The organism is Coprococcus sp. OM06-34AC, from assembly GCF_003462545.1.
Taxonomy (GTDB): Bacteria; Bacillota; Clostridia; order Lachnospirales; family Lachnospiraceae; genus Coprococcus; species Coprococcus aceti.
Map to the genome: position 1 here is coordinate 57,672 of NZ_QTZF01000001.1, position 57,671 is coordinate 115,342.

The 57,671-nt window shown below is 42.4% G+C and carries 43 protein-coding genes and 1 other RNA gene (1 of these 44 only partly in view); 2 read left to right on the forward strand and 42 right to left on the reverse strand.

All coding sequences use genetic code 11. The features are described from left to right. The 36 genes from DXB91_RS00275 to DXB91_RS00450 all read right to left on the reverse strand — a co-directional run. Positions 1 to 2,294, reverse strand: partial view of a GLUG motif-containing protein gene (locus DXB91_RS00275; protein WP_118016543.1) — the start only. The gene continues 3,022 nt to the left of window position 1, outside the view; 2,294 of the gene's 5,316 nt are visible here — the first part of the coding sequence; it begins with the start codon at positions 2,292 to 2,294; its stop codon lies off the left edge, out of view. A 42-nt stretch (positions 2,295 to 2,336) separates the two neighbouring features. Further along, positions 2,337 to 2,990, reverse strand: a complete 654-nt coding sequence (locus tag DXB91_RS00280) for a TetR/AcrR family transcriptional regulator (protein WP_118016544.1) — start codon at positions 2,988 to 2,990, stop codon at positions 2,337 to 2,339. A gap of 163 nt (positions 2,991 to 3,153) precedes the next feature. After that, entirely contained in the window at positions 3,154 to 4,104 is a 951-nt protein-coding gene (locus DXB91_RS00285) for a HipA domain-containing protein (protein WP_118016545.1), read from the reverse strand. Next, positions 4,101 to 4,436 (reverse strand): HipA N-terminal domain-containing protein, encoded by a 336-nt coding sequence (locus DXB91_RS00290; protein WP_082418041.1) that lies wholly within the window; start codon positions 4,434 to 4,436, stop codon positions 4,101 to 4,103. Before DXB91_RS00290 ends, DXB91_RS00285 begins: the two co-directional genes overlap by 4 nt. Continuing rightward, positions 4,436 to 4,636: a type II toxin-antitoxin system Y4mF family antitoxin gene (locus tag DXB91_RS00295; RefSeq protein ID WP_015534972.1), complete on the reverse strand. Its 201-nt coding sequence runs from the start codon at positions 4,634 to 4,636 to the stop codon at positions 4,436 to 4,438. Before DXB91_RS00295 ends, DXB91_RS00290 begins: the two co-directional genes overlap by 1 nt. A 231-nt stretch (positions 4,637 to 4,867) precedes the next feature. Next, a complete protein-coding gene (locus DXB91_RS00300) occupies positions 4,868 to 5,449 on the reverse strand; it encodes a dipicolinate synthase subunit B (protein WP_118016546.1) in 582 nt (193 codons plus the stop codon). A gap of 47 nt (positions 5,450 to 5,496) precedes the next feature. Beyond that, positions 5,497 to 6,414, reverse strand: coding sequence for a dipicolinate synthase subunit DpsA (locus DXB91_RS00305; RefSeq protein ID WP_118016547.1), 918 nt, complete (start codon positions 6,412 to 6,414; stop codon positions 5,497 to 5,499). Positions 6,415 to 6,474: 60 nt separating this feature from the next. Continuing rightward, positions 6,475 to 7,662, reverse strand: a complete 1,188-nt coding sequence (locus DXB91_RS00310) for a D-alanyl-D-alanine carboxypeptidase family protein (protein WP_118016548.1) — start codon at positions 7,660 to 7,662, stop codon at positions 6,475 to 6,477. A 101-nt stretch (positions 7,663 to 7,763) separates the two neighbouring features. Continuing rightward, positions 7,764 to 8,438, reverse strand: coding sequence for an SMC-Scp complex subunit ScpB (gene scpB, locus DXB91_RS00315; RefSeq protein WP_015534975.1), 675 nt, complete (start codon positions 8,436 to 8,438; stop codon positions 7,764 to 7,766). Between the two features lie 13 nt (positions 8,439 to 8,451). Continuing rightward, positions 8,452 to 9,210, reverse strand: coding sequence for a segregation and condensation protein A (locus DXB91_RS00320; RefSeq protein WP_022216424.1), 759 nt, complete (start codon positions 9,208 to 9,210; stop codon positions 8,452 to 8,454). A gap of 122 nt (positions 9,211 to 9,332) precedes the next feature. Continuing rightward, entirely contained in the window at positions 9,333 to 10,799 is a 1,467-nt protein-coding gene (spoIVA, locus tag DXB91_RS00325; protein ID WP_015534976.1) for a stage IV sporulation protein A, read from the reverse strand. 174 nt (positions 10,800 to 10,973) lie between these two features. Next, the gene (locus DXB91_RS14520) at positions 10,974 to 21,629 is read right to left on the reverse strand and encodes a Cna B-type domain-containing protein (RefSeq protein WP_118016549.1); all 10,656 of its coding nucleotides are present in this window, start codon (positions 21,627 to 21,629) and stop codon (positions 10,974 to 10,976) included. Between the two features lie 217 nt (positions 21,630 to 21,846). Next, positions 21,847 to 22,836 carry an NAD(P)H-dependent glycerol-3-phosphate dehydrogenase gene (locus tag DXB91_RS00335; protein ID WP_118016550.1) on the reverse strand — a complete coding sequence of 330 codons (990 nt, stop codon included), beginning with the start codon at positions 22,834 to 22,836 and terminating at the stop codon, positions 21,847 to 21,849. A gap of 376 nt (positions 22,837 to 23,212) precedes the next feature. Then, the gene (gene plsY / locus DXB91_RS00340; RefSeq protein WP_117548925.1) at positions 23,213 to 23,872 is read right to left on the reverse strand and encodes a glycerol-3-phosphate 1-O-acyltransferase PlsY; all 660 of its coding nucleotides are present in this window, start codon (positions 23,870 to 23,872) and stop codon (positions 23,213 to 23,215) included. 2 nt (positions 23,873 to 23,874) lie between these two features. Then, on the reverse strand, positions 23,875 to 25,197 hold the full coding sequence (der, locus tag DXB91_RS00345) for a ribosome biogenesis GTPase Der (protein WP_118016551.1): 1,323 nt from the start codon (positions 25,195 to 25,197) through the stop codon (positions 23,875 to 23,877). Positions 25,198 to 25,222: 25 nt separating this feature from the next. After that, positions 25,223 to 26,533, reverse strand: a complete 1,311-nt coding sequence (locus DXB91_RS00350) for a DUF512 domain-containing protein (RefSeq protein WP_118016552.1) — start codon at positions 26,531 to 26,533, stop codon at positions 25,223 to 25,225. Positions 26,534 to 26,595: 62 nt separating this feature from the next. Continuing rightward, entirely contained in the window at positions 26,596 to 27,441 is an 846-nt protein-coding gene (gene pgeF, locus DXB91_RS00355; protein WP_243003486.1) for a peptidoglycan editing factor PgeF, read from the reverse strand. Between the two features lie 13 nt (positions 27,442 to 27,454). Continuing rightward, positions 27,455 to 27,814: a YraN family protein gene (locus DXB91_RS00360; protein WP_015534983.1), complete on the reverse strand. Its 360-nt coding sequence runs from the start codon at positions 27,812 to 27,814 to the stop codon at positions 27,455 to 27,457. Between the two features lie 40 nt (positions 27,815 to 27,854). Next, on the reverse strand, positions 27,855 to 28,610 hold the full coding sequence (locus DXB91_RS00365; RefSeq protein ID WP_015534984.1) for a ribonuclease HII: 756 nt from the start codon (positions 28,608 to 28,610) through the stop codon (positions 27,855 to 27,857). 64 nt (positions 28,611 to 28,674) lie between these two features. Beyond that, the gene (gene lepB, locus DXB91_RS14590; RefSeq protein ID WP_118016554.1) at positions 28,675 to 29,700 is read right to left on the reverse strand and encodes a signal peptidase I; all 1,026 of its coding nucleotides are present in this window, start codon (positions 29,698 to 29,700) and stop codon (positions 28,675 to 28,677) included. Further along, a complete protein-coding gene (ylqF, locus tag DXB91_RS00375) occupies positions 29,701 to 30,549 on the reverse strand; it encodes a ribosome biogenesis GTPase YlqF (RefSeq protein WP_015534986.1) in 849 nt (282 codons plus the stop codon). Positions 30,550 to 30,559: 10 nt separating this feature from the next. Beyond that, the gene (gene lepB / locus DXB91_RS00380) at positions 30,560 to 31,132 is read right to left on the reverse strand and encodes a signal peptidase I (protein WP_117548919.1); all 573 of its coding nucleotides are present in this window, start codon (positions 31,130 to 31,132) and stop codon (positions 30,560 to 30,562) included. A 110-nt stretch (positions 31,133 to 31,242) separates the two neighbouring features. Next, positions 31,243 to 31,590, reverse strand: coding sequence for a 50S ribosomal protein L19 (gene rplS, locus DXB91_RS00385; RefSeq protein WP_055272925.1), 348 nt, complete (start codon positions 31,588 to 31,590; stop codon positions 31,243 to 31,245). A 418-nt stretch (positions 31,591 to 32,008) separates the two neighbouring features. After that, positions 32,009 to 32,350: a transfer-messenger RNA gene (gene ssrA, locus DXB91_RS00390) on the reverse strand. Between the two features lie 94 nt (positions 32,351 to 32,444). Beyond that, positions 32,445 to 32,792 carry a hypothetical protein gene (locus tag DXB91_RS00395; protein WP_015534988.1) on the reverse strand — a complete coding sequence of 116 codons (348 nt, stop codon included), beginning with the start codon at positions 32,790 to 32,792 and terminating at the stop codon, positions 32,445 to 32,447. Positions 32,793 to 32,946: 154 nt separating this feature from the next. After that, positions 32,947 to 33,420, reverse strand: a complete 474-nt coding sequence (gene smpB, locus DXB91_RS00400; protein WP_022216414.1) for an SsrA-binding protein SmpB — start codon at positions 33,418 to 33,420, stop codon at positions 32,947 to 32,949. After that, entirely contained in the window at positions 33,383 to 35,566 is a 2,184-nt protein-coding gene (gene rnr / locus DXB91_RS00405) for a ribonuclease R (protein WP_022216413.1), read from the reverse strand. Before rnr ends, smpB begins: the two co-directional genes overlap by 38 nt. Before the next feature lie 116 nt (positions 35,567 to 35,682). Next, positions 35,683 to 35,934 (reverse strand): preprotein translocase subunit SecG, encoded by a 252-nt coding sequence (gene secG / locus DXB91_RS00410; protein WP_015534991.1) that lies wholly within the window; start codon positions 35,932 to 35,934, stop codon positions 35,683 to 35,685. Positions 35,935 to 36,025: 91 nt separating this feature from the next. After that, on the reverse strand, positions 36,026 to 38,689 hold the full coding sequence (locus tag DXB91_RS00415) for a YfhO family protein (RefSeq protein ID WP_118016555.1): 2,664 nt from the start codon (positions 38,687 to 38,689) through the stop codon (positions 36,026 to 36,028). Between the two features lie 107 nt (positions 38,690 to 38,796). After that, on the reverse strand, positions 38,797 to 40,278 hold the full coding sequence (gene thiD / locus DXB91_RS14595; RefSeq protein WP_082431249.1) for a bifunctional hydroxymethylpyrimidine kinase/phosphomethylpyrimidine kinase: 1,482 nt from the start codon (positions 40,276 to 40,278) through the stop codon (positions 38,797 to 38,799). A gap of 25 nt (positions 40,279 to 40,303) precedes the next feature. Then, a complete protein-coding gene (gene thiE / locus DXB91_RS00425; RefSeq protein WP_192934976.1) occupies positions 40,304 to 40,948 on the reverse strand; it encodes a thiamine phosphate synthase in 645 nt (214 codons plus the stop codon). A gap of 71 nt (positions 40,949 to 41,019) precedes the next feature. After that, positions 41,020 to 41,841 (reverse strand): hydroxyethylthiazole kinase, encoded by an 822-nt coding sequence (gene thiM, locus DXB91_RS00430; protein WP_055144359.1) that lies wholly within the window; start codon positions 41,839 to 41,841, stop codon positions 41,020 to 41,022. Between the two features lie 140 nt (positions 41,842 to 41,981). Beyond that, positions 41,982 to 42,401 (reverse strand): large conductance mechanosensitive channel protein MscL, encoded by a 420-nt coding sequence (gene mscL / locus DXB91_RS00435; RefSeq protein WP_015534993.1) that lies wholly within the window; start codon positions 42,399 to 42,401, stop codon positions 41,982 to 41,984. Between the two features lie 145 nt (positions 42,402 to 42,546). Further along, a complete protein-coding gene (gpmI, locus tag DXB91_RS00440) occupies positions 42,547 to 44,091 on the reverse strand; it encodes a 2,3-bisphosphoglycerate-independent phosphoglycerate mutase (protein WP_015534994.1) in 1,545 nt (514 codons plus the stop codon). 109 nt (positions 44,092 to 44,200) lie between these two features. Further along, positions 44,201 to 44,959 carry an exodeoxyribonuclease III gene (locus DXB91_RS00445; protein ID WP_055144946.1) on the reverse strand — a complete coding sequence of 253 codons (759 nt, stop codon included), beginning with the start codon at positions 44,957 to 44,959 and terminating at the stop codon, positions 44,201 to 44,203. Positions 44,960 to 45,228: 269 nt separating this feature from the next. Next, entirely contained in the window at positions 45,229 to 48,864 is a 3,636-nt protein-coding gene (locus DXB91_RS00450; RefSeq protein WP_158564561.1) for a carbohydrate binding domain-containing protein, read from the reverse strand. Positions 48,865 to 49,088: 224 nt separating this feature from the next. Between DXB91_RS00450 and DXB91_RS00455 the strand changes: the two genes are divergently transcribed. Further along, positions 49,089 to 49,847, forward strand: coding sequence for a helix-turn-helix domain-containing protein (locus DXB91_RS00455; RefSeq protein WP_118016557.1), 759 nt, complete (start codon positions 49,089 to 49,091; stop codon positions 49,845 to 49,847). Positions 49,848 to 49,980: 133 nt separating this feature from the next. Here DXB91_RS00455 and tpiA read toward each other — a convergent pair whose 3' ends face one another. The 3 genes from tpiA to gap form a co-directional block, all read right to left on the reverse strand. Beyond that, positions 49,981 to 50,733, reverse strand: a complete 753-nt coding sequence (gene tpiA, locus DXB91_RS00460) for a triose-phosphate isomerase (protein ID WP_004852916.1) — start codon at positions 50,731 to 50,733, stop codon at positions 49,981 to 49,983. 92 nt (positions 50,734 to 50,825) lie between these two features. Then, positions 50,826 to 52,040 (reverse strand): phosphoglycerate kinase, encoded by a 1,215-nt coding sequence (locus DXB91_RS00465; protein WP_022216404.1) that lies wholly within the window; start codon positions 52,038 to 52,040, stop codon positions 50,826 to 50,828. Between the two features lie 214 nt (positions 52,041 to 52,254). Beyond that, positions 52,255 to 53,292 (reverse strand): type I glyceraldehyde-3-phosphate dehydrogenase, encoded by a 1,038-nt coding sequence (gene gap / locus DXB91_RS00470; protein WP_004852921.1) that lies wholly within the window; start codon positions 53,290 to 53,292, stop codon positions 52,255 to 52,257. Between the two features lie 334 nt (positions 53,293 to 53,626). Here gap and DXB91_RS00475 point away from each other — a divergent pair, with 334 nt between their 5' ends. Then, positions 53,627 to 54,448 (forward strand): histidinol-phosphatase HisJ family protein, encoded by an 822-nt coding sequence (locus tag DXB91_RS00475; protein ID WP_022216403.1) that lies wholly within the window; start codon positions 53,627 to 53,629, stop codon positions 54,446 to 54,448. Positions 54,449 to 54,604: 156 nt separating this feature from the next. Here the strand turns inward: DXB91_RS00475 and DXB91_RS00480 are convergent, their stop codons facing one another. The 3 genes from DXB91_RS00480 to nifS form a co-directional block, all read right to left on the reverse strand. Next, positions 54,605 to 55,063, reverse strand: coding sequence for a hypothetical protein (locus tag DXB91_RS00480; protein ID WP_147343961.1), 459 nt, complete (start codon positions 55,061 to 55,063; stop codon positions 54,605 to 54,607). Between the two features lie 251 nt (positions 55,064 to 55,314). After that, positions 55,315 to 56,400: a tRNA 2-thiouridine(34) synthase MnmA gene (gene mnmA, locus DXB91_RS00485; protein ID WP_278321114.1), complete on the reverse strand. Its 1,086-nt coding sequence runs from the start codon at positions 56,398 to 56,400 to the stop codon at positions 55,315 to 55,317. A 39-nt stretch (positions 56,401 to 56,439) separates the two neighbouring features. Further along, the gene (gene nifS / locus DXB91_RS00490; protein ID WP_118016560.1) at positions 56,440 to 57,621 is read right to left on the reverse strand and encodes a cysteine desulfurase NifS; all 1,182 of its coding nucleotides are present in this window, start codon (positions 57,619 to 57,621) and stop codon (positions 56,440 to 56,442) included. Between the last annotated feature and the right edge of the window lie 50 nt (positions 57,622 to 57,671).

Sequence of the window (57,671 nt, forward strand, 5' to 3'; positions counted from 1 at the left end):
ACTTCACCTGTTTTGAATTGCTTTGTCGTTTTACCTTCAACCTTTTCAGTGGTTCCGTCATTCGCGCCTATCGCATTTCCAGTATAAATAGTGCTGTCATAATAACAGTTTGTGATGGTTGCATTGGATTCATTACGTCCGATCACACCTCCTACATAACGTTCTTTACCACTGACACTACTGGTATTATAACAGTTTGTGATAGTTCCTTGATTCCGTCCGTTCACGCCTCCTACATATCCACTACCACTAACACTACTACCGGTATTATAACAGTTTGTGATGGTTCCTCCGTCATTATATCCGTTCACGCCTCCTACATAATGTTCTGTACCACTAACACTACCGACATTATAGCAGTTTGTGATGCTTCCTTTATTCCATCCATTCACACCTCCCACATTACCTTCGCTACCACTGACGCTACCGATATTATAGCAGTCTGTGATGCTTCCGGTATAATTATATCCGCTCACGCCTCCTACAAATTCTTTACCACTGACGCTGCCGGCATTATAACTGTTGATGATAGTTCCTTTACTATTATCTCCGCTCACGCCTCCTACAAATCCGCTACTACCACTGACATTTCCGGTATTATAGCAGTCTGTGACGCTTCCGGTATAATTATATCCGCTCACGCCTCCTAGATTTCCTAAACCACTGACGCTGCCGGTATTATAACAGTTTGTAATAGTTCCGGTATAATTATTTCCACACACGCCTCCTACCTTGCTGGTACCATAGAAATAAGAATCCAAAATACCTGCATTGGCAATCTTACCATTGTTACGACCGAACAATCCTACATCATAACTATCCTCTTGATTGAAATACAATCCACTGATGGTGTGGTTTTGTCCGTCAAATATACCGCTATATGTACTATTGGAAGAACCTGTAATAGGTGTCCATTCCTTAAATGTTCCCTCGTTCAAGGTTCCATCCGACTTCAGAACATTTTTATTCACAACAATGTCCGCGGTCAGGACTGCATTCGCTGATACATTCTGCTCTACACCTGAAAGTGTACCATTTACAAGTCCGGCAAACCAGTAAAGCTGGCCTGCATTTCCAATCTCGTACACCTTGTCCTTACTATCATCATTGTCAATATCATACTTGTCTGTTGTGAGCACCGCCGGCTGATAAGCGTCACATTCTGTACAAAATCCCTGTGAATTATAATTGTGTGATTTCGTCTCTTTAGTCACATATCCAATCGGACAGTCTTTGCATGCTACTCCTTTTGTATGTTCTTTGTCATCTTGCCAAATATATGTAATATTACCGTTTGTATTATGTTTGTGTTCAGCTCCATCTATCAGAATTGTGGCTCCATCTTCAACAATAAGCTTGTCCAGATTTGTGATGCTCGCACTACTCTCAAATTCTATGCTTTCTCCACTTGCAATCGTTAAATCTTCTTTTAAAGCGGCTTTACCATATACATATGTTTTCGTTACATCATCACCGGTATCAATGTCGTTCCATTGCTTTGTGATGACAGAGTTGCTGAAGTCACAATCACTTAATACAGGTTCTTGACAGGCTAAAGCACGGCTAACCACGATCTGGCTTCCTGATACATTAATTTGTTGATTTGATCTAATTACCTCACCTTCGTATCGTTCTGTTGTTGCTTTCGCTTCAACATAACTGTCTACTATATTAATTTTATCACCACTAATTACGTTTGAATGATCCTCCTCATTTGCTACCACATGGCTATTTTCAATCGTTAAGCTGCCGCTACATTCAATTTGGGAAGTCTCCAGCGTTGCTCCTATAATTTTTATATTATTATTATTTGAGCCTAAGTCATCTGCACTGATTTTTCCACAACTTAGACTTTCATTCTGATTGTTACCATTTATTTCTAATGTAGGCACAATTCCGCTTTCTGTTAAAATACTTTGAATCACCATATCTGATCTCATAGTATTTGTTCCGGATAACATAATCGAAAGATCACCGTTCTGAATCGTAATGTTTCCAGAAATAGACGCATTTTCCAGTACAAGCTGATTCCTCGTGATGTCATAGTACCAATTAGTTCCCTGATATATCGTGTCATCATTACCAGAAACTTCATCATCTTGAAATTCCCCATTATCAATAAGACGTGTTGAGCCCATCAATAAATATTCGGGTATTTTTTCCGTTGTAGTCTCCTCTGCCTTAGCAGTCATCACTCCCCAGTCACTTACACCCATCACCGGCGCAGGCGACGTAACCATCGCTGTAGCAAGTGCAATTATAATTCCCTTCTTAAATAGTATTCCCTTTTTCATTACATTCCTCCATTTCCATAACAGTCTCTCCTGTGCACCCTGTTACATTATCCCTTTTGTTGCATAATCAAGTATCATCTCCTTGATCATTATAAGCTCGTCCGTGTAATCCTTGTTGTCGTCCGATCCCCATATGAAGCCCTCCGCATAGTGGGCGCAGGCCGTCATCATGGAATGAACCGTTACACGCATGAATTCTGCTTCCGGTATGTCAGTCCGTATAGTTCTGTCCACCTTCGCCTTCTCGTACATCATGTGAAGTCTGGTGTCCACCGAATACAGTGAACTGTGGAAATCAACAAGCTGATCATTGTTCTTGCCCTCATGTGTCACATAGTAGTTGAAGTTATCGTTGTACTTCAGCAACGCCTTGTGGTTCTGATACATGTCTATGTAACTGTCCATGGTAAATCTCAGTCTGTCTATGGCAGGTATGTCATGTACAGACGATATAGGCCTTCTCTCGTCCAGGCCATCCAGATATCTCTTCCACTGATCAGCACATACTGCTATGACCAGCTCAAGCTTACTTGGATAGTACCTGAACAATGTAGCCCTTCCCACATCGGCAGCCCTTGCAATATCTCCCATGCTCACCGCCTCTATCTTCTTGTCTACGAACAGCTCAAATGCAACGTCAAGGATCTTTCTATTGCGCTCATCCATTTCCTCTTTTAGTTTTTCCAGATCTCTCATATATTACTTTACACTCCAAAGTTATATTGTGATACTCCCTGTCTCACAATAAATATTTTACAGGACTATCTTATGTCAGTCAACAAAAATCCCAGAAGTCACATTTCGAATCACATTTCGATAGTAAGTAACTTCTGGGATTTCGTATTATATTAAATTTTTATCAATCTGACAAAATCAGCATTCTTTCCTCAATCAAATGATTGAAGTCTGATTTCATTTTTTCAGGTATATAAGATTCGTCACAAATCTTTTTCATTTTGTCCTTATTTTTAACTACCAAACTTATCATCTTCTCCGCTGATATCCGACTTAAACCACATACATCAGCAAATATAAGGAAATCTTTTCTTCTCACATTTCTCTTTTTCCCATTCATCGGTATCGCCAATTGCTCTGTATCCTCAGGCATGATAACATTTACCGGCAGCAGATCATAGGCTGGTGAGAGAACATAATCTCCGCTTCCCACCTCTGTTTCAATAAGCGAAAAATTCTTCAAATGCATATCGGAATTGCCAGTCACGAAAGAAAATACAATTCTCATATAGAATTCTGCCATATCCAGACCTACACGACTTGAATATTTTTCTATGATTTTTGCGCATCGCTCGTATGAACCTTTATATTTGTCCTGTGTAAGACGATAGTCCAACTGACAGAAATCTTCCATTGCAAGCATTTCAACAGTTGTTTTCTCGAATATCCTATCCACTCTTTTAGTAATATATGCCATCTGCCCATTTCCTTTGATCAACGCATGCGGCACCGTTGAAATTCCTATCATATCAGCCATAGACATCACAAGTTGCTCCGCTTCAGGCATCGCTTTAAACTGATCAACCTGAGGTTTAAGTATATATCCTGTTGGGTAGTTTACCAATGTAAGTCTTGGATTACCTGGTTCAGAAAGCAGGTGTAACGACAGTTTCTTCTGCACACCCGGGACCGTATAACCCTTGTTTATACTTTCCTCTGCAAGAACTTTTAGTTTCTGATCATCTATATCTATATCTGGCAGCTTAGTCGTCGTAAAAAATCTCTTCACACAAGCTTTATGCCAGCCTGTTCCGTCGTCATTTTTCAAAGTTTTTCCACAGCACAAACAATTCATACGCGATCCTCCATGACACTTACATTGCCTATCGCATCGCGGCATGCAACAAGCAGCAATCCAAACCTGTCCCTTACATCTATTTTCCAGTTTCTGCTGACAACATCAAGCAGCCAGCCCTCGGGGATTAGTCCATCAAAAAAAGAAAATAAAGTCTTGGATCGATACATGTCCTTCGACAATGGCATGGTAAGTGATACAGCACTGGCATTTTCTCTCTCAAGATATTCTTCATCGTAAGAAAATGTATATCCCTCGTCGGTCTCACATAAAATTCCCGCAAATTCATTTCTTATATATACATAAGCCGTTCTAAAAGTATTATCCACCATCAATCATCCTTTCTCCCTGGAACCGCCTCCATGCCGAACATTGCAAGAGCTTCATTGACCTTGTCCATACGCACAGTTTCTTTCCCCTGTTCAAGTTCGCGGACAAATCTGAGTCCAAGGCCTGATCTTATTGCAAATTCTTCCTGTGTAAGACCCGCTTCTTTTCTGTTAGTCTTTATAAATTCAGCTATCTTATTCATCGTTATTACCTCTTATATGTGATTCCTCCTACACGTGATTCCTCCTACACGTGATTCTTCTTATACGCTATTCTCCTTATATATTACACCCGATGAGGTATAATTTCAATCAAATATAATATTTTTTATACCATAACGGGTATAAAAAATATTATACAAAGCAAAACTACACCCGATGGGGTATAATAGTCGCAATAAGCAACAAACTTATACCCCATCGGGTGTACAAAACTATTTTATGAGCACAGGCTGTATCTGCCTTCCCTCAAGAGCCTCCTCTATGGTGGCTGGGATGAGATCAAGTCTGCTTATAAGTGAATTGGGTTTCTTCACACAGTTATCCTGTTCAAATGGAACAAAATAAATATTTTTCATGTTCATGAGCTGACCGATGTTCTTGAAGTTCATACCCATGGCATCATTTGTCGAAACAGATATGATGAGTGGCTTATTGTTCCTCAGATGTGCCTTTGCAGCCATGAGAACCGCGGTGTCAGTTATGCCATTTGTCAGCTTGGCGATGGTGTTGCCGGTACAAGGTGCTATGACCAGCGCATCAAGATAGGACTTGGGGCCTATAGGCTCAGCCTCCTGTATGGTGTAAATGCCTTTTCTCCCTGCTATCGTCTCAACGTCATTTACGAATTTGTCAGCTTTTCCAAATCTTGTGTCGTACTCTGCGGAGTGAGGCGAGAATATCGGATACACATTTATTCCCATCTCAACCATTTTCTTTATTTCTATCTTAATCTTATCAAAGGTACAAAATGAACCGGTTATAGCCATACCTACATTGCACTTTGATAAATCCATGTTATATACACTCCTATTTATTAAGCGTCAGTTCATACAAATCCATTTCAGCGGTGAGCCGACACTGCCTCTACCACTGCATCGGCAAGAATCATCCCCGAGGTCTTTGGAGACAGCTTACCCGGGATTCCCAGGCTGTGTTTATAAGGAATATCATGTTCCTTGCAATAATCAAAATCCACCCCTCCCGGCATAGATGCTATATCTATTACAACCGCATGTCTGCTGAGTAGAGACAGGATATCTTCACATACAACTCTCGCAGGTACTGTATTGAAGCAAAAATCCACTTCTGACAGTATATGCCTATATATCGGAATATCCTCAAATGACATAACCTTGTAGCCTATGAGCGCCGCATCACTCCTCTGCTTTGGACGTCTTGCCATAACTATTACATCTGCTCCCCAGGATGCAAGCCTTTCGGCAAGAACCCTGGCACATTTGCCAAATCCCGTCACCAGACATACGCTTCCGTCTATATTAATATCAGACAGCTCCTCCGCATCGCAGACTGTCCCCTCCGCGGTTGCAACTGCATTTCTCTCGGCCACAACATCATCTGCAAGAAAATCAAATACATAAGGACTATTTTCGTTTGTATCAGACATATATTTGCCTATCCCGCCTCCAAACACAATGTCAAATTCCTTGCTGCATTCCAGAATGCTGTTCACGGTGAGAAGGGTTCTGCCGTTGACAAATTCACCATCCCTCGTAACAGGCACAGGAAGAATGATAGCTTTCAGCATTTCTACAGATGGAGACGCACATTCGCCCTCTATCAGTCTGCGAAAGCCCACTCCTGAAGCCCCCGAAATAATGGTGACCGGCGAATGTCTCAGCAGATCGGCATCATATGGATCGAAATGAAACACATTACTGCCTTTCTCCGCCAGACTGAGAGACATATAGCAGCTTCTCCTGTCACCGCCTACCACGTAGTATACACAATCCATATCCATACCTCAGTGCACCGCCCTTATATTATTGATAATTTAGGATATGCCTGTGCCAGGCAAATGTTACATTGCAGCACGATATAAAACTTTTATTATCTCATCCTTAAATGTCACATCTGCTATCTCCTCGGACACAATAACATTCTCAACATCTATAAGTTCATCGTCCAGGTACACTTCAAGCAAACCGGCCACAGCGCCTTTATGCACAGGTGCCTTTAATGTATCCGCGACTTTGTATACATACTGTATACCACCTTCAGATGCTGTCACAGTCCTGTTCAGCCTGCATTTTGTCGCTGTGCTTCCATCTGCCGACGAGCCCGATGAATATGTTATCCTGATGTCAGGCGAAGCAGGCGCCTTAAGCTCCGTGTATATGGTGTGTTCCTGCGCAAATGCCACAAGTGCCCTGGAATCTTTCCATTTATAAGTCTTATTATTCGGCCATCCGCAGCCAAGGAGAGCCCATATATATGTATGTCCCTCAACCTCCGCAGCTCCTATATAGCAATATCCAGCATCGCAGGTAAAGCCGGTCTTTCCTGACAATGCGCATGGCATCATATCGAGAAATGCATTGTGATTAATGCATGCAAATGTTCTATTTCCGGTATTATCAGTGAATGTGTATGATTTTGTTCGGGTAATCTTCAGAAATTCATCCTTTTGGGGTGAAATAAGAATACAATACCTCATGATCCTGACAAGATCCTCCGCAGAGGTGCCATGGACGCCATTTTCGTCCTGGGCATCCAGACCATTTGGCGTGATAAAATATGTAGAATGGCAGCCTATCTCCTCAGCCTTTGCGTTCATCATCTCCGCAAAGTGCTGCACACTGCCACCGATATGTTCCGCTATGACTACAGCGGCGTCGTTGTAGCTCTCGAGCATCATGGCGTACAACATGTCTTCAAGTGTGTACTTCTCGCCGTCACGAACCCCAAGTCTGACCTCAGGCATCTTGGATGCATAGGATGAAGCTGTCACATCATCCGCCAGATTCCCGCACTCGATTGCAAGTATACATGTAAGTATCTTGGTCGTGCTGGCGTTGGGTCTGTGCTCATCACTACATTTGTCATATAGTATATCTCCAGTCTCCCCATCCAGCAGAATCGCATTTCTGGCAAATAGCTGTACATCCGCTGTATTGTCTTCCTCAGCATACGCTTTTATAAATATATTGTTACCAACGAGAAACTGTATTACCAGACTTGCTGCAGTCCAGGCTGCAACAAGCAACATAAACCGCCTTATGCGTGATCTTTTTCCTGTAGAAAACATATGCATATACCGTCATATCCTCATAATATTGGTCATGATATTATATTACAGGAACATGTCTGTTATTCTTCGGATGTCGTATCTACACTGAGCGTGAAATCTGCTTCCTCCAGCGCTTCTTTCTTGAAGTCCTCTATCTTATCAGGGCTTATCATCGGAAGATCATTTGTCGATGACACTCCAAAGCATCTGAGGAATTCCTCTGTTGTTCCAAACATGATAGGTCGTCCAGGAGCATCAAGTCTTCCAACCTCTTGCACGAGATTGTACTCTATGAGCTTGTTTATGGCATGTACACATGAAACTCCTCTTATAGCCTCGATCTCGGGCCTTGTTATCGGCTGTTTGTATGCAATTATAGACAAAGTCTCAAGAACAACATCCGTGAGGGAAAGCTTCTTCGGTGTATTGACAACCTTGGCGAGAATTCCATAGTATTCGTTGCGCGTACAGAGCTGAAGCGAACCGTCAAGATCTATGATCCTGATACCCCTGTCGCTGTTGTTGTAATTATATATGATACCCTCAAGCTGCTTTGTAAGCTTCCTCTTGTCCATCTCAAGAGCTGAGGCAAGTCTGTCGATCGATACAGACTCACCCACTGAGAAAAGTATAGCCTCGATGGCGGATGTGAGATAATCGTCACTGTACTCCTTGTCCGTCCTGGCCTCCTCATTCTCTTCTGAAGGGGTATTTACTTCATCTATTTCCTCATTCTGTAAATCTTCGTTATTCATCGTTACCTCATCTCTATATAGTATCCAGAGAATCAATGATTATCTCTCCGAATATATCTTCCTGTCTGATCGCTATTGCGCCTATCTTCATAAGCTCAAGTATGGCAAGGAATGTGACTATGATATTCATCTTTGATGCCTGCATCTCAAGCAGTGTCCTGAAGTTTATGCCCTCCAGTCCTCTGACTTCTTCTCTTACCTCCGCCATCTTCTCCTCAAGGGAAATCTCCTCCCTCTCGATCTCTTTGAATTTGCTTCGTATCGGATCTACCTTGTCGACCTGCTTACGCATAACCGATTTGAATATCTCATTGAGCTTCTGGAGATCCACATCAGCCTTGGAGATCAACTCATAAGGATCGACCTCCTGCTTGACATTCTTCACCTCAGCCGGTATGGTCGCCTTCTTGAAAAATGCCTTGTTTCCCTCAATCTCCAGATCCTTCAGTTCACCGGCAGCATACTTGTACATCTTGTACTCAAGCAGTCGTCTGACGAGCTCTTCTCTAGGATCCTCTTCATCCTCAGGATCCTCCTCATCCTTCGGCAGGAGCATCTTGGACTTGATCTTGATCAGAGTCGCCGCCATGACCAGAAATTCGCTCATGACGTCAAGATCTTCTTCCTCCATGTTGTTCACATATTCCAGATACTGCTCTGTGATAGTGACGATCGGAATATCGTATATATTGACTTTGTTTTTCTCTATCAAATGCAAAAGAAGATCCAGTGGGCCCTCAAATACATTAAGCTTTACATCTATCGCAGACATATGTACGTCTCCATCCTGAATTGATAACCACCATAATGTTCCATGCCCGGACAATCAAATGTCTAAGGCATCCACCAGAACACCTTAGACATTTTAACATAGCCTGCCATAAATATGCAATCTTATATTATTATGCACACCATTCCGCCATTTCCGTCATTTACGATCTTCTCCATGGTATTCTGAAGCTTCTGCTGACTCTCCGCACCTATCTTGCTGACCTTGTTGTTAAGTCCATCGTCAACGAGTTGTTCTATGGTCTTGCCAAATATATTAACTCCCCACATATCTCCATCATCGCTGTTGTCAGATATGTATGTGACAAGATCATCCGCCTGCTCCTTGCTTCCCACAAGAGGCATGATCTCGGTGGTGATATTCGCCTTGATCATATGTACCGATGGCGCGCTCGCCGATATCTTCACTCCAAATTTTCCTCCGGTCTTTATAACCTCAGGACTTCCGAGCTGGACATTCGACTTATCCGGCATAACGAGGCCATAACCTCCATTGTTCACCTGCTCAAGCGCTCCCATGACACTCACACAATACTTACGATTATCTGCCATGGATTTGAGCTCAGTGATAAAATCGTACTCGTTTGTTATATCTGCGCCCATCATATCTGACAGCATTGCGTAATAATAATTATCGTAGATATCGACGTTTATATTCACACATCCATCCGCCATATTTATGCTGGAACACTTATATCTCTTGACATATTCATTCTCAGGGTAGTCCATATGATCGATATCCCTCAGGCTGTCTGCAGCCGCCATTATCTGGACTGCATCACATATAACGCTGCTCTTGATCTCATTGTCATCATCGACAACCTCAAGCCATTTCGGTATCTCAAAATATATAGATGTGACAGGGAAGCTCATAAGAAGTTCTGTAAAAATATATGTAATATCCGATTCTCTGAGCTGCTCCACGTTTACCGGAATAACACTTGCACCATATGTATCGCTCATTTCTGCCGAGAGCGCGGCCGTCTGACTGCTGGATGGTTTGTCGGTGTTGAGAAGAATGACAAATGGCTTCCCAATGGCCTTCAGCTCATCAACAGTCTTCTGCTCAGCTTCAAGATAGCTCTCCCTCGGAAGCTCACCAAAGCTGCCATCCGTGGTCACAACAATCCCAACAGTTGAATGGTTATTTATAACCTTGTTTGTGCCTATCTCCGCCGCCTTGGAAAACGGAATGTCATAGTCAAACCACGGCGTTCTCACCATTCTCTCCTTGCCATCCTCAAACTGACCCTCGGCATCCTTGACGACATATCCCACGCAATCGATCATCTTTACCTTCATATCCAGATTGTCAGCAACATTGATTGATACAGCTTCCTTTGGTATAAATTTTGGCTCAGTCGTCATTATGGTCTTTCCTGATGCCGACTGCGGCAGTTCATCCTGTGCAAGCTGCCTGTCATTTTCCCCTGAAATGTTAGGAATAACCATCTGGTTCATAAATCTTTTTATAAATGTGGATTTTCCTGTTCTCACCGGTCCAACTACGCCGATGTATATTTCTCCGTTTGTTCTCGCCTTGATATCCTGATATACCTGATACTCCTCCATACATCCTCCTGACATGCTATTTATTTACATAATTATATTACTGTAAACACAACAGATCTACGGTCATTTTCTATATATAGCATATGAATGTAACTGCTGTTTTATGAACAAAAAAATCCCCCAGAATACCACCATATAAGGTGATATTCCCGGGGGACATGTCACAGCTTTGTATTACTTGCTGCTCTGATTATCTTTTCTCTTTTTAGATGCCACAATAACACCGCATCCGGCAAGACTTATTAAGAGCACAACTGCTATTGGTACAACAGGAGCTCTGTCACCAGTATCCGGCTTGTTCTTGTCCTCTGTTGTTATTTCAGTTGTCTGTGTTGTCTCTGTGGTTTCGGTTGTCTCTGTGGTTTCCGTAGTCTCGGTCGTTGTTGTCTTCTTATCAACCATTGTGATAGTCACTACAATATCCTCACCGGCTGCAACCTTATCATCAGAAACTGTGAACAGTATATCATCAGCCTTGTCATAGCCCGAAGGAGCCTTAACCTCTATGAGTGCATAGATCTTGCCAATTACAAGTACATTGTTGACTTCATGCGCACTGCCATCTGTTACCCACTCATCAATGAGTTTTCCATCAGCATCCTCGAGTCGAAGTGTTGCGCCCTTTACAGGAACACCATCCTCATCTACTTTCTCAAAGCTGTATTTTACTGAAGGTTCAAGCCATGTAATGTTTCCATTCTCATCAACTCTGGCTGTGACTTTACCTGTGTCAGTATTAAAACCACCGTCAAATGATTCAACTGTAATCTTTCCGTTCTCATCTTTCTTGAACTTGATTGATATTGGCTGTTCAGATACATAGTATCCATCCGGCGCCTGTATCTCTCTGATCGTATACTCTGTGCCGATCAAAATACCGTCAAACTTGAGAACTCCGTTGCTGTCTGTTGTAGCCTTAGCGACAAGCTCTTCCTCACCATTCTCGTTCTCCTTGTAGAGTCCGTATACTGAATTTGGAAGCTTTATGCCATTGTTCTCCTCTGCAACCTTCTCTATCTTGAGATCTGTTCTAGGAAGATCATTTATCAGTGTGTTATCCTGAACACCATTTAACACTGCATAAGTGTCAATGTTTGCCTCTGTTACCTCTGCTGTGTAGACTGTGTTATCGATAATATAATCTCCGATAGTCTTACTCTCTTTTACAAGATACGTACCAATCTTAAGATCCTTGAATGTCACAACACCATTTACACTTGTTGCTGTCATTACAGGATTCTCACACTCTGTATCTGTACCCTCATAGAGCGCAAACTCTACACCATCAAGCATTTTTACATCATCAGGGTCTTCAGCACATGACTCCTTATAAAGTCCAGCCTTAGTGAACTTGACAGTGCCAAGCTTGTAGGTATCAACGAACTCTACATCGGCTGTATTTCCACCAATAAGTGTTATTCCGGATGCCTCTGTTCCTTCACCGTCTATTCCATCCACAGTATAGCTGACTGTTACCGCTGCTCCATCATATGCATATGATGTTTCCTCAACTGTATATGTACCATCCGGCACATTTACAAGAGTTATCTCATACTTGCCATTTCCAAGCTTTGCCACCTCAGAGTCTGTAAGCTTTATGATCTTACTGTAGCCTGCATTGTTTGTAACATTGAACGTTACATTTGCCGCTGCATCATCTGCTGTAATATCTCCATTTATGGTCTTGGTAAGTTTTATAACATTTGGCTTGTATGTGTTTGTTATGTCATATCCAGTAACAGATGCCTTGTATCCCGAAACAGCATTCTCTGATACAGAATACTTGATCAGGGTTCCATTATCTTTGTACTTTGGTAAATCTGTAAAGCTGTAATTCCAATCAGTATCTGCTGTAACCACGAGGCTCTTTATAACAGTACCATCTGCAAGAAGCTTAACTGTTATTGAATCTGGTCTCTGACCATCGTGATCATCGTCATCAACCCACGTCTTAGTGCCTGATACATTGATCGTCTCAGGTGTGTGCTGATTGTCAACCACATATCCATCAGCTGCATTTCCTGTTATGACTGTTGTGTAACCATCTATAGTTGTAGTCTCCTCAACTGTGTAGTCGATGGTCTGTCCATTTTTCTTCTCGTCAAGAGCATTCCATGTATGTGTCCAGTTATTTGCCTTGCTGAGCGTTACCCCAGAGCCAGCTACAACCTGTCCATCAGCCAGAAGACGAACCATTACGCTAGGTGTTCTCTTGCCGTCCTGGTTATCATTATCACTCCACTTCTTTGTAACTGATACACTTGTCTTTCCCGGTGTGTAACTGTTCGTGATATTATAACCTGTAACCTCACCTGTATATTCTGGTACATCAACCTCAGATACAGAATACTTGATCTGAATTCCACCATCTCTATACTTTGGAAGATTTGTAAAACTATACTCCCAATTTTCTGCCTCGGTTACCGTCTTTGTAGCATATACGCTGCCATCTGCAAGAAGGTTTACCTTGATATTTCCAGGTCTCTTGCCATCCTGATCGTCCGCATCATCCCATGTCTTGCTGCCGCTCACTGATGTCGTCTCTGGTGTATAGCTGTTCTTTATTGTGAATCCTGTCTCAGCATCGCCTGTGACTGTGGTTGTATATCCATCAATTGCGGTTATCTCTCTTACACTGTAGACGATATTCACACCGCTCTTCTTGACATCAAGTCCTGCCCATGTATATGTCCAGTTGTTGTCAGCACTGAGAGTTGTTTCTGATCCAGCGACAGGAGTTCCATCAGCAAGAAGTTCAACCTTTACTGAACTCTCTCTCTTGCCGTCCTGATTGTCGGCATCATCCCAAGCCTTTGTAACTGATACACTTGTCTTTCCTGGTGTGTAACTGTTCGTGATATCATATCCATTTACAAGTGTCTGATAATCCTCAACAGCATTTTCTGTGATACCGTATGTGATCTCGTTGCCACCTGCGTACTTTGGAAGATCTGTAAAGCTGTACTTCCAGCCGTTCGCAGCTGTAACTTCCTTATCAGCCACCTTCACTCCGTTTGCAAGAAGATTTACTGTGATCTTTCCTGGTCTCTTACCATCCTGATCATTTGCATCATTCCATATCTTCTTACCACTTATTGAAGTTGTCTCTGGTGTGTAACTGTTCTTGATGATATAACCGGTCTTCGCAGATCCTGTGATAACTGTTGCATATCCTTCAACCGATGTAATCTCTTCAACAGTATATTCAATAGGTGATCCATTCTTGTTGATATCAAGATCACTCCATGTATGACTCCAGTTGTTGGCATCACTGAGATCCACCTCAGAATCTGCAACTACGTTTCCGTCGGCAAGAAGTCTTACTTTTATATTTCTAGCTCTCTTGCCATCCTGGTTATCAGCATCATCCCAGGTCTTTGTAACTGATACACTTGTCTTTCCTGGCGTATAACTGTTCGTGATATCATATCCGTTGACAAGTGTCTGATAGTCCTCAACAGTATCCTCTGTGATGGTGTACGTGATTTTATTGCCATTTTTGTACTTTGGAAGATCCGTGAAATTGTACTTCCAACCATCTGCCTCAGTTACTTCCTTCGTAGCATATATGTCTCCATCTGCAAGAAGATTTACCGTAATCTTTCCTGGTCTCTTGCCATCCTGATCGTTTGCATCGTTCCAGGTCTTTGTTCCTTCTATATTGATCGTTTCAGGCGTGTGACTATTGGTAAATGTATATCCGTTTTCTGCGTCTCCTGTCACAGCTGTAGTGTATTCGGAAACAGCATCCTCAGTTACTTCGTATGTTATCTCTGATCCATCTGCATATTTAGGAAGGTCTGTAAAACTAAACTTCCAGTCATTTGCTGCTGTGACTTCAAGACTCTTGATCTTTGTTCCGTTTGCAATCAGGTTGACTGTGATACTTGGAGGTCTGATACCATCCTGATTCTCACCGTCGTCCCAGATCTTAACGCCCTTTACTGATGTCGTCTCTGGTGTGTAGCTGTTCGTAACTGTGTATCCTGTTGTCATATCTCCGGTTATCACTGGAGTATATCCTTCAGTAATATCTGTTTCTTCTACAGTGTAAGCTATCGCAGCTCCATCCTTGTTCACGTCAAGATCTGTCCATGTATGTGTCCAGTTGTTATCTGCTTTTAATATAGTCTCTGAGCCATCTACTGCTATTCCGTTCGCAAGCAGCTGAACCTTTACACTCGTAGGTCTCTTTCTGTCCTGATTGTTTGCATCATCCCAGCTCTTTGTGACTGATACACTTGTCTTTGCCGGTGTATATGTGTTTGTAATATTATATCCGTCTATTACGGTTGCATAATCACCGACCGCATCCTCTGTGATGGTATAAATGATCTTGTTGCCACCACTATACTTTGGAAGATCTTTGAAACTATACTTCCAGTCTTCTTCAGCTGTAACAGTCTTTGTCTTGTATAACTGACCATCCGCAAGAAGATTTACAGTGATGCTCTCAGGTCTCTTTCTATCCTGATTGTTTGCATCATCCCAGGTCTTTGTACCAGCTATATTGATGGTCTCTGGTATGTAGCTGTTTGTTATGACAAATCCTGTCTTGGCATCACCCGTGACCTTCTTCGTATATCCGGTCACTGTGGTGGTCTCATCTACTGTATAACCTATAGCCGTACCGTTCTTATAAACTGCAAGATCTTTCCATGTATACGTCCAGTTGTTGTCCTCTTTAAGAGTTACCTCTGAGCCGGCAACCTCTGTGCCATCAGCAAATAATTTGACAGTGATTTCTTTTGCCCTCTTGCCGTCCTGATTTCCAGCGTCATCCCAGATCTTCGTGACATTGACATCTGTAGTCTCTGGAACATGTGTGTTTGTAATATCATAACCATTTGGAGCTGCTGTATATCCCTCCACACTGTCCTCTGTGATGGTATACTTTATCTCCTGACCATTGCTGTACTTTGGAAGACCTGTAAAGCTGTACTTCCAACCTTCTGCCTCTGTAACAGACTTTGTCTTGTAAGTCTGACCATTTGCAAGGAGATTTACTGTGATGCTCTTAGGTCTCTTACCATCCTGATCATTTGCATCATTCCAGGTCTTTATTCCATCGATATCTATCGTCTCAGGTGTATGACTATTGGTAACAGTGAAACCTGTCTTGACATCTCCTGTAACTTCAGCCTTATATCCTGGCACATTGCTTGTCTCTTCAACAGTATATGTTATATCCTTACCGCCGGACTTAAGTGGAATATCGTTCCATGTGTTTGTCCAGTTGTTATCGGCATTCAGTGTTACTTCTGAATCTGCAACATCTGATCCATCAGCAAGGAGCTTGACCTTAACACTGGTTTCTCTCTTGCCATCCTGATTATTGTTATCATCCCAAACCTTTGTCACTGAAATGCTTGTCTTACCAGGTGTGTAGCTGTTGGTGATGTTATATCCATCTATCAAAGTTGTATAATCTTTAACAGCATCCTCTGTTATTGTATACATGATCTCTGATCCGTTGTCATACTTAGGAAGATCTGTGAAACTGTACTTCCAGTTATCATTCTTTGAAACCTTCTTTGAAGCAACCTCATTGCCATTTGCAAGAAGTCTTACTGTGATCTCTGGAGCTCTCTTTCCGTCTTGGTTATCTGCATCATTCCATGTCTTTGTTCCGCTGATATCAATTGTCTCAGGTGTATGACTGTTGGTGATGACAAATCCAGTCTTCACGTCGCCGGTTATCTTGGTATCATAACCCGCAACCGCATCCTCTGTGACAGTGTAAGCTATCTCGTCGCCATTATCATCGTACTTTGGAAGATCATCAAAGCTGAAATCCCAGTTACCTGACGCATCAGGGGTAACCGTCTTACTTGCGACCTCAGTCGTTCCATTCATAAGACGGACTTTAATATCCTCAGCTCTCTTGCCATCCTGATTATTATTGTCATCCCAAACCTTGGTTCCACTTACCGTGATAAATGCCTTGTATTCATTCGCCACAGTCACAAGTGATGATGACGATGATGAAATAACAACATCCGCAGCCGTATTGCCTGTTGATGAACCTACAGTATATGTAACTTTATGTGTATATCCATCAAACGCTGCACTTGTCTCTGTTACAGTGTATTTTCCATATGGAGCATTATTGATAACGTAGCTTCCTAAGTAAAACTGATCATATGTTACAGTTGTAGGTCCCTTGTATCCCTCAGGGCCTGATATTGTAAATGTGATCTGCTTCTTCTGTGCTTCTGTGAGCTTTGTATCATCGAGATCTCCGCTGAAGAACTTCGTGATAACAAGGCTTCCAACATTCAGCTTGTTTGTGATCGTTGCAGCGGTAACTACATCGTTCTCATCCTTTGTGAGCTGAACATCGCTTGTATATCCTTCTACGTCATCCTCAACTACAGTGTAGTTGATAAGATTGCCATCGGCATCCTTCTTATCAAGGTTTGTAAATGTTCCACTCCAGTTATTTGAATCATTGAGTGTAAGTGTCTTGTCAACAATCTTTGTTATATTGCCCGCCGCATCCTCTGTGGCAAGTGTAACTTTGATGTTCTTTGGTCTTGCTGACAGAATGTTGTCGCTGTCATCCCACTTCTTGGTTACAGGAATATCGATCGTCTCATTTGTCACCTTTGTGTTGGTGTTCGTGATGGTAATCGTTCCGGTTGCTGTTCCATTATTACTTATTGTGACCTGGTAATCAGCATTATCGAAATCCTCTTCTGCAAAGTAGTAGAGGTAGTTGCCATTTGCATCAGCTACATCAAGCTCTATCTCATCGCTTGTCCACTTATTTGCACTATTTAAGGTAATTGTCTTTACAACAGGATCTGTATTCTTGTCGTAACTTGATGGATTAGTTGATGCATAGATCTTAACTGTTATGCTGTCAACCGGAATATCCTTCAGTGTTCCACCTGCGGCATCCTTCCATACCTTTTTAACAGTTATCTTTCTGTTCTCAGGAGTGTTATCTACTGGCAGTGTATAATCCTGTGAACCTTTGCTGTCAAGGACTATGTCTGAAATAGAATCAGTTGTCACCTCAGCAGGTTTCGGTCCTGTCAGGCTGGATGAGATATTGTTCTCATATATGTATATAGGATCTGTGAGCTTCTTATAACCCTCAGGTGCTTCCACCTCTATAAGCTTGTAATAGTAATTATAATACAAACTTGATAATGTAAGTCTTCCCTGTTCGTTAGTTACTCTTTCCTCATCGCTTCCAGGTACCATGAGATTCCAGTTAGTGTCTGCACTGTTGTTTGGATCACCATATCTGTAAAGCTCAAACTTCGCACCAGCAAGCTTGATTCCTGTCATTATAGAGTCAGTTTTTATTATCGAAAGATTAAACTGCTCTGTATCAGTTCCCATTGATGAATCCTGATCATTGATGTTCGTGTCCGTCGATGACGAATCTGCCGAACTTGTAGATCCAAGAATACCAACGCTGTTCTTAACATCCGCTGTAAGCTTACCTGTATATACAAGAGTATATGTATACTTCAGGATAAACTTTGTCTCATCCGGCATGGTGAGTGTCAGTGTAGACATCTTAGCTGTCGTATCATCTGCATATGTATAGCTGTATTTGTACGCCGGAACTTCAGCGCCTGTATCTGCGTACAGAAGCTTAAGCGAACCATCCTTGATAAATACTCTCTTTACTGCAGCCGCATTGCTGTAGTCATACTTGTCAACTACAGTTATGGATCCTGTATTGCCTAGAGCCTCACCCTTCTCATTGATATACACAGTATATTCAATACTGTTGGTGTCATTATCATAGTTTCCTGCAGTTTTGGTAATATTCGGTCCAGTCACAGTAACTTTTGCGCTGTCATCCTTGGTCTTAGTTGAACCGTCGGTTCTGACAACTGTTGCCGAACAATTGTTGGTGAATTCCACGTCACTGCCACCGACAACGGATGATATATCCTTTGTGACCTTGACTGCATAGTAGACAACAACCTTGACATTTTTGCCATAAAACTGAAGTGACTTTATGTCAAAACTGATACTGTTGCTTGCCACATTAAAGTTTTCTACAAAACTAGATGCGCCTGTCTGAGGTCTAGTCTTATTGTCTGAGTAATAAGACACAAAATATATTCCGTCCTGACCAACAGTCTCTCCAACCCCCTCTGGGAGCATATCTTTCTTGAGGTATGTGGTATCAAGCTCAGTTCCTGCAGGAAATGTATCTGTAAAGGAAAGTCTGTCTCCATCTCCATACGCAAAGTCACCGTTGAGAACTACCTTATATACGAACACATTGTTGGCCTTGTCATATCCGACAATACTCTCCTTCTCGTCAGCGCCATTGGTATAGCTGTACTTCTCTACTATAGAACCCTGGGGTATTCCAGATACAGGATGTGAATCCTGTGATGTCTTGGATGAACCATCAATAGTAAGAGTACCCTTATTGACTGCCGTATACTTGCTGTCAGACTTTACTGTCGTATTATATGTGATAACATAATCTATCGGGTTCTCCTCTGTACCTGTTATATCTCTGAGGAATTCTATTGTATATCCCATTATGTAGTTGTCAGATGATGCTGGAACATCTGCAACACTGTCAACAGTTGCAAACTTTGGCCCCCATACATTTGAGAAGTCAGCGTATGTTACCTTTACCTTGTAGTCAACTTCCTCTGTGAGGCCAGCTATTGTAAGTCCGTTTATCTGATCTGCCGTAAAGTAATGCTTTGGAAGTGCTCCATTATCATATGTTACAGAGTCAGTATATGTATCATTCGCATTGAGCTTGTCAACGCCAGATATTGTAGACTTCCATGCAAGGGTATATGTATCATCGTTCTCCGTCTCTGATACGAATTCCTTCTTTATTGAATCACCGGCCACCTCTACAGTCGCCTTGGCGCTGTCCGTAACTCCGTTCTTCTCTATTGTCGCTACATTCTTATAAACATCAGTCAGCTTATCAAGCTTGGATGAATCTGTTGTGTAGATGAACACGATCTTGGATTTGTTCTCTGTCACCTCAACCCTTGAAGTTCCATCCGTCAAATAAAGTTTACCATTCTCTTCCACAAAGCTTGCAGGAAGATTGATAGTGGTTGACACAGCTGTGTCATTTATGGATACACTGCACGTCTTTTCGTCTGTGAGCTCTGCTCCGTTCTTTGTGAGTATATCCGATACTGACATTCCTGTCAGATTCTTCTTCTTATCCGCATTCACGGTTACTGTCCATGTTATGGTTGACTTGTCACCTGACAGTGAACCGGTCTTACTTATGGATGCTGTAGACTTGCCGGCATTGTACCATGTACTGCTGTCGTTATCAGTATGCTCGTCATGTGAATCATCTGACACGTCTACACCATTCTTATTGTGTACATTTATGATTCCGATGTCATCGGCAATATCTGAGACAACAACTTCGTATGTGATCTCATACTGTGAATTAGCGTCAAGCTTCGGAAGATTTCCCTTTATAACTGTGTCACCGTTTCCTATGGTTCCTGTCGCAGGAGTCACATATCCATTTGATGTGACATCTGTGTACTGACCATTGCTGTCCTTGAGCTTGCATGTAACATTCTGTACTGTTCTCTTGGCATCAGATCCAAGTTTTGAGTCAAGTTCATTTGCAAGAATATCATCGAGTGTAATATCACCATCGCTTCCATACTCAGAACTTACTATAACCTTGTACTTGTAAACTATCTTGTGATCGTCAGGATAATTGCTCACACCATCTGAGGATTTTGTAACCTTGAGATCTGTGGCACCGTCCTTCACATATTTGTAGCCCTTGTTGGTCTGATCCTTATCATCAACCTTTGAATTCTTAGCCTCCGCGATATTGCTCTGGTTCAGATTGATCACGTCCTGAGAAAGATCATCGACTTTACTCTTTACTGTATAGGTTATCTTATATGACTCCTTTGCACCGAGTGCAGGAAGAGTTCCTTCTATAGTAGAGGTACTACTGTTATATGTGAGTGACGAGCTGCAGTCTGTGTTGTCAGACTTGATCACCTTTATATCTGTAACTTCAGGTGTGACACCTGCTATGTCGTTGGCTATAACATCACTAAAGTTCAGATCCTCACTGGCACTTCCATGATTGGATGAAACTTCTACGGTATAGTCAAAGTATACATATCCATCCTTAGGATCTGTAACTCTACCCTCGGATGCGGTCTTCTTCACATCCACATCAGGCTTGAAATCCACATCCACAGTCACAATCACAGTGCTTGTGAATTTGTTCTCGACCTGGTTTTTCTCATTGTACTTTGTGAGATCCATATCGATCCACGCCTTGAAGAAAGCCTTGAGCTGGGCTCCCCCCTTGAGTGCTGTATGATCGATAGTCGCAGTAAGGACTCCGTTCACAACTGAATACGAACCGATCTTGTTACCACTTCCATCAGTTATATCCTTATTCAGAATATCGGAATTAAACTTTATGGTATCCGGCATCGTATAAGTAAATGTTGCATCTTCACCAGACTCCAATATGCTATTAACAACATCTTCCGGGAACACTATATCCATAGACATCTGGATATCTACACCGGCTTTTGTAGGATCATTTGGATCTACAGGAAGCGGCGTTGTGGACGGTCTGGAACTGCTACCATATATATTACCTGCTTTATCAGCAATCGTAGCTCCAGTAATATAATCTTCAAGATTTCCGGTTACTGCTGCACTCGACAGCATTGCTATCGAATCAGTAGCCGTGGCGTATGCGTCTCCCCCTCTCGTCTCGGCCGCATTGGACCAACTATAATTAGAAGGCGAAATCAACGTAGTTATCATAACTACCGCCAGCAGCAGTGCTATAAGCTTTTTCGTAGTTTTTGCCATTGTAATACCTCTTTTCTAATTATTTTTCGACTTACACACTTGCTTTAAATTTATCATAACACATGGTAATTGTAAACAGTTTGTGAACAAAAAGAACAGTTTTCTGTTGCTTTTTTGTTCACATTTACTTTATCGTTTAATTATTAGGTGATTTTGTACTACTATTCTTCGGCAGCATAATCTATCGAAATATATCAAACATATAAAATATAATCGATTACAATTCACTCTTTCTGTCTCTGTTGAGAAGCTCTGTGAGAGCCTCTTTTGCCGTCATGCCATTAAATAATACGTTATTGACTGCTTCAACGATAGGCATCTCAACCCCATGCTCCCTGGCAAGTGCCAGTGTTGCCTTGGCAGAATAAACACCCTCAACAACCATCTTGACCTCCGCCATAGCTTCCTCATAGGTCTTACCCTGACCGATGAGATAACCGGCATTCCTGTTACGGCTGTGCTTGGATGTACATGTAACTATAAGATCTCCCATTCCTGAAAGTCCTGACAGCGTCTTGACATCTGCGCCCATGGCAAGTCCAAGTCTCATGATCTCCGCCATTCCTCTGGTCATAAGAGCAGCCTTCGTGTTGTCGCCAAGTCCAAGTCCATCTGATATTCCGGCTGCCAGAGCTATTACATTTTTCACTGAACCACCCAGCTCAATACCAGTCACATCAGTGCTTGTATATACCCTGAAATAATCGTTCATAAATGCGTTCTGGATCGTCTTTGCAATCTCTATATCACGGGCACCGGCAACTACCGTTGTAGGTATTTCGCGGCCTACTTCCTCTGCATGTGACGGACCCGAAAGGACAGCCACCTTAGCCTGTGGAATTTCTTCCTCAATGATCTCCACGAGAGCCTTGAGTGTGGACTCTTCTATTCCCTTGCTGACATTCACGATAAGCTGTCCGTCGCTCACCTTGTCAGCGATGCTCTTTGCTGTGCTTCTGACAAACGGAGAAGGCACTGCGCACACTATCATATCCTGACCAATAACAGCCTTTGACGCATCTGTTGTATATTCAATACTGTTGCTAAGTATAACGCCCGGAAGTCTGTCTCTCTGCTCATGAAATTCCTTGAGCATGGCAACCTCTCTCTCATCTATAGACCACACTATAACCTCGTGTCCATTTCCTGCCAGCAGATTAGCAAGTGCAGAACCCCATCCACCTGCTCCGAGAACACCTATTTTCATCGTAAAATACCTCCAAAATATTTATATTTCTTTTTTCAATCCTTGAATCATTTTTTTCTATTTTAACTTTTTTTCATCATTTAATCCAGTCTATAGTGACAATACATGGATGTTTTTGCAAATTTTTACTGTATTTTTAGATTTTGGGCTAGTTATGTAAACTCACATTATTCTAATCAACAGTTTTTAATACACATTTCACTGCGTATAAATATCACATAACCATAATCTCGGTTTTATGTATACTCATTATGTTATCTGATTTTGTTTTATCCAGACATCTATAAAACGTTGCTCACTACAAAAAAACCCCCTCCTTCCTGGTTTATCCAGTAAGTAGGGGATTCAATAACTCTCTATTCGCTTCCGCTTTCCATCAAGCCTTCTTAGAACCAAACGACAACTTATTCTCCGTTCCCGCTATCAGTCTCTTGATATTCTGCCAATGTCTTATCACGGCCATTCCGGCTATGATTCCCGCCATGATTATTCCTTCGATCATTTTGGCATTCGATGTGAAATTATAATCTCCATGAATTGCAAATACTGTGTATAATATGAAGAATCCGATCATGATCGTAAGTGATCCAACCGATACATATCTTGTTATCACAACACTTATAATGAACGCTGCAAGGAGTATCACTACCAATCTCCAGTCCCACAGACCTACTATCATTCCGCCGCTGGCAGCAATTCCCTTGCCGCCCTTGAACTGCATATAGAATGGGAAGTTATGACCAAGCACAACTCCAAGTCCTGTATACAGTACGAACATGTATGCATCACCTATACCTAACTGGCCAAGTATGATATGTGTCAGTGAGCAGGCGATTATTCCTTTGAGGAAGTCCCCCAGGAAAACTATCAGTCCAGCTTTCTTTCCAAGAACTCTCAGTGCATTTGTCGTTCCCGCATTTCCACTTCCATACTTTCTTATATCAACACCTTTTATCCTGCCGTAAATATACGCTGTCTGAATGAGTCCTACTCCATAGCCCCCAACCAGACATATAGCTCTAATCAACATCTCCATGACTACTTCTCTTTCCTCTCCCTGATTATGAATTTTAGAGGTGTACCTCTGAATCCAAAGGATTCTCTTATCCTGTTCTCTATATAACGTGTATATGAGAAATGCATAAGCTCCTTGTCATTTACAAATATGACAAATGTAGGAGGTTTAACTGACACCTGGGTAATATAATAGAGTTTAAGTCTCTTACCCTTATCTGATGGTGGCTGCTGCATAGCAACCGCCTCACTCATAATCTCATTCAGAACACCAGTAGCTATGCGGAGTGAATGATTCTCTATAACAGCATCTATGGTCTCGAACAGCTTTGGAAGTCTCTGTCCGGTCTGGGCTGATATGAAGAGCAGCTCCGCATACGGCATGTATGAAAGCTTGTTTCTGATCTCCTCTGTAAACTTATATATGGTCTTGTCATTCTTCTCGATGGCATCCCATTTGTTCACAGCTATTATCATTCCCTTGCCACGATCATGTGCGATTCCCGCGATCTTGGCATCCTGATCGGTTATTCCCTCCGTTGAGTCTATTACGAGGACTGCAACATTACATCTCTCAACCGCTGATACTGTTCTTATGATACTGTATCTCTCTATATCCTCTTTAATCTTGCTCTTTCGTCTGAGTCCCGCTGTGTCTATGAATACATATTCTCTGCCATTTCTGACGATCTCTGTATCCACGGCATCTCTTGTGGTTCCGGCTATATCTGATACAATAACCCTGTCCTCACCGAGAAGCTTATTAATTATAGAAGATTTTCCTACGTTTGGCTTTCCTATGATGGCGATTCTAGGTCTCTCATCCTCCGTGTCATCCTTTGCAGACTCATTGAAGTGTGATACCACCTCATCGAGCATATCTCCTATTCCAAGTCTGGATGAACCTGATATAGGATGTGGATCTCCAAGTCCAAGATTATAGAACTCATACACATCCGGCATGAACTTTTCAAAGCTGTCTACCTTGTTGACAACGAGAACTATAGGTTTCTTGGATCTTCTGAGCATATCGGCAACCTTGGCATCATCATCAACCATTCCCTGTCTGACATCCGTCATGAACAGGATGACGTCCGCTGTCTCTATGGCTATCTCTGCCTGTTCTCTCATGCTCTTAAGTATAATATTGTCTGACTCCGGCTCAATTCCTCCTGTGTCTATCAGAGTGAAATTGTAATCCAGCCAGTTGATATCAGCATAAATTCTGTCTCGCGTAACTCCCGGTGTATCCTGAACTATGGATATCTTTTCTCCGGCAAGCACATTGAACAGAGTTGATTTACCTACATTGGGTCTGCCCACTATGGCAACTATAGGTTTACTCATTCTATCTTCCTCCATATATAATTAATTACATATCATCGCCAATTACTGCATGAATAAAATCAGCACCACTTGATTCTACAATACAAACATCGACTTGTAAAGCATCTGTGAGCTCTGCAAGCGTCACATCATCAAGGAATTTTGGCTCATCCGCCATAAGAGTATTGGAAGGCAGTATAAGACGCTGCCCAAGAGGTTTTCCTGTGAGCTGCTTTCTTATATCTCCACCCGTAAGCAATCCTGTCACGGTTATTCTGTGTCCAAAAAAATCATTAATGATCTTATACAGATGCACCTTCACATTAGGAAACTTCTCAGGGATCCTGTTAGCAAGGAGCTTTATGGAATCATATACGAGCACTCCAGTAACCATGGACACCTCATACTCTCTGTCATCGCCCTCTACGCAGCTCCACTCTTCATCAAACTCATCCATGAGCAGTCTCACCATGCCCACACCATTTTCAAGCTGGATAAAGCCATCATACCTGTCAGCCTCAGGGAAATCCCTGCCAGCATTTATATACCATTCATCACTTGCCTGGACAAAATGTGTGCCATGCTTTTCAAATGCCTTTTTCTGAAAATGTTCTATTATATCAATAACCTCGCAGGCATCCTCTCTGTTGAACGGTTCTAGATGGAACAAGCCATCTCTGTAATCTGACAAACCGACAGGAACCACGGACAAGCTCTCCATAACAGGAACAAACTCCATAAGATCAGAGATCGTACGCCACAATTCCTCCCCATCATTTATCCCCTTGCACAGAACTATCTGTCCATTCATAGGAATACCAGCTTCATAAAATTTCCTTATATAGTCAAGTATGGCACCAGCAAATCTGTTGTTCAGCATACTGCAGCGCAGCTTGGGATTGGTAGTGTGCACCGATATATTTATCGGAGCAAGGTGATAATTGATTATTCTGTCAATATCCTTTTCCTTCATATTAGTAAGGGTAATATAATTTCCCTGAAGAAATGACAGTCTGGAATCATCGTCCTTGAAATATATAGTGTCTCTCATACCTTTCGGGTTCTGATCGATAAAGCAGAATATGCACTTGTTATAGCAAGACTTGTAATTATCCATCAGGGAATTTTCAAAAACAATCCCTAGATCCTCGTCATAATCCTTATCTATCTCCAGAAGCCACTCCTCGCCGTCAGACTTTCTCACGAGAAGTTCTATATATTCGTCATTTATGAGATACTGATAGTCAAATATATCCTCTATAGGATGGTCATTGACCGCCAGAATATTATCTCCCGGTTTGATCTCCATCTCCTGGGCTATACTTCCCTCAAGTATTTCCTTTACAATATGTTCCATAATTTCCTCTTTTATATTAATTGTCTACGGATCAAAAGCTGCAGCAAATGAATAACGCCCTATCATTCAGGGAGCATGATCACCGCCGCAAGATTACCCCGCAGGCCTTTGCTCGCCCTGTGTGAAAAAAGCCATTCGCTGTTACAGCATGTACATATATTTGTCACGTCAATATTCTCAGGTTTTACACCTGAATCAACAAGATTGTAATAGTTGGCCTTGTGGAGATCAAGCAGATATTTGCCATTACCCTTGCTAAATACGATCTGAGCCGCCTCTGCTTCCGTATATGCCGCCATAAAGCGTTCAGCTACATCTTCACTCACCTCATAGCAATTCTTGCATATAGAAGGTCCTATGGCGCAAATGAGATTCTCTGGAGATGTTCCATATTCAGACTTCAATCTGTTTATCATATGTCCGCTTATCTTGCTGACGGTTCCCTTCCACCCGGAGTGATTCGCCGCAACAACCTTTTTCACCGGATCATAGAACAATACAGGGACACAGTCCGCATAAAATGTCATAAGTGGTATTCCCGGAACATCCGTCATAAGTCCATCGATCTCCAGAATATCCGACTCTCTGATTATTCCCTTTCCGGCATCCTTCTCTGTAACTTTATATATGTCTGTCTTATGCACCTGATCTGAGAACACAAGCTTTTCGTGATCATACCCCACTGCAGTGGCAAATCTGCGGTGATTCTCCATTACCAGATCCGCATCATCGCCTCTGTGGAAGCTCAGGTTCATGGAACCCAGATATCCCTCACTCACTCCGCCGATCCTGGTGGAGAATGCATTTACAACTCCGGCTCTGTCCAATTTGTCAAATGATATATAATCCACGCCATCCACCGTGTGGACATGTGTTGAATTGTCTTTCCTAATATACTTTATATCCATATCCGCCATCCTATCAATATCCCGAATACTCAAATGCATTTTCTATATGATGTATATCCTCACCAAGTATGGTTATCACATCAAATCTAACCGGGGTGTCCATTCCATATCCATATTTGTTCAGGAAGAATAATGCAGTCCTACATATCTGTCTCTGCTTGCGCACATCGACAGCCTCCTCCGGCAAGCCCTTATGTACTCCGGACCTATACTTCACCTCGATAAACACTATATATCCATCGTGTTTTGCCACTATATCTATCTCACCGCTGGCCACCCTGAAATTCCTGCACAGGATCTCATAGCCCCTGCCAGCCAGATGATCAGCAGCTAAAGCTTCCTTTTCATTACCGGTTGCTCTGCTGTTATACATCATTTCACCTTTCCATGAATATATGTGTGATGAACAATTGTTATACAAAGTTCTTGATAAACGTCCTTCTGTGTATTGCGCACGGACCGATCTTCTTGAGCGCATCAATGTGCTCTGCCGTACCATATCCCATGTTTTTTGCAAATCCATAACCCGGATACAGACTGTCATACTCAACCATAAGCCTGTCCCTTGTAACCTTTGCAATTATACTTGCTGCCGCAATCGACGCAGACAGCGTATCACCTTTTATTATGCCTACCTGCTCGATATCAACACCCGGAATATTAACCGCATCGTTTAACAGGAGCTGTGGTTTAACCTGAAGCTTCGATATAGCCTGCTTCATCGCCTCGTAATCTGCATTGAGAACATTTATCTCGTCAATTACTTTCTCGTTTGCCATACCCACGCCTACAGCTACAGCCTTCGCCATGATCTCATCGTATAGAGCCTCCCTCTTCTTCGGTGTGAGCTGCTTGGAGTCGTTGAGGTATAAAATATCACAGTCCTTTGGAAGAATGACTGCAGCAGCCACTACAGGGCCTGCAAGCGGGCCTCTTCCGACCTCATCTATACCGCATATATATCCCTTATCAGCGTATTTTCTCTCAAATTCAAACATTTTATAGCTGCGGGCTTTTTCCTTTTCAAGAGCATTGATCTTTTTCTGAGCGGACGCTATGATCTTCTTTACCCCATCTCTCTCATCGTCGCCATACTTCTCGATAAGCCCCGAATATTCACTTATATCAGCATCAGCAAATACTTTTTTTATCTCCGCTATACTTTCCATATGTCCTCCACCTAAAAACAAGGACCATTGCCACTTTTTAGGCAACAGCCCCTGATATCTTATCCTATTCTATCTTGCCAAAACCGCCTGTAAATCTGAATACAGCCCTGCCAATGATATCTTTCTTGTGTATATTGCCAACATCCTCCACACGGCTGTCACGGCTGTTGTTTCTGTTATCTCCCAGAACAAAGTACTCGTCATCACCCAGTGTGATCTCCTCGGCTGCAACTCCGCGCTTGTCGCTGGCTATAGCCTCTCTGCCATACACATCGCCCTCCAGAGGCTCGTCATTTATATAGATAACACCATCTTCGTCTATATACACTGTCTCACCCGGAAGTCCGATTATACGCTTGATGAAGAAGGTCTCATCATCGTCTCCATACGGGAATACAACCACATCAAATCTCTTCGGCGAGCCAAATTCATACTCAAGTTTGTCAATCCATAATGTATCTCCGCTGTGAAGAGTATTGCTCATGGACTCTCCACTGACCTCTGTTCGCTGTCCGACAAATGTGAGCACAGCCCAGCATATGCCAATTACTATTATTATATAAATACACAGAAATATGAGATCCTTGACAATATTGACTTCCTTTTCGGCCTTTTCTTTCTTTTTTGCCTCTTTCTTCTCTTTCCTGAGCTGCTTCTTTAAAGCCTTCTCGTCGAGTTCTCCATCCTCATTGTACACTTCTTCAGAAGAGTCTGTATTAACCGCTTCTGCAGTTTTATCTGAGCTCTCAGATTTAGCTGCTCCTGCAGCTTCTTCCGATGTCTCCTTCTGAGATGCTTCTTCCGATTTATCTGCTGTCTCCGCCTTTGCATCAGCCGAACTCTCAGCGACTGCTTTGTCCCATGACCAGGAGGACTTCTCCTTATTTTCCTGCTCATCGTCGGCAGTTTTCTTTTCAGCTTCCTTTGCTTCATTCGCAGCCTTTTTTGCAGCCTTCTTCTGTTCTTTATCTATCGCTTTCTGACGCTTCTTCTCATATTTGGCGATCTCTTTGTCCCTTTCCTTCTTCGCAGGGTCATCCTCAAATATATCGTTTAACGCGTCAGCAACATTCTTGTTTTCTTCACTCATCTAGTCTTCCTTCGGGGTCTCCAATGTAATACGCCCCAGCTTTCCCGATCTGAAATCATCGATCAGCAGAGCCGCAGCCTTGTCATAATCGAGCTCCCCGCCCTTCTTAATGCATTGTCTCTTCTCTGCGATACCTGTCAGCATCTGTACAGGATCATCAACACTTTCAATATTATACCTTTGAACAAGGGTATTACAATAGTTTGCCTGTAAAAATTTAATTAATTCAACCGCTATATCCGTTATGCTGAGTATCTCATCATTGATCGAACCTATGAACGCAAGTCTGAGACCAACGGCCTCATCATCGAATTTCGGCCATAAAATACCGGGAGTGTCCAAAAGCTCAATATTCTTTCCAAGTCTTATCCACTGCTTGCCTTTTGTGACACCAGGCTTATTTCCAACCTTGGTGCAGGCCTTTCTCGCATAGGAATTGATAAACGTGGATTTGCCGACATTCGGGATGCCGACTATCATCGCCCTTATCGGACGGTTTATGATTCCCCTTTTTCTATCCCTCTCTATCTTCTCTTTGCAGGCCTCCTGCACGATATTGTTGATACTCTTCATCCCCATACCGTCACGGGCATTTATCTTTGCAACGGCAAAGTCTTTATTCTTATAATAGTTTTCCCACTTTGTTGTGACTGCATCATCCGCAAGATCTGATTTGTTGAGGAGTATGAGTCTGTATTTGTTCTTTGCAAGCTCGTCTATATCAGGATTCTTACTACTGAATGGGATTCTTGAATCCACCAGCTCTATGACGATATCTATAAGTTTTATATCCTCCTGCATCATTCGTCTTGCTTTTGTCATATGTCCGGGATACCACTGTATATTCATATCTCTACCTCTATTTTATCTTTACTCTGCCCAGCATCTCGCTCTTTTGCACATTGCCAGCCGCCTGAAATCTTGAATCCTGGCTGTTGTCCGGATTGTCTCCGAGCAGGAAGTATTCATTCTCTCCAAGTGTGATCGCAGATTCCGCTATTCCGGCTGTTTTTATCTCACAGTCGACGGGATAATCTGCAAGCGGATTGCCATTTATATATACCTGACCATTCTGGATAAGCACAGTCTCACCCGGCAGGCCTACCACTCTCTTGATGGAATAGTATTTGTCCTGATTCTCAACTATACGATACGCTACCACATCGTATCTTTCCGGGGATGTCACCAGATAAACAGCCTTATTGACCAGATACGATTCTCCATCCGTCAGTGTCGGCTCCATGGATGGTCCTACCATATATACCGTCTGGAATCCAAATGCAACAAAACCATAACCAAGTATAGCCGCTGTCAGTATCGATATGAACCAGCCAAGTGCGCTCTTCATAGTCTTTTTCAATGATCTCTGTTGTCTTCTCTGACGCCTTTTTTCTCTCCTTATCCTTCGGAGTCTGTCATATCTCTCACTCATGAATTCTATCCTTCAATCATCAATATATTTGTTCAGTTCATTTCATCCATTCTAAAAATGGCTGGAGTAGAAATACTCCAGCCACTTTTACTTTCATGTTACAAGCTTTATTATTTAACAAGCTCCTTAACCTTTGCTGCCTTACCAATTCTTGAACGTAAGTAGTAAATCTTAGCTCTTCTAACTTTACCTTTTCTTACAACTTCAATCTTCTCAACGAAAGGTGAGTGTACAGGCCATGTCTTCTCAACACCGCATCCGCTAGAGATCTTTCTAACTGTGAATGTCTCTCTGTTGCTTCCGCCCTGTCTCTTTACTACAGTACCCTCGAAGATCTGGATTCTCTCCTTGTTACCCTCTTTGATTCTGTTGTGTACCTTAACAGTGTCTCCTACGTTGAACTCATCAACGCTCTCCTTCATCTGTGAAGCTTCAAGATTCTTAATGTAATCGTTCATTGTGTTCCTCCTTAATATTCTGATGTTCTTACTACCATATCCACCGGATATATGGGCACAGAGGACCATCACTCTTTTCACAACTCATTTAATATAACATACTGAAATTGTAGATGCAAGAAGAATTTTCGGATTTTATCCGTTTTTTAGCAAACAGGGCATATAGATTGATTTCTATATGCCCTGTTGCATTAAATATCTTGTTCGACTTAATTCAGTCAAGTGGAGCAGACGCATTAGAAGACGAACTTCGTTCGCAGGCGTCTGCGTGCTTCACAAGGATTCCTCCCACCTACGGCGGGCCCCTCCCTATGAAAAATAGTGGAGCAGACGCATTAGAAGACGAACTTCGTTCGCAGGCGTCTGCGTGCTTCACAAGGATTCCTCCCACCTACGGCGGGCCCCTCCTTATGAAAAATAGTGGAGCTGGCGGGAGTCGAACCCGCGTCCAAAAGCTCATTCACTACAGTTTCTTCCATCACAGTCAGTGCTTTAACATTCCCTCAGCCTATCGCCCACTAACATGCTATAGACCTTAGTAGCTTCATGGATTTTCCTACATCGCAAAGCTTAGATGCAGGAGTTTGCCGAAAATCGACGCCATTCCTAAAGGCTCGGCGTTCCTAAAGGATGACGACTGCCCTTAGGCAGCGTATGCTAAATTATCGTTAGCGTTTATTTTTTTTCCAGCTTTTAGCGTGGCTCTGGTCCACGGATGGCTTCCATAGCTTCAAAACCCCTGTCGAAACCAGTCAACCCCTGATCATAGATCAGTGATAACCAATCATTTATAATATATGCAGCAAATATCAAAATAATACCTGCGCCTATATATCTTAATTTATCAGATGCTCTTACTCAGCGTCAGCAGTTGTATCTTCCTCTGCATCTGTCGCCTCTGCTGTATCTTCTGCATTTTCAGTTGTGTCTGCTGTGTCCTCAGCATCGGAAGCTGTAGCAGAAAACAGAGTGTCATAACCGCTGTCCTTCCAAGTCTTGTCTACATATTCTGACAAGCCTGAAGCATCAACATACTTAGGTATCGCCTTATATATCTTCACACCCGCAACGCTTCCAACTATAGCAGCGATAACAACGATCGTAACTGTTATAGCAATAATCTTCTTGATCTTCTGCTTCCTAAGTATCTCCTTGCGGTGCTTTTTCTCATATTTCTTCTTATCTACTTTACTCTGACTCATAACGCCCTTCTCCAGACTATCGTTTATTTGATTCCGATACACACATTATATCTGAACCAGCTTATCTTATTCAACACCTTGCTAGTATAACACAAGCTGCATTATAATTCCAATAATAAGTTTGATTTCACAGAAATTCCACAAACGCTCACGATCAGAAGTCCTTGCTCCTGCTCTTGAGATCTCTCTCCATCTCGCGCTTCATATCCTTCTTGGCGATATCCTCACGTTTGTCGTAGAGCTTCTTACCTCTTGCCAGACCTATCTCCATCTTGACAAGTCCATCTCTGATATATACCTTGAGCGGCATAATGGTATAACCCTTCACCTTCTGCTGTCCAATGAGCTTGTTGATCTCGTACCTGTGGAGCAGCAACTTTCTCGTCCTGAGCGGATCTTTATTGAATATATTCCCCCTCTCATATGGGTTGATATTCATTCTGTACACATACACCTCGCCGTGGTCTATTCCGACAAATGCTTCCTTGATACTGCAGTGTCCCTGTCTTATGGACTTTACCTCGGTTCCCACAAGCTCTATTCCGGCCTCAAACTTCTCTTCTATAAAATACTCGTGATATGCCTTTTTGTTATTTGCGATGAGAGTGTTTCCTCTTTCCTTTGACAAATGTATCCTCTCCTTTATATACAATACTGAAATCTATCGACTTCGTCATCTTGTCTGTATTCTTCACCTTTATCTGTATAGGATCACCGATGGCATATTGTTTGCCCGTGTCCTCACCTATCATAGCATAATCTTCCTGAGAAAAATAGTAATAATCGTCGCGCATATCTGCCACGTTCACAAAGCCTTCCACCGTATTCGGCAGTTCCACGAACATTCCCCGGTTTGTAACTCCTGAGACAAATCCGTCATAGACCTCGCCAATGTGAGCTGACATATATTCCACCTTCTTGAGCTTCTCCACATCACGCTCAGCTTCCTCAGCTCTTCTCTCCTTGCGCGAATTGTCATCAGCCACCCTGTCAAGTATCATGCTGTAATGTTCTATTCTCCTCGAGTCAAGTCTGCCATGTATATTTTCCTTTATTATACGATGTATCTGCAGATCTGGATATCTCCTTATAGGAGAAGTAAAATGACAGTAATACTTACACGAAAGTCCAAAATGTCCTGTGCACTCCGTTGAATACTTCGCCTGTTTCATGGTCCTCAGCGCCATCCTGCTCACAAGATTCTCATAAGGCTCACCCTTTATCCTGTCAAGCAGCTTCTGGAATTCTTTCGGATGTATATTCTCCTTTGATGCCTTAAAGTACATTCCAAAATTACTTATAAGGAGCGCCAGCTGCTCAACCCTGTCTGCATCAGGTGTCTCATGGACTCTGTACTCAAATGGTATATCCTGCCAGAAATAATCCTCAGCAATCGTCTCATTTGCAGCAAGCATAAAATCTTCAATGATCTCATTGGATCTGCGTCTCTCATATACACCTATTGATACAACTTTGCCGTCGGAGTCTATCTTGATCTTCGATTCGTCAAAATCAAAATCTATTGAGCCTCGCTTTCTTCTGTTAGCTCTGAGAAGATCCGACACATGAAGCATCATCTCGAACATAGGCACAAGCTCCTCATATTTTCTGGTCTCCCCTGGATCGTGATCCTCGACAATTGCAGACACACTTGTATATGACATTCTACGGTCCACATTGATCACAGTCTCACATATCTTATGTCCTACTATGTGGCCCTTCTGATCTATGTCCATAAGGCAGCTCAGCGCCAATCTGTCCTGCCCTTCATTCAGCGAACAGATACCATTTGACAGCTTGTGCGGAAGCATAGGTATTACCCTGTCCACGAGATAACAGCTTGTACCTCTGTTAAGTGCCTCTTTATCCAGAGGGGAATTCTCCTTTACATAGTGGGTCACGTCAGCTATGTGCACACCAAGCTTGTACATTCCGTCCGCCTCATAGAGTGTTATGGCATCGTCCAGGTCTTTTGCATCCTCGCCATCTATCGTCACTGTCTGAAGATGTCGGAGATCCGTTCTGCCTGCCATCTCCGATGCGCTGACAAAATCAGGGATCTGTGAGAGGCTGTCCATGACCTCGTCAGGAAAATCGACTGGAATGTCCAGAGCTCTGACCACAGACAGCACGTCACTCTCCGGATCATTTATATGTCCAAGTATCTCTATAATCTTTCCCTCCGGAGACTTCACTTTGTCTCCATAACTGATGATCTCCGCCACAACCTTATGTCCAGCCATGGCGCCCATGGAATTTTCCTTGGATATAAATATGTCTCCATCTATTTTCAGATTGTCAGGTATGACAAATCCAAAGTTCTTATTCTTCTGATAGACTCCGACAACCTTCTTTAGTCCACGCTCAAGTACCTTTATAACCGATGCTTCCTGCTTCATTCCCTTCGGTCTGTCCTCCGCACGTATGAGGACTGTATCACCGTGGAACGCTCCCATGGTATTCTTCTCAGGGACAAAGAAATCCTCCTTCATGCCCTCAACGCGGACAAATCCAAAACCTCTCTGATTGCCGATAAATGTTCCCTTGTATGTCCCTTCTCCGACCTTCTGATATCGCCCTTTTGCCGATCTGATGATCAGTCCCTCCTCTGTGAGGTCATTCAGTATATCGAGAAATGTCTGTCTCTCATCTCCCGGGACCTGAAGGAATGTACACATCTCCTTGAACTTCATAGGCGGATAATCATCATCGCATATAAATTCATATACCGTCTGTTTTCTTCTGTTGTATAACTCCAAATCCTTATTATCCATAACAAACCCTTTCTATATACATTATGCCCGCATCCCTACCGCACAAATACATTGCATAATGAGCAAAAAAATGCTTACATATATCAGTTAATATATGTAAGCATCAGAAATCATTATTAGTTGAAAAGCTTTGAGTCAAGCAGTAATGCAAGTACAAAGAAGAGAACTGTGAGAACTGCTGTTATCTTCTTAAGTATCTCCTGCTTTGAGCTTCCCTTATTCTTGCTCCAGTAGGAATTGTCAAATCCGCCGCCTGCTCCTGATATGGAACTTGTAAGGCTCGCATCCTTTCCTTCCTGTGAAAGAACCACTATTGCTAATACTATACATACTATAACATAAATTACCATTAATATTGTCTTCAGCATCTTAACACCTCCGTTTCCGAAAAAATGGTGTGTGTATAATTTTAACACCAACTTGAAACATAATAACACAACAAAATAATATATTCAATAACTATTTTCTTCGTTTTCTGTAAAACTCCGCAAATACCAGCATTGCGATACCTATTATCGAACAGGCAATACCTGCGCCTGCATATTTCACATGGAATTTCATCTCAACAACATTCTCACCCTCAACAAGACTTATAGAATACAGGCTGTCTACCACCTTATCCGGCTGTACCTTCTGGCCGTTAACTTTGACTGTCCAACCATCACAGTAAGGAATAGATGTGAATAAACTCTGTCCTTCCTTGGCATTTACAACAAATTCTGCGCTGCCATTTTCTATATCCATCACATCAGGGGTATTTTTCTCAAGCTCCTCTGCTATGCTTTTCAGCAAATCCAGATCAAGAACATAAAACTGCTCTGCTCCATCATCCAGATCTAGCTTCTGCTTTGAGTGAAGCACAACCTTGTAGTAATCACGATCCTCATTTACAGGAATATTGAACACTGACGGCGAAAGCCATCTGGCATATCCGGTCCTGTATATTCCATTGACATTCAGCTTTGCGTTAAACAGACTGTTCCATGGGATATTGCCATAAGCGATGTAATTGCCTTCCGGGATCTCCATCTTGTATACACGCTTCTTCGCTTTACTTACAACCGTCTCGTACTTTAAAGGCTTATAGATCTCAACCTTTCTGCCGAGCAGCTCGCTGTAGAGCTCATTTTGATATTCAAATGGATTGCCATTATATTTTGCCGCTGTATATTTGCCTGAATCATATACAAATGCCATAGGCAGGCTGTATGGGTTCTCGTATACACCGGCTCCATTTGCATTGTCTGCAATATCCTCTACTTTATTCATGCCCTCCAGAGCATAATCAGATACGATGTATCTGACTCCCAGCAGTGAATCAGTTCCAAGCACCGGCATGTTGACAACATTTAGGTTATCGCCTTCGCTCCTGTATCCCGTGTCCACAAGGAAGTTCAGCACTGTGCTGTCAGCGGTTGACACATACGATCCTATCGCCCAATACCCATAACCAAACGACTCGTCATAATTTGCTCTGACATTGTTCTTATATTTAAAATTATCATCCGTATCTTTGCCATTATTGTTTTTCTTTTTTTCGAGGGATCTTGTCGCCCTTGATCTGGTCTGGCTGATCCTGTATGTATCGGAATCATATTCTTTCAGATCATTTATAAGGCCTTCCATAGCCGTCTCATACTCAACAAAACTCTCACCGTTGTCGATATGGATATTGTCCATTTGCAACATCACGCTGTATCCTGTCTCAACAGTCAGCACTGCACACAGAATGACCGTAAATATAATTCCGAACACTCTTCCGGCTCCTACGTTTTTCGAAAGCCTGCTTATGAGTGCTATCAAAACGGCTACCCCTACAATAAGCGCATCGGTCAGCCATACAAGTTTGTTATCCTGGACTCCATGCAGATAGTTTACACCAAGCATAGCCGCACTGAATATCGCACTTGCAATGATAACCCGCCATTTTACAGCATTCAGATCCTCCGAGAGGAAAAATTCAGCGGCAAAGAATAATATGCAGAATATTCCAACATGTGAATATCTGTACCAATATGATCCAACCTCTTTGAACAGAGAAAATGCCATGCACAATGGATTCCAGTAAAACATGAGCAGCATTACCACAAGCGTGACAAATGCTAATATCTTCTGCTTTACATTGTGTTTCTTACCGATGAAGATTCCAATAAATCCTATCAACGCCAGACATCCGCAGTACAGAGACACGCTTCCCTTCTGACTCTGTGCGCCAAGCGAATATCCGTCTATCACAGATGAAACATCACCGATAAATGACATGTCGAGCAGAGAGCCTAAATCAAGACTTCCTCTTACACTGTAACGCATCGCACCTATCGTCGGAAGGAACAACACCCCACTGATCAGAACTCCCGCCAGCATTGAATATATAAACCGTCCAAGTTTTCCGGCAAAATCCTTTATGACAGTCTTCTCAGCCTTAGTATCCCCACTGTACAATCTTGAATATGCAAATTCAAACAAAAACCAGAAACAGGCAAATACACAGTTGATTCCGCCCATATACCAGTTGAACAGAACTGCCAATGCAACTGATACGGAAAGCATAACAGGCCTGCCACCGTTAACCACTCTGTACACGCCCAGCATTATGAGCGGTAACATATAGAAGCCGTCAAGCCACATTATATTACATGCCTGGGCGATTCCATACTGACTCACTGCATAGCTCACCGCCAGAAAAATGATAAGTGCCTGTTTTTTCACAGAACCATCATTCCACTCTTCAAATCTCCTGTTGAGATAAAATGCAAATGTCGCCGCCGCACAGGCAAGCTTTAACGTTATGATCACATGTACGAACAATACAAGCTGGGATTTGTCGAATAACAACAGCAATAAATTGAACGGGCTGGAAAGATAGTAACTGAATACTCCTATGCAGGCCCCTCCTATAGATTTGCTGAAAGAATAATCTATATTATTTTTGCCGTCAAATACATCCTTCAGATATGCCAGAAAATCAAGATACTGAAAATCAGCATCCTTGGATGCGAGTGAATGTACTCCGAACGGCACATACTTTTTTATATAAAACAGAAGCCACAGCAGGCAGAATGTGATAATGCCCGCTGTAAGCATCTGAATAACGAGCTGTTTTCTCTGTTCTTTCTCCATCATATTCTTCTCCAGATTATTTAGTTTTAATATAATACTACACAATCTGTGAAAATACTATATAGATTAAAAATTTTTAATGAAAGAATTTCTAACTTTTACATACTGATTTATAACATATACCTACTTCGTATATCGAAACCATGATTCAGCGGTCCACTGCCCGATCCCAGATCCAGCATGGCCGCCAGGGCACCGGATATATATTGTTTGGCCATTCTAACTGAATCACTTACATCATATTCCTTTGCGAGATTTGAAGCGATCGCACTTGAAAGCGTACATCCTGTGCCATGTGTATTCGGATTATCAATACGCTTACCCGAAAACCAGGTGATATTCTCCCCGTCAAAAAGCATATCATTTGCATCATTTATGCTGTGTCCACCCTTTACAAGGACAGCGCAGCCATACTTTCCGTATATACATCTGGCAGCATTCTCCATATCAGCTACGCTCTTCACCGATATACCAGTGAGCGCCTCAGTCTCAGGTATGTTTGGCGTTATGAGCTTTGCAAGTGGGAACAGTTTACCGGTCATGACCTCCACCGCATCATCGCTTATAAGCTTAGCACCACTGGTCGCCACCATCACAGGGTCAAGCACGACATTCTCCGCATTGTATCTGGCAAGTCTGTCAGCTATCACATCAATAAGTTCAGGAACAGATACCATTCCTATCTTGACCGCTTTCGGCCGTATATCGGTAAACACCGCATCTATCTGGGCGCCAAGTACATCAGGGATAACGTTCATGATAGCAGTCACTCCTGTGGTATTCTGAGCCGTGAGGGCTGTGATCGCACTCATACCAAATACGCCATTTGCCTGCATGGTCTTGAGATCCGCCTGCACACCTGCGCCACCTGAGGAATCGCTTCCGGCTATGGTGAGGACAGGCACAAGACGGCTTCTGTCAGAATTTATACTGCACAGCATGTCATCCATACTCTTAAAATAATGATCACAATGTGCTATAAGATCTCCCTGTCTGTCCCTGCTGGATTCGTCAAAGAGACCGACCACAACAAATCCTCCGTTCTGTGCTGTCTCCGCCGCATGATATGCGTCCTCGAATACAAATGTATCCGAAGCCGGAGTTCCCATAAACTCAGCCGCCATCTCATATATCTTAGGTGAGGCTGCCTTGCCCACGCCCACCTCAGAACATGTAAATATCCTGTCAACATACTTCATAAGTCCTGTCCGCACAAGTGCTGCCTCAACATGGCATCTGTCTGTGGATGTTGCAACAGTGACCGGGATATCATATCTCTTTAAGAACCTCAGCAGTTCAGGCACACCTGACTTCGGCTCAACTTTATTTGCATAGAAATCGCGCACAGTCTCATTGATACCGTCTATAATCTCCTTCGCGCTGAGTTCAAGTCCATAGTGTTCCTGCATATATTCTGCGCCCTTCATCATGGTCATGGTGAAAAGCACCTTCTCAAGATCAGGTTCTGCCTGTATCCCCTGCCCCGCCAGATACATCTCTCCGGCATGATCCCACATAGGCATAGAGTCAAGCAGAACCCCATCCATATCAAATATCGCACCTTTTATATCACTGATAACTATTTTTTTCATGTACACCTCTATATCATATATTTAGTCAGGCATCAAGCATATTCTCTACAGAAAACTTGAGCTCCTCTGTGGCCTTCTGTATGTCCTTCTGTCCGAATATGGCACTTATAACTGCCACACCGCATATTCCAGAGCCCGCAAGCTCGGCCACATTATCCTTTGTTATGCCGCCTATGGCAATGACCGGTATGGACACCGCCTCACAAATGGCCTTGAGAGTTTCATGGCTCACATCGTCCGCGTCATCCTTTGAACCTGTTGTAAACACTGCTCCTACACCAAGATAATCTGCGCCGTGCTTTTCCGCTATAATCGCCTGCTCGACAGTCTGTGCAGACACTCCAATTATCTTGTCAGGGCCGAGTATCTTTCTGACGTCCATGGCCTCCATATCACTCTGTCCCACGTGTACACCGTCAGCATCTATATCCTTTGCTATGCTGACCTCGTCATTGACGACAAATGGAACTCCATATTCCTTACAAAGCTTCTGTATCTCCTTCGCCTCAGCGAGGAAGACTTCTCTGTCGAGATTCTTCTCCCTGAGCTGTACAAATGTTGCACCGCCGTCAAGTGCCTTCTTTACCTGATCATACAGAGTCTCTTCACCAAGCCAGTGTCTGTCAGTTACTGCGTAGAGCAAGAGCTCTTTCTCACTGCAATTTATCATACTATCTGTCCTTCCTATATGTTTTGATCCCGATCTGATGCAGATCCAGGCAATTATTAGACTTCCGTCAATTATCTGATTTCAAACTTTGCGCCCTGTTCAAGTGTATCCCCGTCCATATTGTATATGGCGTCGATTATCCTGTTCCTGTATGTTGAATTACCCTCAAATGCCTGCAGATGGGAATAACCGATCTCCCCAGCAAGTCCCATGACCATGACAGCCACTGCAGCAGCCTCAAGCTTGTTGTCCTGATTTGCCACAACATATGCTGTCATCATTCCTGAGAGCTGGCAGCCTGTTCCAGTGATCTTACCCATCTCAGGACGGCCGTTTCTGATTACATAACATTTCTCGCTGTCCGCAACAAGGTCTATTGCGCCTGTTACAGCTATGATAGATCCCGTTTCAGCAGATAGCTTCTTGACAAATGCCACTGCATTATCAAGCGTATCCTCCGTAACCGCATCTGCCACATCGGCATCAACACCCTTTGTGCTGCCGGAACCATATGCCAGAGTTTTGATCTCAGAGATATTTCCCCTTATAACATCAAATCTAATCTCCTTCATAAGTCCAACAGCCGTATCAGTTCTGAGCTTACTTGCTCCTGCTCCAACAGGATCGAGAAGTACAACATGTCCAAGTTCATTTGCCTTCTTCCCTGCCAGGTACATTGATGGAATAGTGTTCTTGTTAAGTGTTCCTATGTTGATATTCAGACCACCACATATACTTGTGATATCCTCCACGTCACCCTCATCATCCGACATGATAGGACTTCCACCGCACGCCAGAATGACATTTGCCACATCATTTACAGTTACATAGTTTGTTATATTGTGTACCAGAGGTACATTCTTTCTCACATTTTCAAGGCACTCTTTTATCATGTTTTTCTATCTCCTTTATATATACTCTGTTGTTTATCTGCTAATCTTTTTTGACGAAAAGCGGCCATACCATAAGGCACAGCCGCTTTTCTTATGCTGTATGTATCCCTACGCCGGCGCTGATCCAGGTCAGACCTGATCTACTCCTGGGCAGGAGGTACATCAGATGTACAATGCATACACTTTGTTGCTTTGATATCTATCTCACCCATACAGTATGGGCACTTTCTTGTGAGAGGAGCTGCCTCCTCTTTCTTCTTACCAAGATCCATGATCGCATTGATCCCCTTCATGATGACAAATATAACAAATGCCATGATTATGAAGTTGATAACTGCTGAAATAAACGCTCCATACTCGATATACTGTCCTGTATGGAATATCTGAAAATGTCCACCAATCTCTGCTCCACCGATACTGTTGATTATTGGTGTGATGAAACAGTCTGTAAAAGATGTAACCAATGACTGGAACGCTCCACCAATGATAACACCGATTGCAAGACTCATCACATTTCCCTTAAGGGCAAACTCCTTAAACTCTTCCAAAAACTTCTTCATATGTATCCTTCCAACTGAATACAGCACCAATCATAACAAACTTATATTATAATTCGGTGCCGTATCTTTTATTTATTGTTTCTCGCGCAATTGATATGACATATATCTACATTTGCTGTCATCGCTAATCGCACATCATCTTTTTTTACTTTCTTACAATAAGTGACTTGCCTGTCATCTCCTTAGGCTGAGGAAGTCCCATAACCTCAAGAAGTGTAGGTGCGATATCTGCAAGACATCCGCCCTCACGAAGCTCTACATCTTCACCATAGTTGTAAAGGATAAATGGTACAGGGTTAGTTGTATGAGCTGTATGTGGAGCACCGGTCTCATAGTTGATCATCTGCTCTGCGTTACCATGATCAGCACAGATAAAGAGAACACCATCAACCTTATCAATTGCCTCTACAGCAGCGCCAACGCACTTGTCAACTGTCTCTACAGCCTGGATAGCTGCTGGGATAATACCTGTATGACCAACCATATCAGGGTTTGCAAAGTTGATGATGATCACATCATACTCGCCACCAAGGATAGCTGCATTGAGCTTCTCGCTTACCTCTGGAGCACTCATCTCTGGCTGGAGGTCATATGTTGCTACAGCAGGTGACTTTACAAGGATTCTGTCCTCGTTCTTGTTAGGCTCCTCAACACCGCCGTTGAAGAAGAACGTTACATGAGCATACTTCTCTGTCTCAGCAAGTCTGAGCTGCTTGAGGCCCTTAGCTGCAAGGTACTCACCGAATGTGTTGTCAATCTCTTCCTTCTTGAATGCTACAAGCTTGTTAGGTATTGACTCGTCGTAGTCCTTGAAACATACATATGTGAGTGGCATGCGGCCATTTGCTCTCTCAAATCCATCAAAATCATCACAGCAGAATGCTCTGGTGATCTCGCGGGCTCTGTCTGGTCTGAAGTTAAAGAATATAACTGAATCATTTGGCTTAACAAGTGATACAGGCTTACCATTCTCTGTGATTACTGTAGGAAGAACGAACTCATCATATACTTCCTTGTCATATGACTCCTGCATAGCTGCAACCGGGTCCTCAGCCTGAACGCCCTCACCTGTTACAAGTGACTTGTATGCAAGCTCTACTCTGTCCCATCTGTTATCTCTGTCCATTGCGTAGTAACGGCCTGACATAGATGCAACCTTACCTACACCAATCTCCTTCATCTTTGCGATAAGCTCCTCAAGGTATCCCTTACCTGATGCAGGCGGTGTATCTCTTCCATCGAAGAATGGATGAACGTATACATTCTCAAAGTTCTGCTTCTTGCAGAGCTCAAGGATCGCATAGAGGTGTGTATTGTGGCTGTGAACACCACCATCTGAGAGAAGTCCCCAGAGATGAAGATCTGAATTGTTCTTCTTGCAGTTTTCTATTGCAGCAAGCATCTCCTCGTTCTCAAAAAAATCTCCATCAGCGATTGCCTTTGTGATTCTTGTAAGCTCCTGATATATGATACGGCCTGCGCCGATATTCATATGACCTACCTCTGAATTGCCCATCTGACCATCTGGAAGTCCTACAGGAAGTCCTGAAGCTGCGCCCTGCACAAATGGTGCTGTAGCCATAAGTTTGTCCATAACAGGTGTCTTTGCAAGTGCTACTGCATTGCCCTCTGTCTTGTCACTGAGACCATATCCGTCGAGGACCATTAAAACTACTGGTTTCTTACTCATAATTTTTCTCCTTTTTATTTATTCCGGCTAAATGCCTCTTAATCATAATTCACTCATTTGAGATTATACTTATATAATGCCTATTTTTCAAGTTCAAATCCAACTCAAGTCACAGGTCAATATCCAGTTCAACCGGGCAGTGATCAGATCCCATGATATCAGTGTGTATCTTAGCATCGACAAGCTTGTCCTTCAAACTCTCAGATGTGAGAAAATAGTCGATACGCCAACCTGCATTCTTCTCCCTTGCCTTAAATCTGTACGACCACCATGAATATATATTTTCCTGATCCGGATAAAAATATCTGAATGTGTCGATGAAGCCATCATCTAGAAGCACCGTCATCTTCTCTCTTTCCTCATCAGTAAATCCCGCATTCTTCCTGTTTGTCTTTGGATTTTTCAGATCTATCTCATTGTGAGCCACGTTCATATCGCCGCACACTATAACAGGCTTATTCTCCTCAAGCTTTTTCAGATATGCTCTGAAATCATCCTCCCACTTCATCCGGTAATCAAGCCTTGCAAGCTCGTTCTGTGAATTTGGTGTATATACAGTCACCATGTAGAAGTTCTCATATTCAAGTGTTATGACACGACCCTCATGGTCGTGTTCATCTATGCCTATACCTTTTGTTTCACTCAAAGGTTTCTCTTTTGTGAAAATAGCCGTACCTGAATATCCCTTCTTATCCGCATAGTTCCAATACTGATAATATCCTGGCATATCAAGTGTGAGCTGTCCCTCCTGCATCTTGGACTCCTGTATACAGAATATGTCTGCATCTATGCTGTTAAAAAAGTCCATGAAGCCTTTACCGGCGCATGCCCTTATTCCATTTACGTTCCATGAGATAAGTTTTTTCATAAATTTATATACCATTTTATCCTTTCATTATTATTTGGGGAAAATCATGTTTTATTTTAACATGTCGCCTACCGGCTCCATGCAGGCATTCGCATTATGACGGCTTGCGCAAGCGCATCCGTCGCAATGCTCATTATATCATACAAACACCCATTCTGACTGTCAAATCATTAAAAATTCACCAAAATCCTGCTATGGCCACAATGAAAAAGGCAGCGACGATCCGCCGCTGCCTAAGGGTATATATTATTGTTTTTTAGGGGTCAAATTTAGTTTTTTACAAATGATACATTTGATATAGAAACTGTATGTGCTCCAAGTGTGTATCCTTCAACATATCCCATTGAGAAGAATAATCCGGCACCTGTATCAACAGTGATACCATCTGTGAAAACTTCTTCCTTAGGTGTAATTGTGAGTGTTATATCTTTAGCCTCACCAGCTGTAAGAACTACATCTTCACCGCCATGCCATGCATATCCGGCTGAAGGAGTCATAACAGCAACCTTCACAACTCTATCAACATCAGAAAACAATGTACATTTAAGCGTATATGACTCGCCCTGCTCAAGAGACAATCCCATCTGCTTAAGCTGGATGTTCCAGTCTGCCTCACCCACGTTTGCAACACTGTATGTGATCTTTCCATCTCCAGTCTCAATTGTGGCATCTCCAGGAGCAGTCACTGCATTTTCCCAACCGGCAAGGCTACCATCCTCATCCATCTCAAATTCTGGGTTTGTGAGAAGATTCTTACCTACAGGCACATCTATCTCTGGAGCTGAAGTCTTTTCAAGGATAATGTTATCAATACATATTCTATGCTGATCTGTAATTGCCGAACCATTTTCTCCGCCTGCGCCAAGTGCAATATTGAAAATACTCTCTTCGTCTGTGTCACAGGCCATCTGGAATGTGTTTGAAACAGTCATATATTTCTGATCAGCCTGATCGTATGCATCAAGCTTTACTGTCTCCTGAACATACGGTGTCCAGTCCTCTGCACCTGTACTATCCTTATGTGTACTTCCATCCCTCTGTATCGCATACTGAACAGTTCTCGACACAGAGCTCTTTATATCAAATGAAAGCTTGTACCACTGTCCTTTCTCAAGCTTGATATTATTCTGCTTGAGCTGTATCTTCCAGTTCTGGTCACCTGAATTCTTTATTGTGAAGTCAGCAGCATTGTCCTCCTTCTGGCTGTCCACAACAGACTCTGCATCCGCACTGCTGTCTATATACACATCATATCCAGCAAAATCTGCTGAAAAGTTCCCATTGAGAAGAAGTGAATCCTGCATTATCTTCACATTGTCTAACAGAACTTCTCCGCTGTTACCAAAATCAATGCTGATTGAACTGTCAGTCACTTCTTCTCCGGTCTCAAACTTGTAAACATAATTCTTAATTCCTTTATCCAGAGTTACAGCAAACTTTGAATCTCCTGTAGTGATAATTATATTCTTTCCCTCAGTTGCAGTCTTAGCATCAAATTTAAGTACATACTTTGTATTTGGGGCATACGCAAGCTCATCCTGTGATAATACGAAGTTTCCATCTATACTCTCATCCAATGACTTGTATGAAAATCTTCTTCCGTCAAACAGACCTGTCACCTTATACTCAGCACCGCAATTGTTGCTGACTGTCCAATATCCAAGTCTTCCTGTTCCTTCCTGAAATTCTCCATTGTAAACTAGGTTTCCATCAGCGAGGATCGTCTTCTTGTCAACTATCTCAGTCTGATTTGTCTTTACCAGCTTTACATTTGCAATATGTACACCAGCCACGCTTCCCTGATTGCCGAAGTTGAATTCTATTCTTCCCTTGTCATCAGATGAATCAGTCATCGTATACTCATACTCAAATGTCTGTTTCTCTGTTGTCATATCAAATTTTGTATCCTTAAGATATCTTCCCCATGATCTGGTTGGCGCTGAGACATCAATTATGCCTGTTCTCGCCTCATCCGCCCACGCATCAAATGAAAGCTTGTATGTGGCACCTTTTTCTACAGGAATATCAGGCTGTACCAACTGTATGCTGTAATCAACCGTTCCTGCATCAATTGTATTTATGTTGATTGTATTGTTCTCGATGACCGCTGTTCCTTCGCCGCCATTCTGCGCCATAAAAATCCAGTTTTCTGCATCTCCCAGATCCTCGGTCTCACTAAAATCACCATTTATTACATAATTGCCATTTTCATCCGGATCACGAATTATAACTTCACGCTCTGGCTTTGTCACATTTTCGTCATAAGACTCCTTCTGGTATACTCTCACATAATCAACATATAAGCTCTCTCTGTTAATATAATCTGCATCTGCATCCGGATTTCCTGGCCAATTGCCGCCAACTGCAAGATTGAGTATTACATAGAATGGCTGATCAAACGGTGCCGGATAAGTAACTGTACCTTTTCCGGCAGTTGTAGAATACCAGTCATTTTCCTCATGCATCTTAACTCCATCTACATACCACGTAATTTTTCCAGGCTCCCAGTCGCATGTAAATACATGATAGCTGTCCGCAAATGACTTTCCATTTGAAAGTGTATATTTTCCCTGTGACTCTGAATGCGGATTGCCATAGTGAATCGTTCCATAGGTTGTATATGTATTGTCTCCAAGAACCTCCATCACATCTATCTCACCACATCTAGGCCACTGTCCATACAGGCTCTCGTTTGTAGGCATCATCCATGCTGCTGGAAGATAACCCTTACCTGTAGGAACCTTTGCTCTGAACTGTACTCTGCCATACTTGAAATCCTGCTTATTCTGTGTGTTTACTCTTCCCGATGTATATGATATAGAACCATCCTCATTCACTTTTTTCTTTGAGCTTATAATAAGTGTGCCATTCTTGACTTTTATATTATCTTCAGAATCAACATATGACTGAAGCTCATTATTGACCCAGCCAGGCTCATGGAGTTCAACATTCCAAATATCACGGTTGAGCTCTGTTCCGTCAAATTCATCATGCCATAAAAGTTTATACCCCTGCGACTCGTATTTATTTTCTACAGTCACCTTCTTATTTACAGTCACTTTACATGTTGCTTTCTTTCCTGAACCGTCAGCAGCTTTTGCTGTGATTGTAGCTGTACCTGGTGCTATAGCCTTCACAACGCCTTTTGCTGAAACCGTTGCAATCTTTTTATTGCTCGATGTCCAACTTAACGTCTTGTTGGTTGCCGATGCAGGAGCGACAGTAGCTGTAAGAGTTTTACTGCTTCCCTCTGTGATAGTGAGTGTTGCCGCTGAAAGCTTGATAGAAGTAACTGGCTGTTTTACTGTAATCTTACATCTTGCATATTTGCCACTTCCATCCATAGCCTTCGCAGTTATATATACTCTTCCAACCTTAACTGCTTTTACAACACCTTTCGAGGAAACTGTTGCTATTCTTTTATCTGATGATGACCACTGAATTCTCTTATATGTGGCATTCTTTGGAGCAATTGAAGCTTTTAACGTCCTGCTGGTTCCTTTAAACATGTTCACAGCCTTTGCAGACAATTTAACAGTCTTCGTAGGAACCCCAACATAAACATTAAACCTATACATTACCTTTGGGTTTGCAGCACTCTTCACTGCTACAACCGCTTTTCCTGATTTTACCGCTTTGACAACACCCTTGTTATCTACTGTAACTATCTTCTTATTTGATGATACATATGTTACTTTTTTGCTGATCTTACCTGTAACTACAACTCTAGGTTTCACCCGAAACTTTGTACCCTTTTTTAGTACAAGTTTATTTGTGACAAGATTTGTCACAGTTACAGACTTTACCGCAGCTTTTGATGTTCTAGCACTAACGTCTGATGGACACAGAGTGATCAACATACAAACTACAAGTATCATAGCCACAAGCTGTTTTAACCTTCTCATAAAATACTCCTCTCCAAAAATAAAATAAAAATATTTACGACGTCGCATCTTTATAAAGTATTTTGATAATAACATCTTATACATTTGCCATATATCGTTTTATTGCTTTTTATATAGTTTACATGATATATTATAGAGGAGTTGTAAAGTAAGACTTTTATAAACTTTTGATAACATATAAATTTTTACCCTGACACAATTTACTGGAAAGGATTTATACACATATGAAATACTCAAAGGAAATATTCTACCAGGAATTTATAAGACGCGAAGATTCAACCAATAGAGCGCCCTATAACCCTGAACTTGAATTTTACTCAATAATACAAAATGGAGATATAGAACAGGTTAAAGAATTGTGTAAAGCCTCACCACTTAAGGATAAAAAAGGACTCGGCTTACTATCTGAAAAGCCGGTCAACAACATAAGATATCATTTTGTCATAACAACAGCCCTTGTTGCAAGATACTGTATTGAAGGTGGTCTCGATGTGGCAACTGCTTACAATCTCAGTGATTTTTATATAAAAAAGTCAGATACAATGAAGTCTGTGGAGGATATATCTGAATTACATGCGTTCATGTGCATCGACTATGCAAAAAAAATGCGAAACCTTAAGAAAAATTCCATATGCTCCAAACCGGTCGCAGAGTGCATAGACTACATATACGATCATCTGCATACTAGGATCACTGTTGAACTTCTGGCAAAACGTGTCAATCTCACCCCGTCATACCTGTCAAGGCTGTTCAAAAAAGAGACCGGAGATAATATCGGACATTATATAAAAATGCTAAAACTTGATACTGCAAGGAACATGCTCATATACTCTGATTATAGCCCTGCCCAGATAGCACAGACTCTCGCATTTCCAAGTCAGAGTTATTTTACCGAACAGTTCAGATTACATACTGGTCTAACACCTGCGAACTATAGAAATATAAATTTAAGGCAAACCCCATTTCATAAAAAAAATACTTAGTTCCTGAAATATACCTCCTTGTTTTTCTAAGCGTAAACAAAAGGGATTACCTTGTGATAAAGCACTTGATAATCCCTTTCAATATTCTATATCAGATTTAATCTAAAACTAATATATTTTGGCCTGTTTAAAATTACTTTCCGGCATTTACAACCTGACCGAAATCAGCCTTGAGTGAAGCACCGCCGATAAGACCACCGTCGATGTCTGGCTTTGCAAGGAGCTCAGCAGCATTGCCAGCGTTCATAGAACCGCCATACTGAATTCTTACCGCCTCAGCTGTATCTGTATCGTAGATCTCAGCGATGAGATCACGGATTCCCTTACATACTTCCTGTGCCTGATCTGATGTAGCTGTCTTACCTGTTCCGATAGCCCAGATTGGCTCGTAAGCGATAACCATTGACTTAACCTGATCTGCTGTTACGCCAGCGAGATCTGACTTGATCTGAAGACGGATCCAGTCCATAGTAACACCGAGCTCTCTCTGCTCAAGTGACTCACCACAGCAAAGAATAGGTGTGATACCAGCCTCAAATGCCTTCTTAACCTTCTTGTTGAGAAGAACATCATCCTCCTTAAAGTAATCACGACGCTCTGAATGTCCGATGATAACGTACTTAACACCAGCATCAACAAGCATTGCTGCTGAGATCTCGCCTGTGTAAGCTCCGCTCTCCTCGAAGTACATGTTCTCTGCACCTACAGCTACGTTTGTTCCCTTTGTTGCCTCAACAACTGGTACGATATCGATAGCTGGTACACAGTATACTACATCTACGTCATCATTCTTTACTAAGTCCTTTAACAGGTTAACAAGCTCAACAGCCTCGCTAGGAGTCTTGTTCATCTTCCAGTTACCTGCAATAATCTTCTTTCTTGCCATTGTAATCTACCTCTTATATTTGTATTTTTTGATGAGTACCGGCCTGAACCGGCACCCACCAGTATAATCTTTATATCTCAGCGATATACAAATTACTTGTCGTTAGCTGCTGCTACGCCCGGAAGCTCCTTACCCTCAAGGAACTCAAGTGAAGCTCCACCACCTGTTGAGATGTGGCTCATCTTTGAACCGTAACCAAGCTGGTTAACTGCTGCTGCTGAATCTCCACCACCGATGATTGTTGTAGCATCTGTATCAGCAAGTGCTGCTGCAACTGCCTTTGTACCGGCTGCAAGTACAGGGTTCTCGAATACACCCATAGGTCCATTCCAAACAACTGTCTTAGCTGTCTTAACTGCGTCTGAGTAAAGCTCGATAGTCTTAGGTCCGATATCGCAGCCTTCCTTGTCTGCAGGCATCTTGTCAGCGTCAAATACCTCTGTCTTGATGCTTGGATCGTCGATAGGGTTAGGGAAATCCTCGATCATAACTGTATCAACTGGAAGAAGAAGCTTCTTGCCAAGGCTCTCTGCCTTTGCCATCATCTCCTTGCAGTAATCGATCTTAGAATCGTCTACAAGTGACTTACCGATCTCATATCCCTTAGCCTTAAGGAATGTGTAAGCCATACCACCACCGATGATAAGTGTATCACACTTCTCAAGAAGGTTTGAAATAACATTGAGCTTGTCAGCAACCTTAGCACCACCGAGGATAGCTACAAATGGTCTAACTGGGTTCTCTACTGCATTGCCAAGGAAGTCGATCTCCTTCTGCATTAAGTAACCAACTACTGCTGTGTCAACAAGTCCAGCAACACCAACGTTTGAGCAGTGAGCTCTGTGAGCTGTTCCGAATGCATCATTTACAAATACATCACAGATGCTTGCAAGATCCTTAGAGAAAGCCTCTCCGTTCTTTGTCTCTTCAGCTCTGAAACGTGTATTCTCAAGAAGGATTACATCTCCGTCCTTCATAGCGTCAACTGCAGCCTTAACTGTGTCGTCAACAACCTCAAGGCTTGGTACAAACTTAACCTCCTGTCCAAGGAGCTCTGTAAGTCTCTTAGCAACTGGTGCAAGGGTCTTAGTCTGCTTGTCCTCCTCAGTCTTAACCTTTCCAAGGTGTGAACAAAGGATAACCTTTCCACCGTCAGCGATAAGCTTCTTGATAGTAGGAAGAGCTGCAACGAGTCTGTTCTCGTCTGTGATCTCTCCGTTCTTTAATGGTACATTGAAGTCGCATCTGCAAAGCACGCGCTTGCCCTTAACATTGATATCATCTACTGATTTCTTGTTTAATGACATTTCTAATTCCTCCTAAATAATGTTATAGAACAGAAAACTATAAGTTGTCCTCTGCCCAGCTACCTACCCGCTCTTATGCGGGAACATAGAAACGCATAATTGCTTCCTACGAAGAAAAAAGGGCCCGGTCCTTGGAGACCGGACCCTCTATTAGGTCTAATAAATACTTTTAAATGAGCTTACATTATAAAAGCTAATTATAGCTTGAAATAACTTATGCTAACTCTGCGAAGTACTTGATTGTTCTAACCATCTGGCTTGTGTATGAGTTCTCATTGTCATACCATGAAACAACCTGAACCTCATATAAATCATCAGCGATCTTTGATACCATTGTCTGAGTTGAATCAAATAATGAACCATATCTCATACCGATAACATCTGATGAAACGATTGGATCTGTGTTGTAACCGAATGACTCTGAAGCAGCAGCCTTCATTGCAGCGTTGATTCCATCAACTGTTACATCAGCACCCTTAACAACTGCTGTAAGGATTGTTGTTGAACCTGTTGGAACTGGAACTCTCTGAGCTGATCCGATAAGCTTGCCATTTAACTCTGGGATAACAAGACCGATAGCCTTAGCAGCACCTGTTGAGTTAGGAACGATATTAGCAGCACCTGCTCTAGCTCTTCTTAAATCGCCCTTTCTGTGTGGTCCGTCAAGTATCATCTGATCACCTGTGTAAGCGTGGATTGTTGACATGATACCAGACTGGATTGGAGCATAGTCATTAAGAGCCTTAGCCATTGGTGCAAGACAGTTAGTTGTACATGAAGCTGCTGAGATGATCTGATCATCAGCTGTTAATGTATCCTGGTTAACTGAGAATACGATAGTCTTAAGATCATTACCAGCTGGAGCTGAGATAACAACCTTCTTAGCACCTGCGTTGATATGAGCCATTGACTTCTCCTTTGAGCAGTAGAAACCAGTACACTCAAGAACTACATCAACACCGATCTTACCCCAAGGAAGGTTGTTTGCATCTGCCTCCTTGTAGATTGTAAGAGTCTTACCATCAACTGTGATTGTGTTAGCCTCATCATCAGCTGAAACTGTGTGAAGGTTCTCACCGATCTTGCCACAGTATCCACCCTGTGCTGTATCGTACTTGAGAAGATCTGCAAGCATTGAAGGCTTTGTTAAATCGTTGATTGCAACAACTTCATAACCCTCTGCACCGAACATCTGTCTGAATGCAAGACGACCAATACGTCCAAAACCGTTAATTGCTACTTTTACTGCCATTTTTTATTCCTCCTAGGTTTTTGAAATATAATAAAAGTATTTATCAATCTGCTACGCGGGAACGTAGCAAATAAATCGTGTTAAATACACAAGCTAATCATACATTCTTTAGGTATAAATTTCAAGCCTTAATCTCATTTTTTTAGTTATCATCTATCCAAAATAGACAAATTTGTTTTAACAAATTATACTAATGGGCTGAGGCTATAGAAAAAATGTTTCTACTACAATTTGATAATAATAAGATTACTCAACAGCTTTACTTTATATATTTTTTTCAGTGTTTTATGTTATAATATGAAACGCAATGATTATAAACGGAGGTATACAGAAAATGATCATCTGTGATTCGCATATACATTCGGAGTTCTCAAGCGACTCTTCCGCTCCACTGGACAGTATAATCCAGAAGGCAATACAACTTGGAATTCCAAAGATCTGTCTGACAGATCACCACGATATAGACTTTCCTATCAATCCGGAGGACGGTTTTGACTTCCAACTTGATTTCGATTCGTACTTTGCTGCGATAGACGAAATACGACACAGATACGGAGATCGGATTGACGTGAGAAGCGGCGTGGAACTCGGTCTCATGAATACGGTTGCCGGCAAGGCAAGGGACATTGCTGATAAATACAAAAATGAACTGGACTTTATCATAGGATCATCACACCTTGTCAGGGGCCTCGACCCATACTATCCAGCTTACTATGAGGGACGTACAGAGATAGAAGGTATACGTGATTACTTTGAGTCCATTCTTGAGAATGTGACTCTGATAGATGACTTTGACGTATATGGTCATCTTGACTACGTAGTAAGATACTGCCCATCAGGCGAGAAGATCTTTAGGATGGCAGATTATAATGATGTGCTTGAACAGATTTTCAAAATAATCATCCCAAAGGGAAAAGGTATAGAGATCAATACCGGAAGCCTGTACAAGAATATGAGTTACGCACATCCTCACATGGATATCCTGAAACTCTACAAGGATATGGGTGGCGAGATCATCACAGTGGGATCTGATGCACACAAGCCCGAATATCTGTGCTATGATTTTGAGACATATGCAAGGGATGCCCTCACATCACTCGGCTACAGATACTACTGTACATTCAAGAACAGAAAGCCAGAATTCAATCCGCTGTAAAATAAAAATTTCCAAATTTGAATTTTGAATTATAAAAAAGTTTGAATCATAAAAAAAGATGGAACACATACACCATTCTATGGCTTATATGTTTCATCTTTTTATGCTGTATTTTTAATTCTGACTATCACCTGACTACTCTATTTGTTTCATATCTCACTGTGTATTGTTTCCTGTATAGTACGGACTATGTGGTATATCATGAATGTCTGTTTTTCTCATTTTTTCAAGATAATCGCCTCCGGCGCCATCCAGATCACCATATATCGCATTTGGGCAATAACTGAGGAGCATGTCAAGGACTTTCTTTTTTCTCTTTTCGGTCACAAGTCCTCTTAAATTAATATATACATTATTTTCATGATTTCCAGTATACATACAGTAATATTCCAATTTGCCTCTTCGCATACTCGTATATACATATGTTATAAGATACACATCCCATCTGTACGCAAGGTTGTATCTCATTGTCTTTGATGCGATAACCTCATGTGAAGCCATAATGTATTTATCCTCATAGATAATATCGCCGTACAATTTGTCTGCCATTTCAAACACACTGCCACCATGATTTTTATTCTCTCTGTTGAGCAACTTCTCCGGAGTCCGTATCATCCTAATGCCATCCCATATGCATATAACCGAAATTACAGTCAGAAAAATCAATGGCCCTGTGAAACTATTCAATTCAAACTCTCCATTATGTATCATGGAGCATATAGTGATTATCATAAAAACAAAAATCACTGAAAAGATACCAAACAATATCCATCCACGCACTTTGACGTCTTTGCGCAAAACTTCTCTGCCTGTATCACCCATACGAAATCTCCTTATGTCAGACCATCACTCTTTGTAAAACTCTGTCAACAGATGCTTCCTCCGCCAAGCACATGATCATCTTCATAGAACACTACAGCCTGTCCCTTTGTCACAGCTCTTACCGGCTCGTCAAATACTGCTTCTACCAGATCTTCATCTATCTTTCTGATGGTACACATACTTCCCTTATGATTGTATCTGATCTTCGCCTTGACATGCATTGGCTCCGTGAGATCCTCTATGGACATAAAGTTCAGTCTGTTGCATATCAGCCTTTCTGAAAATACATCTCCGTTCTCTCCTATAACAACCTGATTTGTCTCAGGTATGATGTCCACCACAAATACCGGATGCCCCATCGCAAGTCCAAGTCCTTTTCTCTGTCCTATGGTGTAGTGTATGATTCCCTTATGTCTTCCAATCGCATTGCCATGTATGTCTACAAAATCTCCCGGAACCGCCTTAAGTCCTGCTTCATTCTCAAGATAACCGGCGTAATCTCCATCTGGCACAAAGCATATATCCTGGCTATCCGGCTTGTGAGCCACCATAAGTCCGTGGTTCTCTGCAATTTTTCTGATCTCAGGCTTGCTGTACTCTCCAACCGGCATGAGTGTCCTGGCGAGCTGCTCCTGGGTGAGATTGTAGAGAGCATATGTCTGATCCTTCTCTATTCCCCTGGCCTCCTGGAGAGTATATCTGCCATTTGGAAGCTGTATGATCCTTGCATAGTGTCCCGTAGCAATATAATCGCCCCCGATGGCCATGCATCTCGTAAGCAGAGACTCCCATTTTACATATCTGTTGCATGCAATACATGGATTCGGAGTTCTTCCGCATTTGTATTCGTCCACAAAATAGTCTATTACGTACTTCTTGAATTCTTCCTTGAAATTCATAACGTAATACGGAATATCGAGCTGCGATGCCACACGCCTGGCATCATCCACAGCAGAAAGTCCGCAGCATCCGGCATGGGCACTCACCACGTCCCTGTCCTCATCCTGCCATATCTGCATGGTAACTCCTATTACATTGTAGCCCTGCTCCTTGAGCAAAAGTGCGGCAACCGACGAGTCGACTCCGCCTGACATTCCAACACACACTGTCTTCTTATCTGTATCGACCAAATTTTTTCCCTCTTTATACATAGTTATATCTTGTGTAATTTACATGTTTCTCCTGGCAAAATCCTGATACGCAGGTGACATTTTTCTGAGATTTTCCACGATTCTCTTGAGATTATCTACCACCGCATCCGCCTCATCCATGGTGTTCTCATATCCCAGAGTCAGTCTGACCGCACCATGGGATATCTCCTTCGGAAGCCCTATAGCTGTCAGCACATGGGAGGGATCAACAGAACCCGATGTACATGCGGAACCGGCAGAAGCACATATGCCCGCCATATCGAGCATGATGAGGATCGTCTCGCCCTCAACGAACTGGAAGCTGACATTTACATTGTTCGGAAGTCTGTCTTTGTCATGTCCGTTCAGTCTGGAATAAGGAATCTCCGATAAAATTCTGTGTATCATATGATCTCTGATATCTGTCTCCTGCTTCATCCGATCTTCCATTGAGAGCATCGCAAGCTCCGCAGCTTTGCCCACTCCTACAATCCCCGGTACATTCTCTGTTCCGGCACGTCTTCCTCTCTCCTGCTGGCCTCCGTGGATAAAGCTCCCAAGCTTTATTCCGCTCCGTATATACAGAAACCCGATTCCCTTCGGGCCATTAAGCTTATGTCCGCTGCTGCTGAGCATATCTATGTTCATGGCATTTACATCCAGTGGTATCTGTCCATACGCCTGAACCGCATCCGTGTGGAATAGAATGCCATGTTCATGCGCAATAGCTCCTATCCTGCTTATCGGCTCTATGGTTCCTATCTCATTGTTTGCAGCCATAACCGAGATGAGGATCGTATCCGGTCTTATCGCCGACTCCAGCCTGTCAGGATCAACCATCCCCTTCTCATCCACATCCAGATATGTCACGTCAAAGCCCCTCTTCTCCAGATACTGACATGTGTGAAGAATGGCATGGTGCTCTATCCTGGTCGTAATTATATGTTTTCCCTTATCCTGAAAGGCTTCCGCTGCAGCCTTTAAAGCCCAGTTATCCGATTCCGAACCACCGCCCGTGAAATAGATCTCCTCAGGCTTTGCGCCAAGCGAATCAGCAATTATATCCCTCGCCACATTTATCACATCCTTATTTCTCGATGCAAATGTATATACGCCTGAAGGGTTTCCAAACTTTTCTGTAAAATAAGGCAACATGGCGTCGAGCACTTCAGGTCTCACCGCCGTCGTCGCTGCATGATCCATATATATTAACTTTCCCATTTTCGCTCTCTTTCCATTACCTTTTCTGTCACTTGTCAATGACAAATGCA

What these genes read in the sequence shown, in the direction of transcription:
- thiM (WP_055144359.1), bottom strand. Translation starts at nt 41,841, where the DNA reads ATGATAAAAGAGTGCCTTGAAAATGTGAGAAAGAATGTACCTCTGGTA.
- DXB91_RS00475 (WP_022216403.1), top strand. Translation starts at nt 53,627, where the DNA reads ATGATCATCTGTGATTCGCATATACATTCGGAGTTCTCAAGCGACTCT.
- DXB91_RS00285 (WP_118016545.1), bottom strand. Translation starts at nt 4,104, where the DNA reads ATGAATTGTTTGTGCTGTGGAAAAACTTTGAAAAATGACGACGGAACA.
- tpiA (WP_004852916.1), bottom strand. Translation starts at nt 50,733, where the DNA reads ATGGCAAGAAAGAAGATTATTGCAGGTAACTGGAAGATGAACAAGACT.
- DXB91_RS00395 (WP_015534988.1), bottom strand. Translation starts at nt 32,792, where the DNA reads ATGAGTCAGAGTAAAGTAGATAAGAAGAAATATGAGAAAAAGCACCGC.
- DXB91_RS00365 (WP_015534984.1), bottom strand. Translation starts at nt 28,610, where the DNA reads ATGGAAAGTATAGCGGAGATAAAAAAAGTATTTGCTGATGCTGATATA.
- ylqF (WP_015534986.1), bottom strand. Translation starts at nt 30,549, where the DNA reads ATGAATATACAGTGGTATCCCGGACATATGACAAAAGCAAGACGAATG.
- lepB (WP_118016554.1), bottom strand. Translation starts at nt 29,700, where the DNA reads ATGAGTGAAGAAAACAAGAATGTTGCTGACGCGTTAAACGATATATTT.
- DXB91_RS00360 (WP_015534983.1), bottom strand. Translation starts at nt 27,814, where the DNA reads ATGTATAACAGCAGAGCAACCGGTAATGAAAAGGAAGCTTTAGCTGCT.
- pgeF (WP_243003486.1), bottom strand. Translation starts at nt 27,441, where the DNA reads ATGGATATAAAGTATATTAGGAAAGACAATTCAACACATGTCCACACG.
- DXB91_RS00455 (WP_118016557.1), top strand. Translation starts at nt 49,089, where the DNA reads ATGAAATACTCAAAGGAAATATTCTACCAGGAATTTATAAGACGCGAA.
- rplS (WP_055272925.1), bottom strand. Translation starts at nt 31,590, where the DNA reads ATGAACGATTACATTAAGAATCTTGAAGCTTCACAGATGAAGGAGAGC.
- DXB91_RS00300 (WP_118016546.1), bottom strand. Translation starts at nt 5,449, where the DNA reads ATGGATTTATCAAAGTGCAATGTAGGTATGGCTATAACCGGTTCATTT.
- DXB91_RS00335 (WP_118016550.1), bottom strand. Translation starts at nt 22,836, where the DNA reads ATGAAAATAGGTGTTCTCGGAGCAGGTGGATGGGGTTCTGCACTTGCT.
- thiE (WP_192934976.1), bottom strand. Translation starts at nt 40,948, where the DNA reads ATGATAAATTGCAGTGAGAAAGAGCTCTTGCTCTACGCAGTAACTGAC.
- gpmI (WP_015534994.1), bottom strand. Translation starts at nt 44,091, where the DNA reads ATGAGTAAGAAACCAGTAGTTTTAATGGTCCTCGACGGATATGGTCTC.
- DXB91_RS00280 (WP_118016544.1), bottom strand. Translation starts at nt 2,990, where the DNA reads ATGAGAGATCTGGAAAAACTAAAAGAGGAAATGGATGAGCGCAATAGA.
- secG (WP_015534991.1), bottom strand. Translation starts at nt 35,934, where the DNA reads ATGCTGAAGACAATATTAATGGTAATTTATGTTATAGTATGTATAGTA.
- DXB91_RS00415 (WP_118016555.1), bottom strand. Translation starts at nt 38,689, where the DNA reads ATGATGGAGAAAGAACAGAGAAAACAGCTCGTTATTCAGATGCTTACA.
- spoIVA (WP_015534976.1), bottom strand. Translation starts at nt 10,799, where the DNA reads ATGGAGGAGTATCAGGTATATCAGGATATCAAGGCGAGAACAAACGGA.
- rnr (WP_022216413.1), bottom strand. Translation starts at nt 35,566, where the DNA reads ATGGATAATAAGGATTTGGAGTTATACAACAGAAGAAAACAGACGGTA.
- DXB91_RS00480 (WP_147343961.1), bottom strand. Translation starts at nt 55,063, where the DNA reads ATGATACGGACTCCGGAGAAGTTGCTCAACAGAGAGAATAAAAATCAT.
- DXB91_RS00305 (WP_118016547.1), bottom strand. Translation starts at nt 6,414, where the DNA reads ATGGATATGGATTGTGTATACTACGTGGTAGGCGGTGACAGGAGAAGC.
- gap (WP_004852921.1), bottom strand. Translation starts at nt 53,292, where the DNA reads ATGGCAGTAAAAGTAGCAATTAACGGTTTTGGACGTATTGGTCGTCTT.
- DXB91_RS00310 (WP_118016548.1), bottom strand. Translation starts at nt 7,662, where the DNA reads ATGTTGCTTGTTGCAGCCTGGACTGCAGCAAGTCTGGTAATACAGTTT.
- DXB91_RS00445 (WP_055144946.1), bottom strand. Translation starts at nt 44,959, where the DNA reads ATGAAAAAACTTATCTCATGGAACGTAAATGGAATAAGGGCATGCGCC.
- DXB91_RS00465 (WP_022216404.1), bottom strand. Translation starts at nt 52,040, where the DNA reads ATGTCATTAAACAAGAAATCAGTAGATGATATCAATGTTAAGGGCAAG.
- plsY (WP_117548925.1), bottom strand. Translation starts at nt 23,872, where the DNA reads ATGGAGATGTTGATTAGAGCTATATGTCTGGTTGGGGGCTATGGAGTA.
- nifS (WP_118016560.1), bottom strand. Translation starts at nt 57,621, where the DNA reads ATGGGAAAGTTAATATATATGGATCATGCAGCGACGACGGCGGTGAGA.
- DXB91_RS00450 (WP_158564561.1), bottom strand. Translation starts at nt 48,864, where the DNA reads ATGAGAAGGTTAAAACAGCTTGTGGCTATGATACTTGTAGTTTGTATG.
- thiD (WP_082431249.1), bottom strand. Translation starts at nt 40,278, where the DNA reads ATGAAAAAAATAGTTATCAGTGATATAAAAGGTGCGATATTTGATATG.
- DXB91_RS00290 (WP_082418041.1), bottom strand. Translation starts at nt 4,436, where the DNA reads ATGGTGGATAATACTTTTAGAACGGCTTATGTATATATAAGAAATGAA.
- der (WP_118016551.1), bottom strand. Translation starts at nt 25,197, where the DNA reads ATGAGTAAACCTATAGTTGCCATAGTGGGCAGACCCAATGTAGGTAAA.
- DXB91_RS00295 (WP_015534972.1), bottom strand. Translation starts at nt 4,636, where the DNA reads ATGAATAAGATAGCTGAATTTATAAAGACTAACAGAAAAGAAGCGGGT.
- lepB (WP_117548919.1), bottom strand. Translation starts at nt 31,132, where the DNA reads ATGAGTGAGAGATATGACAGACTCCGAAGGATAAGGAGAGAAAAAAGG.
- scpB (WP_015534975.1), bottom strand. Translation starts at nt 8,438, where the DNA reads ATGAATAACGAAGATTTACAGAATGAGGAAATAGATGAAGTAAATACC.
- DXB91_RS00350 (WP_118016552.1), bottom strand. Translation starts at nt 26,533, where the DNA reads ATGGAACATATTGTAAAGGAAATACTTGAGGGAAGTATAGCCCAGGAG.
- DXB91_RS14520 (WP_118016549.1), bottom strand. Translation starts at nt 21,629, where the DNA reads ATGGCAAAAACTACGAAAAAGCTTATAGCACTGCTGCTGGCGGTAGTT.
- mscL (WP_015534993.1), bottom strand. Translation starts at nt 42,401, where the DNA reads ATGAAGAAGTTTTTGGAAGAGTTTAAGGAGTTTGCCCTTAAGGGAAAT.
- DXB91_RS00320 (WP_022216424.1), bottom strand. Translation starts at nt 9,210, where the DNA reads ATGTCTGCGATAGATGTAAAGCTTAATGTATTTGAGGGCCCACTGGAT.